Source organism: Zestomonas insulae (assembly GCF_016901015.1).
GTDB lineage: Bacteria > Pseudomonadota > Gammaproteobacteria > Pseudomonadales > Pseudomonadaceae > Aquipseudomonas > Aquipseudomonas insulae.
Genome location: NZ_JAFEUP010000005.1, coordinates 334,079 through 388,895, shown reverse-complemented (window position 1 = coordinate 388,895; position 54,817 = coordinate 334,079). Strand labels below are relative to the sequence as shown.

52 protein-coding genes and 1 tRNA gene (2 of these 53 cut by a window edge) are annotated in these 54,817 nt (G+C 67.3%); 20 read left to right on the top strand and 33 right to left on the bottom strand.

The genetic code is table 11. From position 1 onward, the window contains the following. Nucleotides 1–667 carry the 5' portion of an AEC family transporter gene (locus tag JQX08_RS17690; protein ID WP_205349731.1) on the bottom strand. It extends 239 nt beyond the left edge of the window, so only the first 667 of its 906 coding nucleotides appear in the window; its start codon is at nt 665–667; its stop codon lies off the left edge, out of view. Nucleotides 668–798: 131 nt separating this feature from the next. On the opposite strand from JQX08_RS17690, the gene JQX08_RS17685 reads away from it, so the two are divergent. Beyond that, nucleotides 799–1,200 carry a GFA family protein gene (locus tag JQX08_RS17685; RefSeq protein WP_205349730.1) on the top strand — a complete coding sequence of 134 codons (402 nt, stop codon included), beginning with the start codon at nt 799–801 and terminating at the stop codon, nt 1,198–1,200. Nucleotides 1,201–1,202: 2 nt separating this feature from the next. On the opposite strand, the gene JQX08_RS17680 is transcribed toward JQX08_RS17685, so the two are convergent. The 6 genes from JQX08_RS17680 to scpC form a co-directional block, all read right to left on the bottom strand. Next, on the bottom strand, nt 1,203–3,158 hold the full coding sequence (locus JQX08_RS17680) for a DUF7844 domain-containing protein (protein WP_205349729.1): 1,956 nt from the start codon (nt 3,156–3,158) through the stop codon (nt 1,203–1,205). After that, entirely contained in the window at nt 3,155–3,475 is a 321-nt protein-coding gene (locus tag JQX08_RS17675; RefSeq protein WP_205349728.1) for a DUF2388 domain-containing protein, read from the bottom strand. Before JQX08_RS17675 ends, JQX08_RS17680 begins: the two co-directional genes overlap by 4 nt. Nucleotides 3,476–3,650: 175 nt before the next feature. After that, entirely contained in the window at nt 3,651–3,968 is a 318-nt protein-coding gene (locus JQX08_RS17670) for a DUF2388 domain-containing protein (RefSeq protein WP_205349727.1), read from the bottom strand. 78 nt (nt 3,969–4,046) lie between these two features. Next, nucleotides 4,047–4,259, bottom strand: coding sequence for a DUF1127 domain-containing protein (locus tag JQX08_RS17665; RefSeq protein ID WP_205349726.1), 213 nt, complete (start codon nt 4,257–4,259; stop codon nt 4,047–4,049). Nucleotides 4,260–4,497: 238 nt separating this feature from the next. Further along, entirely contained in the window at nt 4,498–4,713 is a 216-nt protein-coding gene (locus JQX08_RS17660) for a DUF1127 domain-containing protein (RefSeq protein ID WP_205349725.1), read from the bottom strand. 321 nt (nt 4,714–5,034) lie between these two features. Next, nucleotides 5,035–6,528, bottom strand: coding sequence for a succinyl-CoA:acetate CoA-transferase ScpC (gene scpC, locus JQX08_RS17655; RefSeq protein ID WP_205349724.1), 1,494 nt, complete (start codon nt 6,526–6,528; stop codon nt 5,035–5,037). A 386-nt stretch (nt 6,529–6,914) separates the two neighbouring features. Between scpC and JQX08_RS17650 the strand changes: the two genes are divergently transcribed. Both JQX08_RS17650 and JQX08_RS17645 read left to right on the top strand, forming a co-directional pair. Beyond that, complete coding sequence (locus JQX08_RS17650; protein ID WP_346727603.1) at nt 6,915–9,701, top strand: multicopper oxidase domain-containing protein; 2,787 nt, start codon at nt 6,915–6,917, stop codon at nt 9,699–9,701. A gap of 55 nt (nt 9,702–9,756) precedes the next feature. After that, nucleotides 9,757–10,773, top strand: a complete 1,017-nt coding sequence (locus tag JQX08_RS17645; protein ID WP_205349722.1) for an SCO family protein — start codon at nt 9,757–9,759, stop codon at nt 10,771–10,773. A 198-nt stretch (nt 10,774–10,971) separates the two neighbouring features. Here the strand turns inward: JQX08_RS17645 and JQX08_RS17640 are convergent, their stop codons facing one another. The 5 genes from JQX08_RS17640 to JQX08_RS17620 all read right to left on the bottom strand — a co-directional run bounded on the left by JQX08_RS17640 (nt 10,972) and on the right by JQX08_RS17620 (nt 16,960). Then, nucleotides 10,972–12,420 (bottom strand): NAD(P)(+) transhydrogenase (Re/Si-specific) subunit beta, encoded by a 1,449-nt coding sequence (locus JQX08_RS17640; RefSeq protein ID WP_205349721.1) that lies wholly within the window; start codon nt 12,418–12,420, stop codon nt 10,972–10,974. 2 nt (nt 12,421–12,422) lie between these two features. After that, nucleotides 12,423–12,743 carry an NAD(P) transhydrogenase subunit alpha part 2 gene (locus JQX08_RS17635; RefSeq protein WP_119891632.1) on the bottom strand — a complete coding sequence of 107 codons (321 nt, stop codon included), beginning with the start codon at nt 12,741–12,743 and terminating at the stop codon, nt 12,423–12,425. Nucleotides 12,744–12,754: 11 nt separating this feature from the next. Then, nucleotides 12,755–13,876, bottom strand: a complete 1,122-nt coding sequence (locus JQX08_RS17630) for a Re/Si-specific NAD(P)(+) transhydrogenase subunit alpha (protein ID WP_205349720.1) — start codon at nt 13,874–13,876, stop codon at nt 12,755–12,757. A gap of 559 nt (nt 13,877–14,435) precedes the next feature. Next, nucleotides 14,436–15,803 (bottom strand): DUF1329 domain-containing protein, encoded by a 1,368-nt coding sequence (locus tag JQX08_RS17625; protein ID WP_205349719.1) that lies wholly within the window; start codon nt 15,801–15,803, stop codon nt 14,436–14,438. 251 nt (nt 15,804–16,054) lie between these two features. Beyond that, nucleotides 16,055–16,960 (bottom strand): LysR family transcriptional regulator, encoded by a 906-nt coding sequence (locus JQX08_RS17620; RefSeq protein ID WP_205349718.1) that lies wholly within the window; start codon nt 16,958–16,960, stop codon nt 16,055–16,057. Nucleotides 16,961–17,137: 177 nt separating this feature from the next. On the opposite strand from JQX08_RS17620, the gene JQX08_RS17615 reads away from it, so the two are divergent. The 4 genes from JQX08_RS17615 to JQX08_RS17600 all read left to right on the top strand — a co-directional run bounded on the left by JQX08_RS17615 (nt 17,138) and on the right by JQX08_RS17600 (nt 20,655). Continuing rightward, a complete protein-coding gene (locus JQX08_RS17615; RefSeq protein WP_205349717.1) occupies nt 17,138–18,319 on the top strand; it encodes an acyl-CoA dehydrogenase in 1,182 nt (393 codons plus the stop codon). 143 nt (nt 18,320–18,462) lie between these two features. Further along, nucleotides 18,463–19,686, top strand: coding sequence for a CaiB/BaiF CoA transferase family protein (locus tag JQX08_RS17610; RefSeq protein WP_205349716.1), 1,224 nt, complete (start codon nt 18,463–18,465; stop codon nt 19,684–19,686). Between the two features lie 101 nt (nt 19,687–19,787). Continuing rightward, nucleotides 19,788–20,228, top strand: a complete 441-nt coding sequence (locus JQX08_RS17605) for a DUF1330 domain-containing protein (protein WP_205349715.1) — start codon at nt 19,788–19,790, stop codon at nt 20,226–20,228. Between the two features lie 88 nt (nt 20,229–20,316). Then, entirely contained in the window at nt 20,317–20,655 is a 339-nt protein-coding gene (locus JQX08_RS17600) for a thioredoxin family protein (RefSeq protein ID WP_205349714.1), read from the top strand. A gap of 15 nt (nt 20,656–20,670) precedes the next feature. Here the strand turns inward: JQX08_RS17600 and JQX08_RS17595 are convergent, their stop codons facing one another. Genes JQX08_RS17595 through JQX08_RS17580 form a run of 4 tightly spaced genes read right to left on the bottom strand, consistent with a single transcriptional unit; the run spans nt 20,671 to nt 24,080 of the window. Further along, entirely contained in the window at nt 20,671–21,270 is a 600-nt protein-coding gene (locus JQX08_RS17595) for a GNAT family N-acetyltransferase (protein ID WP_205349713.1), read from the bottom strand. Beyond that, entirely contained in the window at nt 21,267–22,334 is a 1,068-nt protein-coding gene (locus JQX08_RS17590; protein WP_205349712.1) for an alpha/beta fold hydrolase, read from the bottom strand. Before JQX08_RS17590 ends, JQX08_RS17595 begins: the two co-directional genes overlap by 4 nt. Nucleotides 22,335–22,336: 2 nt before the next feature. Further along, the gene (locus JQX08_RS17585) at nt 22,337–22,756 is read right to left on the bottom strand and encodes a hypothetical protein (RefSeq protein ID WP_205349711.1); all 420 of its coding nucleotides are present in this window, start codon (nt 22,754–22,756) and stop codon (nt 22,337–22,339) included. A 13-nt stretch (nt 22,757–22,769) separates the two neighbouring features. Beyond that, nucleotides 22,770–24,080 (bottom strand): alpha/beta hydrolase, encoded by a 1,311-nt coding sequence (locus JQX08_RS17580; RefSeq protein ID WP_205349710.1) that lies wholly within the window; start codon nt 24,078–24,080, stop codon nt 22,770–22,772. 396 nt (nt 24,081–24,476) lie between these two features. On the opposite strand from JQX08_RS17580, the gene kynU reads away from it, so the two are divergent. The 6 genes from kynU (at nt 24,477) to JQX08_RS17550 (ending at nt 33,634) form a co-directional block, all read left to right on the top strand. Beyond that, nucleotides 24,477–25,721, top strand: a complete 1,245-nt coding sequence (gene kynU / locus JQX08_RS17575) for a kynureninase (protein ID WP_205349709.1) — start codon at nt 24,477–24,479, stop codon at nt 25,719–25,721. Nucleotides 25,722–25,752: 31 nt separating this feature from the next. Then, nucleotides 25,753–27,168, top strand: a complete 1,416-nt coding sequence (locus JQX08_RS17570; RefSeq protein ID WP_205349708.1) for an amino acid permease — start codon at nt 25,753–25,755, stop codon at nt 27,166–27,168. A 119-nt stretch (nt 27,169–27,287) separates the two neighbouring features. Next, a complete protein-coding gene (locus JQX08_RS17565; RefSeq protein WP_205349707.1) occupies nt 27,288–28,613 on the top strand; it encodes an OprD family porin in 1,326 nt (441 codons plus the stop codon). A 121-nt stretch (nt 28,614–28,734) separates the two neighbouring features. Continuing rightward, a complete protein-coding gene (locus tag JQX08_RS17560) occupies nt 28,735–30,495 on the top strand; it encodes an LVIVD repeat-containing protein (protein ID WP_205349706.1) in 1,761 nt (586 codons plus the stop codon). Between the two features lie 97 nt (nt 30,496–30,592). Continuing rightward, nucleotides 30,593–31,654, top strand: a complete 1,062-nt coding sequence (locus JQX08_RS17555) for a porin (RefSeq protein ID WP_205349705.1) — start codon at nt 30,593–30,595, stop codon at nt 31,652–31,654. A gap of 93 nt (nt 31,655–31,747) precedes the next feature. Then, a complete protein-coding gene (locus JQX08_RS17550; protein ID WP_205349704.1) occupies nt 31,748–33,634 on the top strand; it encodes a methyl-accepting chemotaxis protein in 1,887 nt (628 codons plus the stop codon). Between the two features lie 341 nt (nt 33,635–33,975). On the opposite strand, the gene JQX08_RS17545 is transcribed toward JQX08_RS17550, so the two are convergent. The 10 genes from JQX08_RS17545 to JQX08_RS17500 form a co-directional block, all read right to left on the bottom strand. Continuing rightward, the gene (locus tag JQX08_RS17545; protein WP_205349703.1) at nt 33,976–34,962 is read right to left on the bottom strand and encodes an amidohydrolase family protein; all 987 of its coding nucleotides are present in this window, start codon (nt 34,960–34,962) and stop codon (nt 33,976–33,978) included. After that, nucleotides 34,959–35,531: a 3-hydroxyanthranilate 3,4-dioxygenase gene (locus JQX08_RS17540; RefSeq protein ID WP_205349702.1), complete on the bottom strand. Its 573-nt coding sequence runs from the start codon at nt 35,529–35,531 to the stop codon at nt 34,959–34,961. The genes JQX08_RS17545 and JQX08_RS17540 overlap by 4 nt, the downstream gene beginning before the upstream one ends. A 9-nt stretch (nt 35,532–35,540) precedes the next feature. After that, nucleotides 35,541–35,966, bottom strand: a complete 426-nt coding sequence (locus JQX08_RS17535) for a RidA family protein (protein ID WP_205349701.1) — start codon at nt 35,964–35,966, stop codon at nt 35,541–35,543. Between the two features lie 30 nt (nt 35,967–35,996). Next, nucleotides 35,997–36,767: a 2-keto-4-pentenoate hydratase gene (locus JQX08_RS17530; RefSeq protein ID WP_205349700.1), complete on the bottom strand. Its 771-nt coding sequence runs from the start codon at nt 36,765–36,767 to the stop codon at nt 35,997–35,999. Further along, nucleotides 36,764–37,792, bottom strand: a complete 1,029-nt coding sequence (dmpG, locus tag JQX08_RS17525) for a 4-hydroxy-2-oxovalerate aldolase (RefSeq protein ID WP_205349699.1) — start codon at nt 37,790–37,792, stop codon at nt 36,764–36,766. The genes JQX08_RS17530 and dmpG overlap by 4 nt, the downstream gene beginning before the upstream one ends. 11 nt (nt 37,793–37,803) lie before the next feature. Then, entirely contained in the window at nt 37,804–38,748 is a 945-nt protein-coding gene (locus JQX08_RS17520) for an acetaldehyde dehydrogenase (acetylating) (RefSeq protein ID WP_205349698.1), read from the bottom strand. A gap of 11 nt (nt 38,749–38,759) precedes the next feature. Next, nucleotides 38,760–39,572 (bottom strand): fumarylacetoacetate hydrolase family protein, encoded by an 813-nt coding sequence (locus tag JQX08_RS17515; RefSeq protein ID WP_205349697.1) that lies wholly within the window; start codon nt 39,570–39,572, stop codon nt 38,760–38,762. A gap of 14 nt (nt 39,573–39,586) precedes the next feature. Then, nucleotides 39,587–41,041 (bottom strand): 2-hydroxymuconic semialdehyde dehydrogenase, encoded by a 1,455-nt coding sequence (locus tag JQX08_RS17510; protein ID WP_205349885.1) that lies wholly within the window; start codon nt 41,039–41,041, stop codon nt 39,587–39,589. 115 nt (nt 41,042–41,156) lie between these two features. Beyond that, nucleotides 41,157–42,119, bottom strand: a complete 963-nt coding sequence (locus JQX08_RS17505; protein WP_205349696.1) for a LysR substrate-binding domain-containing protein — start codon at nt 42,117–42,119, stop codon at nt 41,157–41,159. Between the two features lie 172 nt (nt 42,120–42,291). After that, a tRNA-Arg gene (locus tag JQX08_RS17500) sits at nt 42,292–42,368 on the bottom strand. A 374-nt stretch (nt 42,369–42,742) separates the two neighbouring features. On the opposite strand from JQX08_RS17500, the gene gabD reads away from it, so the two are divergent. The 4 genes from gabD (at nt 42,743) to JQX08_RS17480 (ending at nt 48,091) form a co-directional block, all read left to right on the top strand. After that, the gene (gabD, locus tag JQX08_RS17495; protein ID WP_205349695.1) at nt 42,743–44,191 is read left to right on the top strand and encodes an NADP-dependent succinate-semialdehyde dehydrogenase; all 1,449 of its coding nucleotides are present in this window, start codon (nt 42,743–42,745) and stop codon (nt 44,189–44,191) included. 165 nt (nt 44,192–44,356) lie between these two features. Next, the gene (gabT, locus tag JQX08_RS17490; RefSeq protein ID WP_205349694.1) at nt 44,357–45,634 is read left to right on the top strand and encodes a 4-aminobutyrate--2-oxoglutarate transaminase; all 1,278 of its coding nucleotides are present in this window, start codon (nt 44,357–44,359) and stop codon (nt 45,632–45,634) included. A 119-nt stretch (nt 45,635–45,753) separates the two neighbouring features. Further along, complete coding sequence (locus JQX08_RS17485) at nt 45,754–46,971, top strand: HDOD domain-containing protein (protein WP_430472547.1); 1,218 nt, start codon at nt 45,754–45,756, stop codon at nt 46,969–46,971. A gap of 91 nt (nt 46,972–47,062) precedes the next feature. After that, entirely contained in the window at nt 47,063–48,091 is a 1,029-nt protein-coding gene (locus JQX08_RS17480; protein ID WP_205349692.1) for a methyl-accepting chemotaxis protein, read from the top strand. Here JQX08_RS17480 and JQX08_RS17475 read toward each other — a convergent pair. Beyond that, the gene (locus tag JQX08_RS17475; protein ID WP_205349691.1) at nt 48,088–48,777 is read right to left on the bottom strand and encodes a Crp/Fnr family transcriptional regulator; all 690 of its coding nucleotides are present in this window, start codon (nt 48,775–48,777) and stop codon (nt 48,088–48,090) included. The genes JQX08_RS17480 and JQX08_RS17475 overlap by 4 nt on opposite strands. A 90-nt stretch (nt 48,778–48,867) precedes the next feature. Here JQX08_RS17475 and JQX08_RS17470 point away from each other — a divergent pair, with 90 nt between their 5' ends. After that, nucleotides 48,868–49,392: an Mpo1 family 2-hydroxy fatty acid dioxygenase gene (locus tag JQX08_RS17470; protein WP_205349690.1), complete on the top strand. Its 525-nt coding sequence runs from the start codon at nt 48,868–48,870 to the stop codon at nt 49,390–49,392. 6 nt (nt 49,393–49,398) lie between these two features. Here the strand turns inward: JQX08_RS17470 and JQX08_RS17465 are convergent, their stop codons facing one another. The 3 genes from JQX08_RS17465 to JQX08_RS17455 form a co-directional block, all read right to left on the bottom strand. After that, a complete protein-coding gene (locus JQX08_RS17465) occupies nt 49,399–50,115 on the bottom strand; it encodes a hypothetical protein (RefSeq protein WP_205349689.1) in 717 nt (238 codons plus the stop codon). Between the two features lie 161 nt (nt 50,116–50,276). Then, nucleotides 50,277–51,014: a hypothetical protein gene (locus JQX08_RS17460; RefSeq protein WP_205349688.1), complete on the bottom strand. Its 738-nt coding sequence runs from the start codon at nt 51,012–51,014 to the stop codon at nt 50,277–50,279. Nucleotides 51,015–51,136: 122 nt separating this feature from the next. Continuing rightward, nucleotides 51,137–51,946 (bottom strand): MmyB family transcriptional regulator, encoded by an 810-nt coding sequence (locus JQX08_RS17455; protein ID WP_205349687.1) that lies wholly within the window; start codon nt 51,944–51,946, stop codon nt 51,137–51,139. Between the two features lie 126 nt (nt 51,947–52,072). Here JQX08_RS17455 and JQX08_RS17450 point away from each other — a divergent pair, with 126 nt between their 5' ends. Continuing rightward, complete coding sequence (locus JQX08_RS17450) at nt 52,073–52,480, top strand: hypothetical protein (RefSeq protein WP_205349686.1); 408 nt, start codon at nt 52,073–52,075, stop codon at nt 52,478–52,480. Nucleotides 52,481–52,504: 24 nt separating this feature from the next. Here JQX08_RS17450 and JQX08_RS17445 read toward each other — a convergent pair whose 3' ends face one another. Both JQX08_RS17445 and JQX08_RS17440 read right to left on the bottom strand, forming a co-directional pair. Next, nucleotides 52,505–53,257, bottom strand: coding sequence for a sulfite exporter TauE/SafE family protein (locus JQX08_RS17445; RefSeq protein WP_205349685.1), 753 nt, complete (start codon nt 53,255–53,257; stop codon nt 52,505–52,507). Next, entirely contained in the window at nt 53,250–53,609 is a 360-nt protein-coding gene (locus tag JQX08_RS17440; RefSeq protein ID WP_205349684.1) for an antibiotic biosynthesis monooxygenase family protein, read from the bottom strand. The genes JQX08_RS17445 and JQX08_RS17440 overlap by 8 nt, the downstream gene beginning before the upstream one ends. Nucleotides 53,610–53,696: 87 nt before the next feature. Here JQX08_RS17440 and JQX08_RS17435 point away from each other — a divergent pair, with 87 nt between their 5' ends. Then, nucleotides 53,697–54,389, top strand: a complete 693-nt coding sequence (locus tag JQX08_RS17435; protein ID WP_205349683.1) for an ArsR/SmtB family transcription factor — start codon at nt 53,697–53,699, stop codon at nt 54,387–54,389. 55 nt (nt 54,390–54,444) lie between these two features. Here the strand turns inward: JQX08_RS17435 and JQX08_RS17430 are convergent, their stop codons facing one another. Next, nucleotides 54,445–54,817 carry the 3' end of a sulfate/molybdate ABC transporter ATP-binding protein gene (locus JQX08_RS17430; protein ID WP_205349682.1) on the bottom strand. Its footprint extends 617 nt past the window's final position, so the window shows 373 of its 990 coding nt (coding positions 618–990); the start codon falls outside the window, past its right edge — the gene reads right to left on this strand; the stop codon is at nt 54,445–54,447.

The window sequence follows — 54,817 nt, the reverse complement described above, 5'->3', positions numbered from 1 at the left end:
TCCAGCCCAGTGCAGCGAGCTCCCCGGCGAGTTCGCGCGGGCGCAATGCGGCGCCGACGCAGAGCAGGCCGAGCGGCAGGCTGGCGGCGGCGAGCAGGCCGAGCAGGCGGTCGACCCCGCCGCCCAGGCCGAAGCCGGCCAGGTTGACCAGGGCGCCGGCCAGGCAGGCGAGGATCAGCGGGTTCTTCAGCACCGGCAGCAGCAGTGCGCGCAGGCTGGTGCCGCGCTCGGCGGTCAGCGCCCACACCGACATCAGGTTCACCGCTGGCACCATCAGCGCCAGCATCAGCGCGGCGAGGGTCAGCCCGGCGCTGCCGAACAGGCTGCCGATCGCTGCCAGGCCGAGGTAGGTGTTGAAGCGCAGCAGGCCCTGGGTGAACGCGCCGAAGCGCGCCGCCGGCCAGCCGCGCAGGCGGCGCAGGAGCAGCAGGCCGGCCCAGCCGACGCCGAGACCGAGCAGCACCGCCAAGGCCAGACGCGGTAGCGCCGGGTTGTCCAGCGGTGCGCTGGCCAGGCTGCTGAACAGCAGGGCGGGGAACAGCAGGAAGTAGTTCAGCCGCTCGGCCGCCGGCCAGAACGCCTCGCCGGGAAAATTCAGGCGGCGCAGCAGGTAGCCGCCGACGATCAGCGCGAACAACGGCCAGAGGGCGGTCAGCAGGGGACTCATGCAGGGGCTCGGACGACGACGGACCGGTCCATCTTCGACGCCGCACGGCGCGGCGGCAAGACGCCGATGGTCTAGTGTTGCGACTGGAGCCGGGAAGTCGCTTCCCGCAACAGCGCTTCACCGGAGGGCGCATGTCCGACCTGCACCTGGGCGGTTGCCACTGCGGCAGCCTGCGTTATCAGTTCAGCGCGCCGCTGCGCGACATCGCCCATTGCCACTGTTCGGTGTGCCGGCGGGTCAGCGGCGGGCTGATCACCACCTGGCTCAGCGTGCCGCTGGAAACCTTCATCTGGAGTGCCGGCGAGCCGGCGCAGTACCGCTCCTCGGCCAGCTGCACGCGCTACTTCTGCCCGACCTGCGGCGCCCAGCTGGCGCTGTTCACCAACCTTAGCCCGCACAGCCTGGACGTCACCGTGGCGACCCTCGACCAGCCGGAGCGCGCCCTGCCGGATCGGCACATCTGGGTCAGCAGCCGGCTGCCCTGGCTGCACCTCGATCCGCAGTTGCCGGAAGAGGATGAGGAGCGCCTGTAGCGCTACGGCAGCTGGAAGCCGCCGCTGGCCTTGTGCACCTCGCGCAGGTGCGCGCCGAGCTGCTTGAGGTTGACCTCGGTGGCTTCGATCTCCGCCAGGCGCGTCGGGTCGAGCAGCCGGCGCACCTCCTGGTCGAGCTGCTCGCTGAGGTTGAGCAGGCGCTGCTGGCGTGCGCTGCTGCTCTGTTCCAGCTGCTGCGCCTCGCCGGGCTGCGGCAGGCCGTAGCCGGCCTCGAGCAATTCCGCCGGGCGACTCAGGTAACCGCTGTTGGCGAGGATCTGCTGCAGCGCCTCGCCGGCCTTGGCGAAGCGGCTGCCGGCGAGCTGTTCGGCGGCGCCCAGGTAGTTGCGCTTGAGTTCGTCCTGGGCGAGCAGCAGCTGGCGGCGCAGCGCGGCCTGTTCGAGCAGCAGCAGGGCGGCGCTGGCGCGCAGGTCGGCCGCGGCGAACCACGGCCGGCGGGCGGTGGCCGGTTGCTCCAGCCAGTCCTCGACCTTGGTTTGCGGGATCGCCAGGCGTTCCTGCAGCACGGCGAACATTGCCTGGTAGCGCTCGCGGAACGAATCGAAGCGGTAGCCCAGGCGCAGCGCTTCCTTGTCGTCGTCGAGCACGCTGCGGTCGGCCAGGCCGCGGCCGACCAGCACGTCGAGCAGGCCGTTGGGCATGATGCTGTCGAGGTCGCCCAGCTCGCGGCGGCCGGTGCCGCTGCGCAGCAGCTTGAGGGTTTCCACCGCGCAGTTGTTGGAGATGAACCAGTAGTGGCCGTCGTAGCTCCAGTGCAGTTCGGCGGCGTGCTCGACCAGATCGTGGATCTCCTCGCGCGACAGGCGCAGCGGCACCGAGGCCAGGCTGCGCAGCTCGACCTTGGTGTACTCGTCGATCACTTGGCCGAGCGGCAGGACGAACAGTCGCGACGGGTAGGCGCCGGTCAGCCCGGCCCAGCTGGACAGCTGCACGTCGTTGACGAAGGCGCGGTAGGACAGCACCAGGTGCTGGTCGAGGTCGAGGCGGCAGTCCGGCCCGCGCGGCCGGCCCGGTGCGCAGATCACCAGGCGCAGCATGCTGTGGCCCCAGCGGCTGACCCAGTTGTCGTTGGCTTCGGCGAGCAGGTAGTCGACCGCGTAGACCCGCTCCGGGTCGAGGCGGCCGAGCGGCTGGCGGGCGAAGTCGCGGCCGGCGTTGAGGAACGGGTAGTCGCCGGCGCAGCTGGGCGGGTTGCCCGGCGCCCAGTCGAAGTGCGCGCGGAAATAGCGGTACAGGGTCGGCCGCCGGCAGGCGTAGCTGGGGTCGAGGAGGAAGTACTCGAGGTTCACCGCAACGAACTCACGCGGGTTGCTTAGCTCGTACGCATCCGGGCTGCGCGCCACCTGGGCATTGTGCAGCTCGCGCGCGCCGCGCCGGCCGACCCGTTGCGGCCAGCCGGCGAGGTCGAGCAGGCGTGGGTCGTCGCTGAGGGTGAAGCGCCGCGCGGTCTGCCCGCGGCATTCCTCGGGCAGGCCGACCGCGCCGTGGCTGGCGTCGCGCTGTGCGCAGCGCAGCAGCAGCGCACGTTGTTGCGCCGGCCACAGGCGCGCGCGGTCGTACAGGTGGGTCAGTTCGTGGAGCACGGTGGCGAGCAGCTCGCGGCGTTGCGTACCGTGCGGGCGCTGGCTCGGCGTGCGCGCCGCGGAGCCGTCGCTGAGCGCCGGCAGCAGGCGCGCGTTGAGCAGCAACTGGCCGGGACGGATCGCGCGGCCGTACACCGCGGCTGGCAGGTCGTCGCTCCAGCGCACCGACACCGTGCGGTCGAGGCGCGCGACGAAGCTCGGCGGCAGGGCCGCCTGGGCTTCGTCGAGCAGGGTCTGGCTGGCCTGGCGCTGCCCCGGGTCGAGGGCCTCGGTGGCGAGTTCGAGGCGCAGCGCGGCCTGGCTGGTGCCGCCCCACAGCAACACGCTAGCGGCGAGCAGCCAGGCGAATTTCACAGGGCGAGGATGGCTTCGGCCAGCGCCAGGTCGGAGGCCTGCCGGGCTTCGGGGAGGTGCTCGCGCAGGGTGCCGAGCGCCGCTTCGAGTTGCGCGCCACGGATCGCCCCGGCGCTGGCGACGAAGCTCGCCGCATCGTCATGCGCGGCGCGCACGACTTTCATGTCGCGAATCGAAGTGGTGGTGTCGGAGGTGAAATCGAGGCTGCGACCGAGGGCGCGGACGATGATGTTGCTGGTGGCTTCCAGGGTGCGGGCGTGCGCGTCGGCACACAGCAGGGTCAGGGCTGCGACGGCAGCGATGAGCGGGCTACGCATGTAACTCTCCAAGGGCGACAGGGCTCGTGGGGGATTGGACGAGGCCGGACAGACGCCGGTTCCTTGTCCGCGCAGCGCACAGACGCGGCTCGGAGCGGGCAGAGCAGGAAGCGGCCGTTTTCGGGCGGCCGCAAGGCTAGCCGAATGCGCTGGTCAGGGCCAGCGCAGCGGTGCCTCAGAGGGTCAGGATCGCGCGCGCCAGTTGCATGTCGCTGGCGGCGAGCTGCGGCAGCTTGCCGCGAATGTGCTGCAGCGCGGCTTCCAGACGCGCGCCACGCACGCTGCCGTCGCTGGCCACGAAGCTGGCGGCGTCGTCGCGGGCGGCGAGCACCACCTTGTCGTCGCTGAACGACGAGGTGACGTCGGAGGTGGCGTCACTGGTGCCCTTGAGGGCGCCGACCGTGGCGTCGGTGGTATAGACGAAGCTGGTGGCCGAAACGCTGGTGGCAACGGCCAGCAGGGCAGCAGCGCTAAGCAGGCGGAGGCGGGACATGGGACAACTCCTGTCAAATAAGCCGGGTACGGCCCTGCTGGCCGTACCGCTTGCTGGAGTGTAGGTGCTGCCGCCGACTCAGCGCCAGAAAGGCTTGTTCAGCTCGGCGGCGCGCTCGCAGGCGCTGATCCCGGCGTCGGCGAGCAGGCGCTCGTCGAGTTGCGCGAGCTGGCGGCGGGTGCGCGCGCGCTGGGCCCACAGGTGCAGCAGGCCGGCCAGCCGCAGCAGCCAGCTGCCGAGGGTGAGTGCGGGCCGCGGGGCGGCGCGGCGGTCGAGTAGTGTGCGTTCCATGACACGGTCCTTCCCACGCAAGCGGGGTGTGGCTGATGGGAAGTCATGGTCGCGTGAAGTGCCCAGGGCTGTGCAGTCACAGCGACGCGCAATTGTGCTGCAGCAGTTGATGCGCGAATGAAACTGTATCGGTCGTCGAGCGCCCCGGCTGTTCTGCCCGGCGGCGGCCCCAGGTTGTCCCGGGCACAAAAAACCCCGTCCGGGGACGGGGTTCTGTACACCGTGGAACGCGGTGCGGTTAGCGCCAGAAGGGCTTGCTCAGCTCGTTGTAGCGCTGCGCTTCGCTGATGCCGGCATCGGCCAGCAGGCGTGGGTCGAGGCGGGCCAGTTCGCGCCGGGTATTCAGGCGGCGCTGCCATTGCAGCACGTTGGCGAACAGACGAACCGGAAGATGGGAGTGCGAAGCCGAGGATTGCTCGACGAAGTGCAGGTCGGAACTCAGGGTACGTTCCATGGCGACAGTCCTTCCGCTTGTGGCGGGATAGAGTGGGATTTGACGAAGGTCATGATCCGCTTCGGCGCCGCGGCCAACCAGTCACAGTTACCGAAAATTGTGCTGGTTGTTTGCGAACATCCCACAACTGTTTGGTTAAAAACTGCGCAAACTGTATGACTGTACCGGTCTGGGTGGGGGATGAACGGTAGTAATCGCCCTCGGCAGGGGCGATTGCCAGCCCCATTGCCAGTACAGTTTTATGATATTTCGCAATTGCCGCTGAACTGTTTGTCAGCTTTCGCCCGGCATGCGCTTCGCGCGCCAGCCGGGCGACGCGGCTCAGCCGGCCAGCATGCGTCCGGTCTCTTCCAGGTTGATGTGCCAGGCCATCGCCTCGCGTAGCAGGTGCGGGGTATGCCCGCCCTTGGCGCAGGCGCGGGCGAAGTAGTCGTTGAGCGGGCCGCGGAAGTCCGGGTGCACGCAGTTGTCGATGATCGCCCGCGCGCGTTCGCGTGGCGCCAGGCCGCGCAGGTCGGCGAGGCCCTGTTCGGTGACCAGGATGTCGACGTCGTGCTCGGTATGGTCGACGTGGCTGACCATCGGCACCACGCTGGAGATCGCCCCGGCCTTGGCGATCGATTTGGTGACGAAGATCGCCAGGTGCGCGTTGCGGGCGAAGTCGCCGGAGCCGCCGATGCCGTTCATCATCTTGGTGCCACCGACGTGGGTGGAGTTGACGTTGCCGTACAGGTCGAACTCCAGCGCGGTGTTGATGCCGATGATGCCCAGACGGCGCACCACCTCGGGGTGGTTGGAGATCTCCTGCGGGCGCAGCACCAGCTTGTGCTTGTACTGCGCGAGGTTGCCGAACACGTCGGCATTGCGGCGCCCGGACAGGGTGATCGAGCTGCCTGAGGCGAAGCGCAGCTTGCCGGCGTCGATCAGGTCGAAGGTCGAGTCCTGCAGCACTTCCGAGTACATGGTCAGGTTGTCGAACGGCGAGGCGATCAGCCCGCACATCACCGCGTTGGCGATGCTGCCAATGCCGGCCTGCAGCGGGCCGAGGCTGTTGTCCATGCGCCCGGCGGCGACTTCGGCCTTGAAGAAGTCGATCAGGTGATCGGCGATCGCCTGGGTCTCGGCGTCCGGCGGCAGCACAGTGGACGCCGAGTCGGCCTGGTCGTTGATGACGATGGCGACGATCTTTTCCGCTGGAATCGGGATCGCCGTGCTGCCGATGCGGTCGTCCACCTGGGTCAGCGGGATCGGTGTGCGGGTCGGCCGGTAGGTGGGGATGTAGATGTCGTGCAGGCCTTCGAGATTGGGGTTGTGCGCCAGGTTGATCTCGACGATCACCCGCTCGGCGAAGATCGCGAAGCTCGCCGAGTTGCCCACCGAGGTGGTCGGTACGATATGGCCCTGCTCGGTGATCGCCACCGCTTCGATCACCGCGATGTCCGGCTTCTTCAGCTGGTGGTTGCGCAGCTGCTCGACGGTCTCCGAAAGGTGCTGGTCGATGAACATTACCGTGCCGTCGTTGATCGCCTTGCGCAGCGTGCTGTCGACCTGGAACGGCATGCGCCGGGCCAGCACACCGGCCTCGGTGAGCTGCTTGTCGAGGTCGTTGCCGAGGCTGGCGCCGGTCATCAGGCTGATCTGCAGCGGGCTGTGCTTGGCGCGTTCGGCCAGCGCCTGCGGCACCGCCTTGGCTTCGCCGGCGCGGGTGAAGCCGCTCATGCCGACGGTCATGCCGTCCTCGATCAGGGCGGCGGCGTCGGCCGCACTCATCAGCTTGCTCAGCAGGGACGGCAGACGCACGCGATCTTGATACACAGCAACACCCTCGAACGGCGAAAAATGACAGGGGGCGCAGTCTAGGTCCTGGCCTGGCGCCTGCCAGCTATACCAAGGTCGAAGGTCCGCCACCTCCACGCGCAGCCGCCCTGGGCCGCGTTGTCCCCAGCTGTGGGGCAATTTCCTCACCCGCTTGCGGGTCTGCCACTCACGGTGGGTGACGCCGTTCGTGCAGTTTCGTCGCTAACTCCTTGGCCACTGGCCACTATTTTCCGCCAGCGCTCTAGCCCGCAGTTCTGGCCTGGGCTTTGCCAGAAGTGTTGCAAAACGTGTCGAGATACGGCGCGTTGCACACCCCGACTGGCCGGACCGCGCATGACCCGCGCCCGGCCACAACCCGCCCTGCGGGGCGAAGGATGGATGGCATGAAGCAGCGAGCCGGCGTCAGCCCGTTGCCGCGCGTGGCGGCGCTCACCTACGCACTGCTGATCGGCCTGGGCCTGCCTGCGCTGGGCCTGGCCAGTTCGATGGACGACGAGAACCCGCCGCCGCCCACCGACCCCTCGGCCTACCGCGATCCGCCGGAGGACGAGGCGGCGGCCAACGCCGAGCTGGCCCTCGAGGCCGAGGCCAACGAAGGCTCGCTGGAGCTGCCCAACTACACCCAGGGCAGCAAGACCACCACCACGCGCGCGGAAAACGTCCTGCCGCCGGCCCAGCAGACCTCCTACAACTACCCCACCAATGGTAAGCCCAGCCCGTTGTTCGGCGCCCAGCCGTTCACCCAGCAACTGTTGCTGTTCGAGGAATTCGGCCCGACCCGTCTCGACCCGACCACTCCGGCCGGCGAGCTGAGTTTTCCGCTGCCCAGCAAGGGCGAGGCGCCGGAGCAGGACCCCACCAGCATCGCCCGCAGCAGCCCGGCCGGCAGCGCGCTGGACGCCTTCCTGCGCCAGCCGGGGCTGAGCCCGTTCCCCGCGCAGTACGCCGACGTGCTCGACCGCAATCCCTGGCAGCGGCCGATCGAGGACTTCCTCAACCGCGCGCCGGTCGGCTCGCCGGCGGAGGGCCGGCCGCCTGGCAAGGGCTGGTCGCACCAGCGCTGGAACGAGTTCTACCCGCAGGCCGCCTACACCACCCTGCAGGGCGGCGCGCGGGTTAACGGCGGGGCACGCGACAGCCTGCAGCTGCACGGCTACCGGCTCGGCGAGTTCGGCCCCGGCGGGCTCTATCACAACAGCGCCGGCGTGGCGGCCACCGATGGCACGACGAAGGGCATCGCGATTCGCTTCCATCCGAAGATGCCGGTGCAGAACCACAAGAGCCTGTGGACCTTCGATGGCACCCTGCCGCCCAAGCTGCTGATGGTGCGCTACGGCCAGCCGCTGCTGATGCGTCACTACAACGCGCTGCCGATCGATCCGGCGGCCAACCGCGGCTTCGGCCTGCACACCATCAGCACCCACGAGCACAACGGCCACACCCCGGCGGAGAGCGACGGCTACGCCAATGCGTTCTTCTTCCCCGGGCAGTTCTACGACTACCGCTGGCCGCTGCAGTTGGCCGGCTACGACAGCATCAATACCGACGCTTCCGACCCGCATGCGGCGTTCCCCTGCGCCGAGGGCGAGACGCTGTGGGTCAACGATGCCCAGCCGGGGATGAAGACCTGCCAGAACGGCAAGATCCAGATTCGCGGCGACTGGCGCGAGACCATGAGCAGCCACTGGTTCCACGACCACATGCTCGATTTCACCGCGCAGAACGTCTACAAGGGCAACGCCGCGATGATGAACTACTACAGCGCCGTGGACCGCGGCAACGAGGCGTTCGACGACGGCATCAACCTGCGCCTGCCGAGCGGCTCGGCGCTGCCCTGGGGCAACCGCGACTACGACGTCAACCTGGTGATCGCCGACAAGGCCTGGGATCAGGACGGCCAGCTGTGGTTCAACCCGTTCAACACCGACGGCTTCATCGGTGACCAACTGATGGTCAACTGGCAGTGGAAGCCGAGCCTCGACGTGCGCGCGCGCAGCTATCGCTTGCGCATCCTCAACGGCTCGGTGTCGCGCTACCTGAAGCTGGCGCTGGTCCGCGAGGTCAAGGGCAAGGGCGGCGAGTTTGCCGGGCCGAAGGACGCCGGGGTGTCCTATGCGCGGGTGCCGTTCCACCTGATCGGCAACGACGGCAACCTGATGGAGCACAGCGTGCCGTTCGACGGCAGCATGGACCTCGACGGCGATGGCAACCGTAAGGACCACTTCGCCATCCTGCCGACCCAGGGCGTCGCCGAGCGCTACGACCTGATCGTCAACTTCGCCAAGAGCGGCATCCAGCCCGGCGACAAGCTGTTCCTGGTCAACCTCAAGGAGCACCAGACCGGCAAGGGCTCGAAGCGGGACATCGAGCTGGCCGACGTGCTCTCCGAGAAGTACAAGGCGGTGATCAAGGACGCCGACCGGCCGGGCCGGGCGCAGTGGGACAAGGGCGATCCGGCGGTCGGCCTGATCCTGCAGTTCAACGTCAAGGCCTACAGCGGCCAGGACCTGAGCATGGACCCGGTGGCCTACGAGCCGGCCAAGCCGGGCAAGGCCGAGGGCAAGCGGATGATCCCGCTGACCCTGCACCGCGACAACCCGACCGACCAGGCCAAGCTCGCCCAGGCCCGCCATCGCAGCTTCGTGTTCGGCCGCTCCGACGGCACCGACGCCGCGCCGTGGACGGTCAAGGCCGACGGCGGCTTCGGCTACAGCATGGACCCACGGCGGATCAGTGCTTCGCCGCAGTTGGCCAGTGGCGCCACCGACGCCGGCTTCAGCGGCGACGGCACCCTCGAGGTGTGGAAGATCCAGAACGGCGGCAACGGCTGGGGCCATCCGGTGCACGTGCACTTCGAGGAGGGCGTGGTGCTCAGCCGCGGCGGCAAGGCGCCGCCGGAGTGGGAGAAGTGGGCGCGCAAGGACGTCTACCGGGTCGGCGACGAGGACGACTCGCTGGACAACGTGGAGATCGCCGTGCGCTTTCGCGAGTTCGCCGGCACCTACATGGAGCACTGCCACAACACCCAGCACGAGGACAATTCGATGCTGCTGCGCTGGGACCTGGAGCATCCCGGGCAGTTCCAGCTGATGCCCACGCCACTGCCGACCTGGGACGGCGTCAGCTACGTCAACTCGGTGGCGCTGCCGACCTTCCGCAGCGGCCAATGAACCCGCCGCGGGCGGCGGTGCCGCCGTCCGCGTCGGCTGTACAGGAGATCCGCCCATGGCTGGCAAACTGATCGTCGGCGCGCTGCTCGGCGTCGCCCTGCTCGGCGCCATCAGCCTCGCCGTGCTGCACGGCCGCGCCGCTGGACCGGTTGCCCCGCCGACAGAGGCCAAAGGCTCGCCGTGGGGCCGCGAGTACTTTCCCAACCCCGAGCTGATCAGCCAGGACGGCCGACGGCTGCGCTTTTACGACGACCTGATCGCCGGCAAGGTGGTGGCGATCAACTTCATCTTCACCGGCTGCGGCGACAGCTGTCCGCTGGAGACCGCGCGCTTGCGTCAGGTGCAGAAACTGCTCGGCGCGCGGGTCGGCCAGGACATCCATTTCTACTCGATCAGCATCGACCCGCTGCACGACACCCCGGCGGTGCTCAAGCAGTTCGCCGACAAGTTCCAGGTCGGCCCCGGCTGGCTGTTCCTCACCGGCGACTTCGCCGAGATCAGCGCGCTGCGCGAGAAGCTCGGCCTGCTCGCCGCCGGCGACGACCCGGCGCAACTGGGCAACCACAACCTCAGCATGATCATCGGCAACCAGGCCAGCGGGCGCTGGATGAAGGCCTCGCCGTTCGAGAACCCGTACATCCTCGCCGACCGCCTGGGCAATTCGCTGCACAACTGGCAGGCCGCGGACAGCCACCCCAACGACTACGCCCAGGCCCCGGCGCTGCGCACGCCAAGCGCCGGCGAGCAGCTGTACCGCACGCGCTGCTCGGCCTGTCACACGCTCGGCGAGCAGCATGCCAGCGAGCTGCGCGCCATCGGCCCGGACCTGCTCGGCGTCACCCGCCTGCGCGAGCGTGACTGGTTGCGCCGCTGGCTGAAGGCGCCGGATGCGCTGCTCAAGCAGCACGACCCGCTGGCCGTGCAGCTCTACGAGCGCTACAACCGCGTGGCGATGCCCAACCTGCGCCTCGGCGACGTCGAGGTCGAGGCGCTGCTCGGTTATTTGGAGGACGAGACCGAGCGCCTGCAGCCGCGCCGTGCGGGCAGCGCGCAGGCCGCGGTGGTGCGCTAGCGCGGTAGGTTGCCGGAACCGCGTAGAGGCAGGCCCGTGTAGGAGCGAATTCATTCGCGATGCAGGCCCGCACCGTGCCTCGCCGATCGCGAATGAATTCGCTCCTACAAAGGCGGCCCGCCGTTTTGGGCCGTGCCGGGCGCAGAAACGAAAAACCCCGGCACTGGACCGGGGTTTTCGTTAACAGGCAGGGGCGTCTTAGTCGACGGCCTTGACCATGTCCTCGATGACTTTCTTGGCGTCGCCAAACACCATCATGGTCTTGTCGAGGTAGAACAGTTCGTTGTCCAGGCCGGCGTAACCGCTGGCCATCGAACGCTTGTTGACGATCACGGTCTTGGCTTTGTAGGCCTCGAGGATCGGCATGCCGGCGATCGGCGACTTCGGATCGTTCTTCGCGGCCGGGTTGACCACGTCGTTGGCACCGAGCACCAGCACCACGTCGGCCTGGCCGAACTCGGAGTTGATGTCTTCCATCTCGAACACTTGCTCGTACGGAACTTCGGCCTCGGCGAGCAGCACGTTCATGTGACCCGGCATACGACCGGCAACCGGGTGGATCGCGTACTTCACGGTCACGCCACGGTGGGTCAGCTTCTCGGCCAGTTCCATCAGCGCGTGCTGGGCACGGGCCACCGCCAGGCCGTAGCCCGGAACGATGATCACGGTGTCGGCGTTGGTCAGCAGGAACGCGGCGTCGTCGGACGAACCGGACTTCACCGGACGGGCTTCCTTGGCGCCAGCCGGGCCGGCGTCTTCAGCCGCACCACCGAAACCACCGAGGATGACGTTGAAGAACGAACGGTTCATCGCCTTGCACATGATGTACGAGAGGATCGCACCGGAGGAACCGACCAGCGAACCGGCGACGATCAGCATCGAGTTGTTCAGCGAGAAGCCGATACCGGCCGCCGCCCAGCCCGAGTAGCTGTTGAGCATCGACACCACCACCGGCATGTCGGCGCCGCCGATCGGGATGATGATCAGCACGCCGATCACGAACGCCAGGGCGACCAGCACCGCGAAGGCGGTCAGGTTGCCGGTGAACATGAACAGCAGACCGAGGGCGATGATTGCCACGCCAACTAGCAGGTTGAGCATGTGCTGGCCCTTGAACTGCACCGGTGCGCCCTGGAACAGGCGGAACTTGTACTTGCCCGACAGCTTGCCGAAGGCGATCACCGAACCGGAGAAGGTGATGGCACCGATGGCCGCGCCGAGGAACAGCTCCAGGCGGTTACCGGCCGGGATGGCGTCGCCCAGTTGCGCGACGATGCCCAGCGATTGCGGCTCGACGACGGCAGCGATGGCGATGAACACCGCGGCCAGACCGATCATGCTGTGCATGAAGGCCACCAGCTCCGGCATCTTGGTCATCTCGACGCGCTTGGCCATGATCGAACCGGCGGTGCCGCCGACCAGCAGGCCAACCAGCACGTAGCCCAGGCCGGTGGCTGCGCCACCTTCACCGAGCTGTGCGGCGAGCTTGAACACTAGGCCGATGGTGGTGACCACGGCGATGCCCATACCGATCATGCCGAAGGCGTTGCCTTTGCGCGAGGTGGTCGGGTGGGACAGGCCTTTGAGCGCCTGGATGAAGCAGATCGAAGCGATCAGGTAGAGAACAGTGATCAGGTTCATGCTCATGGTCAGTGTTTCTCCGCCTGCGCTTTAGGCGCCTTCTTCTTGAACATTTCCAGCATGCGGCGGGTTACCAGGAAGCCACCGAATACGTTGACCGCGGCCAGAGCCACGGCCAGGGTGCCCATGGTCTTGCCCAGCGGGGTGACGGTCAGCGCGGCGGCCAGCATGGCGCCGACGATGACGATCGCCGAAATGGCGTTGGTCACGGCCATCAGCGGGGTGTGCAGGGCCGGGGTAACGTTCCACACCACGTGGTAGCCAACGTAGATGGCCAGCACGAAGATGATCAGGTTGTAGATGCCGTGGGAGATCAGCATGTCTTCCATTGTCTGGCTCCTTATCCGTTCTTGCGTACGACTTGGCCGTCGCGGCACATCAGGCACGCGGCGACGATGTCGTCTTCGAGATTGAGGTGGAACTTGCCTTCGCCGTCGATGACCAGCTTGAGGAAGTCCTGCAGGTTGCGCGCGTACAGGGCCGAAGCGTCTGCCGGCACCATGGCCGCCAGGTTGCTGTAGCCGACGATGGTCACGCCGTGCTTGATCACCACCTGTTCGGCTTCGGTCAGCGGGCAGTTGCCACCCTGAGCAGCGGCCAGGTCGATGACCACGGAGCCGGGTTTCATCTCCTTGACGGTTTCTTCCTTGAGCAGCACCGGAGCGGCACGGCCAGGAATCAGCGCGGTGGTGATGACGATGTCAGCCTGCTTGGCGCGCTCGTGCACGGCCTGGGCCTGACGGGCCATCCAGCTGGCCGGCATCGGACGGGCGTAGCCGCCAACGCCAACGGCGCATTCACGCTCTTCGTCGGTCTCGTACGGCACGTCGACGAACTTGGCGCCCAGCGATTCGATCTGCTCTTTCACCGCCGGACGCACGTCCGAGGCCTCGATCACCGCACCCAGGCGCTTGGCCGTGGCGATGGCCTGCAGGCCGGCAACACCGGCACCGAGGATGAGGATGCGCGCGGCCTTCACGGTACCGGCAGCGGTCATCAGCATCGGCATGAAGCGCGGATAGTGGTGCGCAGCCAGCAGCACGGCCTTGTAGCCGGCGATGTTGGCTTGCGAGGACAACACGTCGAGGCTCTGTGCCCGCGAGGTGCGCGGTGCCGCTTCGAGGGCAAAGGCGGTGATGCCGCGCTCGGCCATCTTGGCGATGGTCTCGTTGTTGAACGGATTGAGCATGCCGACCAGTACGGCGCCGGACTTGAACTGGGCCAGTTCGGCATCGTTGGGGGCGACCACCTTGAGCACCAGATCGGCGCCAAAAGCGTCTGCGGCAGTACCGATCTTGGCACCGACAGCCTCATAGGCACTGTCCGGGACGCTGGCGTTGACGCCGGCGCCTGCCTGGACGGTGACCTGATGGCCAGCGCCGATCAGTTTCTTAATGGTTTCCGGGGTCGCGGCAACCCGCGTCTCGCCGGTGGAGGTCTCGAAGGGAACACCAATGTGCACGTTTGCATCTCCTGCGTGATCGTTTTTTTCATGACCAGCGCACTACGTTGGCGTGCTGGGGGCGGATCATCACAAACCCGCAAAGCGGGTATGAAACCGGCGGGGCGCGGCATTTTGCAGGTGAACGGGAGTGCCTTCAAGAATTTATGGAGTTTTGAAATCGCATAACTACAAGTTATCGATCCATAGCGATCTTTCATGCGTCCTTCAGACCCCATGCTGCCTGGCTCCGGCCGCTGTCCGCCTGGCCTGCGGCGGATTTCTCCACTCACGCGGTGAATGCCCGTTCATCGAAAAGGCCGGGGTCGCGGCGGCGTTGCGTAAGGTGTTCAAAATTCTGCTCGGGCGTTGCCGAACGGGCATTTCAGCCATTAGCGGCGACGCTTTTGATGTAGTGCCATAAAAACTGACTACGGGGGCAGGAAATGGTGGATGGCCGCGCGCGGCGGGGCTTGGCGCTGATCGCCATACCCGGAGGGCGGTAGCGTGGCGTCAGTTGGAAGGTTTGACGGAGGGGTTGCCGCCCCGCGACGCGGGTCGCGGGGCGGCAGCAGGGGCACTAGCGCACGCCGGACTGGCGCAGCGCGGCGGGGGTAAAGTCGGCAAAGCTGGCGGTGCCGCCATACTCGATGCCGCGTTTTTCCTCGTTGCGCATGCCGTTGGCGACATAGCGGCCGGCGGTCAGGTCATACAGGGTTTCCACGGCATAGATCGACGCCTGCTGGCCATAGTGCTGGATGGCGTGACCCTCGCCGACCCGCCACAGCTGGCCGCGGCCGTCGTAGTGGTCGGCTTCGGCGGCCTGCCAGCTGTCCTCGTCGAAGAACAGGTCGCGCTTGGCATAGATGTGCCGTTCGCCGGCCTTCAGCGTGGCCACCACGTGCCAGACGCGGTGCAGCTCATACCGCGCGAGGTCCTGGTTGATGTGCCCGGCCTTGAGGATGTCGCTGTATTTCAGCTTGTTGGATTCCAGCCGGTAGCTGTTATAGGGGATGTACAGCTCCTGCTTGCCGACCAGTTTCCAGTCGTAGCGGTCCGGCGCGCCGTTGTACATATCGAAGTTGTCCGAGGTACGCAGCCCGTCGGATGCGGTGCCCGGGCCGTCGTAGGCGACCTGCGGGGCGCGCCGCACGCGGCGCTGACCAGCGTTGTAGACCCAGGCCATGCGCGGTTCCTTGACCTGGTCGAGGGTCTCGTGGACCAGCGTGACGTTACCGGCCAAGCGTGCCGGTGCGGTGACTTCCTGGCGGAACAGCAGCAGCAGGTTGGAGCCCTGATCCTTGGAGAGGTCCGGCATGCTGTCGGGGTAGGCGACCTGGTCCTCGAACTTCACCGCGGTGAAGCTGCCGTTGGTCTGCGGCGAGGCCTGGGCGAGCAGGCGCTTGGCGTTGCCGCCGCGGTAGCGGGTGATGTGGTTCCACACCACCTCGACGCCATTCTTCGGAATCGGGAAGGCGTAGTAGTGGGTGTCGGCGAAATTGCTCAGGCCGTTGCCGCCATCGATCGACTGCGTCTGCACGGCGCTGCGCTTGGCGATCGCGTAGATCGCGTCGGGCGCGTTGGCGGTGCGCCGAGTCTTGAACACCGGCATCTTGTAGGTGCTGGCGTAGCGCTTGAACATCGCCAGCTGACCGGGGGTGAGCTTGTCCTTGTACTGCTCGGCGTTCTGCGCGGTGATGGTGAACTCCGGCTGATCGCTGGCGAACGGGTCGCTGAGGAAGCCGTTGCTGATCGGCGCCGCGTTGGTCGGCAGGCCGCCGTCGTAGGCGGGGATCTTGCCGTCGGCGCTGCCTTCCTTCTCGGCGCCCAGTGGCGTGAGTTTGGTGCCGAGCTGGTCGGCTTCTTGTTGGGAAACTGCCGCCATCACACTGCTGGCCAGCAGCGACAGCGCCAGAAAACTGCACGGCAGGAAGCGAGAGCTATTCATGGTGCTAGACCTTTGCTGTTGTCGTGTTCAGAAGTACACGCCGCAGCGGCAGGCGACGACTACCGGACGATCGCCCCATGAGCCGGCAGGCTCGGGCTGGCGGTGTTGATGGTGCTGGTACTCCAGTGGGGCCGAGCTACTGGCTTTCGGCCTGCATCCAGTGTGGACCGGAACCTGGCATTGCGTTTGTCGGCCAGACATCTGGTCGAGAACTGGCCCACAACTTTACCCATCTGGGTAGGTGAATGCCGCTAGAGCCCGGCGTCAGTCCGGTAAGTGCGGGCGGCTTCCAGCAGCCAGTCGCGGAACGCGCGCAGCGCGGCGGACTCGACCTTGCGCTCGGGAATCATCAGGTAATAGGCGCCTTCGCCGACGCAGCTGTGCGGCAGCGCCACCACCAGGCGGCCGTCGGCCAGCTCACGCTCGATCAGGAACGGCGGGATCAGCGCCACGCCCATCGCGTGGCTGGCCGCCTGGGCGAGCATCGAGAACAGCTCGTAGCGCGGCCCGCCGAGGTCCTGCGCGGGGCTCAGGCCGAGCGAGTTGAACCACTGCCGCCAGGCATACGGGCGGGTGGTCTGCTGCAGCAGCGGCAGCTCGGCGATGGCCGCCGCATCGAGCTGGCTGCGCCCGGCGAGCAGGCTCGGGTGACACACCGGCTGCGAGTTCTCCTGCATCAGGAAATGCGACTCGGTGCCCGACCAGTCGGCGTCGCCGAAGTAGATCGCCGCGTCGAACTCGGTGTCGGCGAACAGGAACGGCCGGGTGCGGCTGCTCAGGTTGACCGTCACCTCAGGGTGCCGCTGCTGGAACTCCTTGAGGCGCGGCAGCAGCCATTGCGTGCCGAAGGTCGGCACCACCGCCAGCTCGATGCTCATCGCGCCCTGCTGGCCCATCATCGCCCGCGTGTCGCGTTCCACCGCGTCGAGCTGGGCGGCGACCTTGCGGCTGTAGCTGAGCCCGGCCTCGGTGAGCTTGACGCCGCGCCGCGAGCGGCGGAACAGCGCCACGCCGAGGAAGCTCTCCAGCCCGGCGATCTGCCGGCACACCGCGCTCTGGGTCAGCGCCAGCTCGTCGGCGGCCTTGGTGAAGCTCTGGTGGCGAGCCGCCGATTCGAAAGCCACGAGGGCCGCGGTGCTGGGGATCTTGCGACGCATCTATGCAGTGCTCTCACTCTGAACCAATGAAAGTGACCGCTTAACCTCTCACGAAGTGAGTAAATCGCACAATAGCGTGCGAAATCCTCGTTTGCTCGCAGCGCCTGACGGGCCTAGCATCAATCCATCTGTTGGCCGCCCGGTGCGCGGCCCGCCCCACCCACGAGGATTCCGCACATGGCCGGCAAAGCAAGCTTCAACTGGGAAGACCCCCTGCTGCTCGATCAGCAACTGACCGAAGAAGAGCGCATGGTGCGCGACACCGCTCGCCAGTACGCCCAGGACAAGCTGGCGCCGCGCGTGCTGGAAGCCTTCCGCCACGAGCGCACCGATGCGTCGATCTTCCGCGAGATGGGCGAGCTCGGTCTGCTCGGCGCGACCATTCCCACCGAGTACGGCGGCAGCGGCCTGAACTACGTGTGCTACGGGCTGATCGCCCGTGAAGTCGAGCGCGTCGACTCCGGCTACCGCTCGATGATGAGCGTGCAGTCCTCGCTGGTGATGGTGCCGATCTACGAGTTCGGCAACGAAGCGACCAAGCGCAAGTACCTGCCCAAGCTGGCCAACGGCGAATACATCGGCTGCTTCGGCCTGACCGAGCCGAACCACGGTTCCGACCCGGGCTCGATGATCTGCCGGGCGAAGAAAGTCGACGGCGGCTATCGCCTGTCCGGCAGCAAGATGTGGATCACCAACAGCCCGATCGCCGACGTGTTCGTGGTCTGGGCCAAGGACGACGCCGGCGAGATCCGCGGCTTCGTGCTCGAGAAGGGCTGGGAAGGCCTGAGCGCGCCGACAATCCACGGCAAGGTCGGCCTGCGCGCCTCGATCACCGGCGAGATCGTCATGGACAACGTGTTCTGCCCGGAAGAGAACGCCTTCCCCGACGTGCGCGGCCTGCGTGGCCCGTTCACCTGCCTGAACTCCGCCCGCTACGGCATCAGCTGGGGCGCGCTGGGCGCCGCCGAGTTCTGCTGGCACACCGCCCGCCAGTACACCCTGGACCGCAAGCAGTTCGGCCGCCCGCTGGCCGCGACTCAGCTGGTGCAGAAGAAGCTCGCCGACATGCAGACCGAGATCACCCTGGCCCTGCAAGGTTGCCTGCGCCTCGGCCGAATGAAGGACGAGGGCACCGCGGCGGTGGAAATCACCTCGATCATGAAGCGCAACAGCTGCGGCAAGTCGCTGGATATCGCCCGTGTGGCGCGCGACATGATGGGTGGCAACGGCATCAGCGACGAATTCGGCGTGGCCCGCCACCTGGTCAACCTCGAGGTGGTCAACACCTACGAAGGCACCCATGACGTGCACGCGCTGATCCTCGGCCGCGCGCAGACCGGCATCCAGGCGTTCTTCTAAGCACACCACACGCCTGCTTTCTCCCCTCTCCCCCCCGAGAGAGGGGCCGGGGGTAAGGGTTCTCGCTACACCGCTGCACCGTCCCTCACCCTAACCCTCTCCCAAAGGGAGAGGGAATCAGTCCCACGTTCCCGGAGTCGTCCATGTCCGCTGCCCTGTCCAACATCCGCGTGCTCGACCTCTCGCGCATCCTCGCCGGGCCCTGGGCCGGGCAGATCCTCGCCGACCTCGGCGCCGAGGTGATCAAGGTCGAGCGCCCGGGCGTGGGCGACGACACCCGCGGCTGGGGGCCACCCTACCTGCAGGACGCCAACGGGCATAACACCGACGAGGCGGCCTACTACCACGCCGCCAACCGCAACAAACAGTCGGTGACCATCGACTTTACCCAGCCCGAAGGCCAGCGCCTGGTCCGCGAGCTGGCGGCGAAGTCCGACGTGGTCATCGAGAACTTCAAGGTCGGCGGCCTGGCTGCCTACGGCCTCGATTACGCCGCGCTGAAGGCGCTCAATCCGAAGCTGATCTACTGCTCGATCACCGGCTTTGGCCAGGACGGGCCGTACGCCAAGCGCGCCGGCTACGACTTCATGATCCAGGGCCTCGGCGGGCTGATGAGCCTGAGCGGGCACCCGGACGGCGAGCCCGGTGCCGGGCCGATGAAAGTCGGCGTGGCACTCACCGACATCCTCACCGGCCTCTATTCGGCGGTGGCGATCCTCGCCGCGCTGGCGCACCGCGACCGCACCGGCGAAGGCCAGTCGATCGACATGGCGCTGCTCGACGTGCAGGTCGCCTGCCTGGCCAACCAGGCGATGAACTACCTGACAACCGGCACGCCGCCCAAGCGCCTGGGCAACGCGCACCCGAACATCGTGCCGTATCAGGATTTCCCCACCGCGGACGGCAACATGATCCTGGCGATCGGCAACGACAGCCAGTTCCGCAAGTTCTGCGAGGTCGCCGGCCTTCCGGCTTTGGCCGGCGATTCGCGTTTTTCCACCAATTCGGCTCGGGTCGCGCATCGCGCCGAGCTGATCCCGCTGCTGCGTCAGACCACGGTGTTCAAGAGCACCGCCGAGTGGATCGCGCTGCTCGAGCAGGCTGGCGTGCCGTGCGGGCCGATCAACAATCTGGCGGAGATGTTCGCCGACCCGCAGGTGATCGCCCGCGGCCTGCGCCTCGACCTGCCGCACCCGGTCGCCGGCAGCGTGCCGCAGGTCGCCAGTCCGCTGCGCCTGTCGGCCAGCCCGGTGGAGTACCGGCATGCCGCGCCGCAACTCGGCGCGCACACCGACGCGGTGCTGCAGGGCCTGCTCGGCCTGGATGCCGCGCGCCTCGCCGAGTTGCGCGCCGCCAAGGTGGTGTAGCTCGCGGCACGCCGGCTGGCCGGCGTGCGCTCCCCTGCGGTGCGGTTGGACCGCGGTCGATTCCCCGGCTAGCGTTGCCTCATCTTCCCAGGAGGCCGCCCATGCCCAGCATCGACCCGACCCGCGAACAGCTGAAGACCTTCGTCGAGCGCATGCCTGACGACACGCCGATCCTCATGCTCAACCTGCTGCGTTTCCGCGAGCAGGCTGCCTACCCGGCCGACAGCACGCACTCGCCGTGCAGCGGTCGGGTCGCCTACGCACGCTACAGCCTCACCGCGCTGGCCAAGGTGCAGGCGCTCGGTGGCGAGGTGCAGGCGCTGGCCGCCGCGCACGCCACGCTGATCGCCCCGCCGGGCGAGGACTGGGACGAGTTGCTGCTGGTGCGCTACCCATCGAAGGCGGCGTTTCTCGGCATGCTCGCCGACCCGGAGTACCGCGCTGCCACCGTGCACCGCACCGCCGCGCTGGCCGATGCGCGCCTGATCGGCACCACTCCGCGGCATGAGCCGGCCGGCGAGTATCCCCAGCCGTTCGCCTGAGCGGCGCGTCACTGGCCGCTGGCGCGGCCAGCCTGTATAAGCCGGGAACCTGCCGTGGCTCAGTCCCGGCGCCAGCGGAACCGCACCGATGAGCCTGACCTCCACCTACGCCGCGCAGGAGCCCAGCCGCGCCGCCGTCGACGCGCTACCCGGCGCCACCCTGATCGAGTTCGGCGCGCCCTGGTGCGGCCATTGCCAGGCCGCCCAGGCGCCACTCGCCGCGGCGCTGGCCCTGCAGCCAGAGTTGCGTCATCTGAAGATCGAGGACGGCCGCGGCCGCCGCCTGGGCCGCTCGTTTCGCGTCACCCTGTGGCCGACGCTGATCCTGCTGCGCGACGGCACGGAACTGGCGCGCCTGGTACGGCCGCGCGATGCGGCGAGCATCGCAGCGCTGTGGCAACAGCTGGCTGCCGAGCAGCCGAGCTAGGCAGCCACCTGCGGCCTATTCGTTGAGCGCCGTGGACATGCCGCGCGCCTGGCGCTGCAGCGCCAGTTCGGCGACGTGCAGGCTCAGCACGGCGAGGTCGTGGGACTTGCCGTCGGGGTCCTTGACGTGGTCGCGGAGCACCGCTTCGGCGTGGAAGCCGAGCTCCTCGAAGACCACGATCGCCGCGCTCTGGTCGACGGTCATCTGCACCACCAGCTTCTCCAGCTTGAGCTTGAGCGCCAGCTTGAAGCTCTCCTCGATCAGCCCGCGGCCCAGCCCGCGACCGCGCCAGGCCGGGGCGATCAGCACGCGCAGCTCGCCGACGTGCCGCGACCAGGACAGCACGTCGGTGACGATCGCCGTGCAGCCGACCAGTTGCTCGCCCTGGTAGGCGACCAGGCTGGTGATCACGCCGTCCTCGACCGCCTGCAACCAGGCGGCGATGACCTTGGGGTGCTGCACGTCGCGCTGCACGAACAGCAGGTCATGGGTCGGCAGGGTGGCCAGGAAGGCGCGTACCGCCGCGCCGTCGGCGCTGCACATGTGGCGCAGCTCGATGCTCGCCGCGCCGCAGTGCAGCGTGCGTGGATAGCCGCGCGAAACGGACTTGCTCATAGCGATCTTCTCCCTAGCCATTGATCCAGCGCCGGCCACATCCGGCGCACGGCAGCCGGCCCCGCCACCAGGCTGACATGGCCGCCAGGCAGGACGATTTCCTGTTTATCTTGTGAGGCGACTTTTTCCAGCAGCGGCTTGGCGCTGGCCGGCGGCACCAGCGTGTCGTACTCGGCGATCACGTGCAGCAGCGGCACGCGGATCTGCTCCAGCACCACCGCGCGGCCACCGATGCGCAAGGTGCCTTCCATCAGGCCGTTCTTCCACATCAGCTCCTTGACGATCTGCCGGTAGCATTCGCCTGCCAGCGGCACGGCGCTGGCGCCCCACTCGATCATCATCCGGTAGCCCTTCACGTAGTCGTCGTTCCACATGTTGTCCCACAGGCGCAGCTGGCCGGCGAGACGCCCCGCCGGGCGCAGCATGTCGAAGCCCTTGACGATCATCTCCGCCGGGATGATGCCCAGCCGGTCGACCAGGCGATCGACGTCGAAATGCTTGGGATGGGCGACCACGCGGTGCCAGGGCACGTGCTGCCAGTCGATCGGCGTGGTGAAGCACACCAGGTTCTTCAGCGGGCCGTCCGGATGCAGCGCGGCATACAGGGTCGACAGCACGCCGGCCATGCAGTAACCGATCAGCGTCACTTCGGCCTCGCCGCAGTCCTCCTGCACGCGGCGCAGGCAGTCGGGAATGAAGTCGAGCACGTAGTTGTCGAGCTTGAGGTGCTTCTCGTCGGCGCTCGGTGCGTTCCAGTCCACCACGTAGACGTCGTAGCCGCGGTGCAGGAGGAACTCGACCAGGCTCTGGCCCTTGGTCAGGTCGAACAGGTCGGCCTTGTTGATCGGCGCCATCACCAGCAGCACCGGCACCCGGTAGATCTCGTCCGCACTCGGGTGGTAGTGGTAGAGGCTCAGCGTGCCGCGCCGGTGCAGCAGCGTCTTCGGCGTGCGGCCGACCACCGGGCCCGGCGAGCTGAGGTAGTCGAGGCCCTTGAGACGGCGTCGCAGCGCACGCTTGACCTCGCCGCGCAGACGCTCGCTCAGCGGCTTGCCGTCGACCATGCTCAGTGCTCCTGGCGCGCCCGCCGGGCGCTGGGTTGGCTACTGCGCTTGACCCGCGCCTGCGCCTCGGCCAGCGCCTGTTCGGGGACGATGTCCAACGGGCGGCGGGTACGCGGTGGCCGCGCTGCCACCGCCTCGCCCGCGGGCAGCAGCTGATCGAGCTTGTCCTCGACGCGCTGCACGGCACTGGCCAGCGCCTGCACTTCGCTGCGCCGCGGCAGGTCCATGCGCTCGAACACGCAGGTCAGCGACTTCTCGACCAGGTACTGCAGGCCCAGCGAGACCTTGGAGTACTGGTTGAGCGCGCGGGCGAACTCATCGGAGTCCATCTTCTCGGCGGCGAAGGCGTTGACGCGGTTCTCCAGCTTGGTGAGAGCGGCACGACACAATTGCAGGGGATCAGGGATCAGCGAAGGTGCCATGGTCAACTCCAGGTCAAGGGCCAACGGGGTAGGTCTGCTGCGCCGCGCCGAGGGCGAGACGCCTGCCGAGGGGGCGGCGGAACAGTTGTGAGTAAGTCCGGCACGGCCACAGCAGCCAGCGCGTGGCGGCGGCGACGGTGGGCGACAGCTGGCGCAACAGGGTGTCGTGCCAGCCTTCGCTGGCGGTCCACACGGTGAGCAGCGAAGTGGCCACCTCACCCGCCGCGGCCAGTGGCGCGGACCCCGTCGATGGCTGGTCGGCGATCTCCAGGGTCAGGTCGCGGGCGCTCTCGCGGAATGCCGCCGCCAGCCCTGCGCCGATGCGCTGCAGGGCGTCGCGGCTGGCGCCGATCACCGCATCGAAATTGAGGAAGCCGTGGAACTGCCCGGCGTAGTGCAGCAACTCCACCGGCACCCCGGCGGCGCGCAGCTTGGCGGCGTAGTCGAGGCCGTCGTCGCGGATCGGGTCGAAGCCGGCACTCACCAGCAGCGCCGGCGGCAGGCCGTGCAGCTCGCTGCAGCGGCGCGGCGACAGCCAGGGGTCTTCGGGATTCAGGCGGTCCATCGCGTCGGCGATGGTCTGCTTGATGTGTTCCAGGAGGTGGTGGGTGAGCAGGAAGCCCTCGGCGTTCTCCGTCAGCGAGGGAAACTCCTCCACCAGGTCGGTGGCCGGGTAGGCCAGCACCTGCAGACACAACGGCGTGCCACCGCGACGCCGGTTTTCCTGGGCCACCGCGGCGGCGATGTTGCCACCGGCGGAGTCGCCGCCGACGGCCAGGCGCGTGGTGTCGATGCCCAGCGTCGCGCCGTGCTGGGCGACCCACTGCAGCGCGGCGAGGAAATCCTCGCGGCCGGCGTTGAGGTCGTGTTCCGGGGTCAGCCGATAGCGCACGGCGATGCTGATGCAGTCGCCGGCCAGGGCGATGTTGCGGCAGATGCCGTCAGCCGTGTCCAGGCCGCCGACCATGAAGCCGCCACCGTGGCACCAGAGAAACGCCGGCAACGGTTGTTTGCTCTTGCGCGGGGTGAACACGCGCAGTTCGATCGGCCCGGCGGGGCCGTCGATCACCTGTTCGATGACCCGCGCGACCGGCAGGCGGCGGCCCAGCGACAGCGCGGTGAGACGCCACACCTGGCGAATTTCTGTCACCGAGTAGTGCTCCACCGGGCGCAGGCGATTGGCCTGATTGAACAGGCGCAGGAACGCGCGCGCCTCGCGATCGGGCGCGGCGCTGCGCAGCACATGCGGCATGCCGGCGCCGGAGCGGTGGCTGACCAAGGCTGGAGACGGTTGAGGGTCGAGACGCTTTTTTATTCTTTTCATTCGACTGTCCTCCGACGGACGTGGGTACTGCGGGCAATCCCGCTGCCAAAGTACCCTCCGCGAGGCAATCAAAAAGCCACCCAGGATGTGGGGTGGCGTCCGCGCGCCGCAGCGCATTGGGGGCGAAGCCGAGCTGCGTGCCTCCGCTACCCGGATGGGGCGATCCGCAGGACGCGGCAGGTCGACCTGCCCCCGTTATGGCGGGCTCAAGTATTACCGAGTGTAATAGTCGTAACCCTTCTTTCTATTTATAGGTAATTCCCAGCCGGGGGTAGTATCGCCGCCATGCACTGGAGTGCGCCGAGCGGTACTGGCTGTGAGTTGCTGCCTTGCCATAGCTTTGCCGGCCCGCGAGCGCCGCTCCGTTCCAAGAAAAGAAGTACAAGAGGTTCCCGCATGCCCCTGTCCGCACCGCTCACCCGCGAGCATTTCGAACGCCTTGATCGTGATGATCCCCTGGGTGCTTCGCGTGCCCGGTTCGACCTTCCGACTGGCGAGATCTACCTCGATGGCAACTCGCTGGGGGCCATGCCGGCGCATGTGCCGGCGCGTATTGAGCATGTGCTGAAGCAGGAGTGGGCGCAGGGGTTGATCCGCTCGTGGAACGATGCCGACTGGTATCCGGCGCCGCAGCGCACCGGTGGCAAGATTGCGCGATTGATCGGCGCGCAGGCCAATGAAGTGATCGTCGCCGACTCCACCTCCATCAACCTGTTCAAGGTGCTGGTGGCGGCGACCCGCATGCAGCCGGGACGCAAGGTGATCCTCGGCGAGCGGGGCAATTTCCCGACTGACGTGTATGTGGCTTCCGGGGTGGCCGAGCTGACCGGATGCGAGCTGCGCTGCGTCGAGCCGGACGAGGTGCTGGCGGCGCTGAACGACGAGGTCGCGATCCTTTCCCTGACCCATGTGAACTACAAGTCCGGGCGCCGCTACGACATGGCCGCGATCACCGCGCGGGCGCACGAAGTAGGGGCCCTGGTGGTCTGGGACCTGTGTCACTCCGCCGGGGCGATGCCCATCGACCTGAACGGCGCGCAGGCCGACTTCGCCGTCGGCTGTGGCTACAAGTACTTGAACGGCGGTCCCGGCGCGCCGGCTTTCGTCTATGTCGCCGAGCGCCATATTCCCCACGTCCGTCAGCCGCTGACCGGCTGGCACGGGCATGCCCGGCCGTTCGATTTCACCCACGACTACGAAGCGCATCCGACCATCGACCGCCTGCTGGTGGGCACCGCGCCACAGCTGGGCATCCTGGCGCTGGAGGCGGCGCTGGAAATGTTCGACGGCGTCGACATGCAGGTGCTGCGCAACAAGAGCGTGGCGCTGTGCGACCTGTTCATCCAGCTCTGCGACGAACAACTGGCCGGCCTGGGCGTGGAGCTGCGCTCGCCACGCGACGCCGCGCAGCGCGGCAGCCAGGTGTCGCTGGCACATGCCAATGCCTACCCGGTGATGCAGGCGGTGATCGCCCGCGGAGTGATCGGCGACTTCCGTGCGCCGGACATCCTGCGCTTCGGCTTCGCCCCGCTCTACAACAGCTACGTAAACATCTGGGACAGCGTCCAGGCGCTGCGTGAGGTTCTCGAAAGCGGCGAATGGGATTCCCCGGAATTCATCGCCAGGAAGTCGGTGACCTGAGCCCTTCTTGACCAGACCTGAGCCCCCGAACATGACAAAAACAACAAGCTCTTTCGATAATTTGGTCCAGCGCGAGCAGGGCCTGAAGCAAACCCTGAGCAGTGGCCAGCTGTCGATGATCGCCATCGGCGGCGCCATCGGCACCGGGCTGTTCCTCGGCAGCGGTTTCGCCATTGGCTTCGCCGGCCCCAGCGTGCTGCTGAGCTACGCCATCGGTGCGGTGATCGCCCTGTTGCTGATGGGTTGCCTGGCGGAAATGACCGTACGCCACCCGACCTCGGGCTCCTTCGGCTCCTTCGCCGAGTTCTACGTGGCGCCCTGGTTCGGCTTCCTGATCCGCTATGCCTACTGGGCGTCCATCGTCTTCGCGGTGGGCACGGAGATCACCGCGGCGGCCATGTACATGAAGTACTGGTTCCCGGACGTGCCGGGCGGCTACTGGATGATCAGTTTCTCGGCGGCGCTGGTGCTGGCCAACGTGCTCAGCGTCAAGGTGTTCGGCGCCATCGAGTACGTGTTCTCGTTGCTCAAGCTGTGCGCCATCGTCGCCTTCATTCTGCTGGGGGCCTGGGTGGTGTATGGCGCGCCGGCGGATTCGCCGATCGGCTTCGCCAACTACAGCAACGATCGCGGCTTCTTCCCCAATGGTTACTGGGGCACCTGGGTGGCGGTCATCGTGGCGTTCTTCAGCTACCTCAGCATCGAGATGATTGCGGTGGCGGCGGGCGAGGCCAAGGACCCGAAGCGTGCGGTCACCCGCGCCTTCCGCATCACCGTGGTACGCCTGGTGGTGTTCTATCTGCTGACCCTCGCGCTGGTCCTGGCGATCCTGCCCTGGGGGCAGAACAACGGCGGCCAGAGCCCCTTCGTCACGGTGATGCATGCGACCGGCGTGCCCTATGCCGGGGCGGTGTTCAACGCGGTGATCCTGATCGCGGCGCTGTCGGCGATGAATAGCCAGCTGTACATCACCTCGCGGCTGATGTTCAGTCTGGCGCGTGCCGGCCAGGCACCGGCGTTGTTCGGTCGGGTGAGCGCCCGCGGCGTACCGCTGCCGGCCTTGCTGCTGTCGTCGCTGGGGATCGGCCTGGGCACCCTGCTGTACCTCGCCTACCCGAAGGACGCCTTCACCTTGATGATGTCGATCGCCATGTTCGGCGCGATGTTCACCTGGGCTGGGATCTTCCTCACCCACCTGTTCTTCCGTCGTCGTCAGGACAGTGCGTCGCTGGAGTTCCGCCTGTGGGGCTACCCCTGGACCAGCCTGGCCGGCCTGCTGCTGATGCTGGCGGTGATGCTGACCACGCTGTTCACCGAGGAGTTCGCCCTGACCCTGGTCTGCGGGGTGCCCTTCCTGCTGCTGATGGGGCTGATCTACGCGCTGCGCTATCGCAAGTCCCGCGCGGTCGACGGTGAGGCGCCCAGCCCGCTGCCGATCCAGCACTAAGCCCAACTGTCTGGCCCGGAGAACGGGCCGCCCACCCAGGAATCACTCCCCAGGCGCTTCGGCGTCTGGCGGGGAGCGGCTTGCCGCTCATCCCGAGCATTCAGTCGTACGAGGATGTTATGCGCGCTTTCCGCTCCACCCTGTTCCTGATCCCCGCTCTGTTGGCGATGCCAGCACATGCGGCGGCTGCCGCCGAGGGTTGGGGCAGTGTGGTCGAGGACAGCCAGCTCAAGCTGCTGCTGCGCAACTCGTACTTCAACCGCAGCAAGGAGGATGGTCGCGCCGACCAGCGCGACTGGACCCAGGGCATCAACCTCGACTTCGCCTCCGGCTTCACCCCCGGAACCCTCGGGGTCGGTCTGGATGCCTTCGTCTACCAGGGCCTCAAGCTGGATGCCTCGGCGAGCAAGACCGGCACCCGCAACCTGCCGGTGCACGATGACGGCGAGCCGGCCGACGAGTACGCCAAGGCTGGCGCGGCGCTGAAGCTGCGGCTGTCGCAGAGCGAACTCAAGGTTGGCGAGCAGCGCCCGGATACCCCGGTGTTCGGCGTCAGCCACTTCCGCATCGTGCCGCAGACCGCCACCGGCCTCTCGCTGCGCAGCCGCGAGCGCGACGACCTGGAGCTGCAGGCCGGCCATTTCACATCGGCCACCAGCCCGGTGACCACCAACGCCGATGGCGACCTGTGGGCGGTCATGGCCGGGGTCAGCACGCCGCGCGCCGACTATGCCGGTGGCACCTGGCAGTGGGCGCCGGGGCATTCCCTGGCGCTGTACGGGTCGAAATTCGAGGACCTCTGGTACCAGGGTTACGCGAACCTGAGTTCGCGCCTCGTACTGCAAGCCGAGCGCGAAGCGGGGTTGAACCTGACCCTGTACCGCACCACCGAGACCGGCGCGGCGCGGGCGGGCGAGATCGACAACCTGACCCTGGGTGCCTCGAGCTACCTGAAGCTGGGCGATCACCGTTTCCTGCTCGGCCTGCAGAAGGTCCGCGGCGACACGCCTTTCGACTACCTGGGGGTGGGCGACAACGACCGCAAGGGCCGCAACGGCAACGACCAGGGGGCCTCGATCTGGTTGCCCAACTCCGCCCAGTTCTCCGACTTCAACGGTCCCCACGAGCGCTCCTGGCAGGTCCGCTACGACTACTCGTTCGCCGCCTGGGGCCTGCCGGGCAGCTCGCTGATGGTCCGCTACATCCAGGGCGACCAGATCGACGGCCGCGGGATTCCCACCGACAGCCCTTACGCCGGGCGCTACGGGGACGATGGCGCGCATCAGGAAACCAACGTGGAGCTGCGCTACGTGCTGGCTTCCGGCCCGGCCAAGGGCCTGAGCTTTCGCCTGCGCCAAGCCTGGCATCGCGCCGATAGCGAACAGGGCTCCGGCGACCTCGATGACTTTCGACTCATCACCGATTACCCGCTGGGCATTTTCTAGCGCCTCAGGGGAGGCCGCTTGTCGCGCGGGGAGTAAGTACCAAGGAGTTTGGCGGAATGGATTCCGGCTGTTGTGAAACGCAAAGATTGCCCAATGGGGCGTTAATTGGACGGAGTAAATAATGAAAACAACGTTGCTCTCAGTTAAACCCGCGAGCCCCTTGGTTCGCAGCCGCCTGGCGCTTTCCCTGGCGCTCGGCCTGGTCGCCAGTGCGAGCCTGCATGCCGAAGAGCATGCCCCGATGAACATCACCGATCCCCTCGTCAAGCGCCTGACCGAGCTGGGCCCGGAGCGCATTCCGGCGGAGCCAGCACCGGGCAGCTATGGCATGGACAAGGCCACTGGCAAATTCATCTGGCCGGTGGCTACGCCGTTCTCCCATGAAGGCAAGCCGTTCCCGGGCGAGCTGGATTACTGGGACACCAAGAGCTACATCAAGAACATGAAGGTGGAGGCCTACTACCCGATCGCGGTCGAGCCCTTCCACACCTGGCAGAACATCGTCGACTTCGCCGGCAAGCGCTACCTCTACCAGTACGTGCGCCGCGACCTGAAGATCTTTGACATCAGCAACCCCAAGGACGTGAAGGTCCTGCTGTCCAAGGGCGCACCCTGGGGGCCGGAAGGTCCGGGCGAGGAGGTCAACCCGTACCCGGCGGAGGATTTCTTCGGCGCCGCGTCGATCCAGTGGAACAAGAAGCTCGGCAAAAACATCATGGTGCAGTCCTTCGAGACCCGTCGTTTCGGCGTCCTGAGCGACAAGTACCGTGAGCCTGACAAGGTCGAAGCGATCCGCAAGTCCAAGCACCTCAAGGGCTTCAAGGTCTACGAGATGAATGGCCCGCTGCCGCAGGACTGGAAGCTGATCGCCACCCGCACCACCGACATCGAGCATCCGGATGCGCCGATCGGCGAGCAGCAAGGCTCCGGGGTGCGCGACATTCCCGCCTACTTCGGCGGCGACGTGATGTACGTGGCGGCCGCACCGAGCGACAAGTACGCGCTCACCGAGTACCCCAACGACCTGTACAACTCCGGCTACCAGTCGTGGGACATGTCCGACCCGAGCAACCCCAAGCTGCTCGACGTGCTGACCGTGCCTGGCCAGATCATGGGCGACCCTGAGCACGAAGCGGTGTTCAAGGCCAACCCGCGCTCCGGCAACCGGGCGTCGTGGATGGGCTCGCGCGCGTCGCTGTTCATTCCCAAACCGGTGGAGCAGGGCGGCAAGTACGGTTATGCGGCCATGGGTGGCATGGGCCTGTATGTGGTCGACATCACCGACGCGGCGAACCTCAAGGTGGTCGGCCATCTCGAGTTCCCGGTCAGCGTGGCCGGCACCGAAGGCGACGCCATCGACGTGAGCCAGGTGGAGAAGACCGGGCTGATCTACTTCAGCGGCTACCCGCTGACCGAGGACTGCTACGAGGCGGTGAAGGACATCTACGCCGTGGATGTGAGCGACCCGACCAAGCCGGTCATCAAGCACACCCTGCCGCTGCCGACGCCGCCGGCCGACGCCGCCTTCACCGACTACTGCCAGCGCAAGGGCAGCTTCGGGCCGAAGCGCAGTGGCTACTACACCCAGCCTGGGGTATCGCGTGACGGTATCCTGCCGTACGCCTACTACAACGCCGGCGTGCAGGTGTTCGATGTGCGCAATCCGGACAAGCCGACCATCGGTGCCTACTTCGTGCCGCCGTTCGATACCAAGAACGTCGTCAGCTGGGCGATGGGCAACCTCACCCACGGCACCTACACCGAGTACGACCGCAACCTGATCTGGGTCTTCACCAACCACGGCTTCTATGCGCTGTCGACCCCGCTGCTGGGCGAGCCCAGCTTCGAGGTGCCGAACAAGCCCTGGCCGTCCCGGGACTGAGCCAGACCCGCAAGAACAGTAACACCCAATAAGAAATCAGGCCGCGGCAGCAGGGGAGTGCTGCCGCGAGCCTCTACTCGTTCTATCGGAGCATCTTATGCGCAAATTTCTACTCGCTCTGCCGCTGCTGAGCGGCTACGCCTGTGCGGACGTCGAGGACCTTAAGGCCGTGTCGGGCATCGACGTGATCGAGCTTTCCGGGGTCATCGACGTCAACTACGAGGTGGCCAAGTCCGGTGGTCACACCGAGGAGCGTGCCAACGGCGGCGGCCTGAGCGCCAACCGCCTGCAACTGCATATGCAGGAAGCGGTCACCGACGACCTGTCGCTGAACTGGGTCTATCAGGCGCAGTACAACCCGCATTCGGATGACGATATCGGCAAGCGCGAGACCTATTTCGAGGTCACGTCCAAACGCTGGGGGACGCTCAGCGCCGGCCGCCGGGATACCCCGTCCGCCAACTCTTATGGCTACGCCGACCCGTTGTACAACAACGACTACAGCCTGATCAGCAACGTCATGGTGTTTTATGCGCCGTGGCGTGAAGATGGCCTGTTGATGTACATCAGCCCGCGCATCGATGGTTACGAGTTCCGTGGTGGCGTCGCCGATGGCGAGGACGATGGCAGCCGCGATGGGCAGGTCATCAGTCTCGCCGTGGATCGCTGGACCGACAGCCCCTGGTATTTCTCGGCGGCCGTGGACCGCAAGTACCAGCGCAATCTGTGGGACAAGCACACCATGGAGCAGTCCACCGACGCCTACATGACCGCGGTGTACAGCATGGGCCGCACCGATCTGTCGGCGGTCTACCACCGCTACGTCGGCTACTACGCCTACGCCCCCTGGGTGGATTTCGAGTCCAACGGCAGCGATCTGCAGCTGGGCCTGCGCCACAATTTCGGCAACAAGCACAACGCCACCGTCAGCTTCATCTACAAGGACGACCGCAAGGACGAAGCGCTGAGCGACGCCGCAGCGATCAGCCTCGGCTACATCTACAACTACGACAAGAGCATCGACCTCTACGGCGTCTACGCCTACATCCATCACACGCGTGACAGCGAGATCCGCTACCCGGTCAGCTGGAGTCTGGACAACCCGCTGCCGAACGAGAACCCGCAAGGCATGCAGCTCGGCGTGCGCATCAAGTTCTAAAGCCCCCGCATCCCCGGCAGCCGCCGGGGATGCGCCATTTTTGCCGGGCGGGGCGGCCGGTCGCGCGTCCAGCCTGCCAACCGGAAGCCTCCCATGCCTCGATCCTTCGGCTTTGGCAGCAAGCTGCTGCTGGCCACCTCGCTGCTGGTGGTCGCCAGTTTCTCCGTGTTCACCGCGTACAACGATGCGCGCCTCCAGGCCGCACTCGGCAGCGCGCTGGAGAGCCGCCTGCAGAATGCCGGGCGGCAGGCCGCCAGCACCGTGCAGCACTGGTTGGGCGGGCGCCTGGCGTTGATCGAACAGGTCGCCCAAGGCGTCGTGCAGCAGGGCGTCGAGCGCGATGCCAGCCAGAACCTGGCGTTGCAGGTGATGCGCGACAGCTTCGCCTATGCCTACCTGGGCCGCGCCGATGGTAGCTTCCAGATGTCGACCGACGATCCACCGCCCGCCGGCTACGATCCGCGGCTGCGCCCTTGGTACCTCGCCGCCCGGGACAGCCAGGGCCCCGTGGTGACCGAGCCTTACCGGGATGCCACCGACAGCCAGCTGATGCTGACCATCGCCATCCCGCTGCGACAGCAGGAGCAGCTACTCGGTGTCGTGGGCGGTGACCTGAGCCTGGACACCCTGGTGAAGATCATCCATTCCCTGGACTTCGACGGCATCGGCTACGCCTACCTGGTCAGCGCCGATGGCAAGGTGCTGGTGCACCCGCAGCAAGACAAGGTCATGAAGACCCTGCGTGACCTCTACCCAGAGGACACCCCCGCACTGAGTGCTGGCTATCACGAAGTCGAGTCCGCCGAAGGCACGCGCATTCTGACCTTCTCCCCGGTACGTCTGCCGGCGGTGGACTGGCACGTGGGCATTTCGCTGGACAAGGCCAAGGCCTACGCGATGCTCAGCGAGTTCCGCACCTCGGCGGTGATTGCCACGCTGATCGCGGTGGTCAGCATCATCTTCCTGCTGAGCATGTTGATCCGTGTGCTGATGCAGCCGCTGCACGCCATGGGTCGTGCCATGCAGGACATCGCCCAGGGCGAAGGCGACCTGACCAAGCGTCTGGTGATTCAGAACAACGACGAATTCGGTGAGCTGGCCAGCGCCTTCAACCGCTTCGTCGAGCGGATCCACAGCTCGATCCGCGAAGTGTCGTCGGCCACCCGCCAACTCAACGAAGTGGCGCAGCTGGTGGTCAACGCCTCCAACTCGTCGATGGTCAACTCCGACGAGCAGGCCAACCGCACCAACAGCGTCGCCGCGGCGATCAACGAGCTCGGCGCCGCCGCCCAGGAGATCGCCCGCAACGCCGCCGATGCCTCGCACCAGGCCTCCGATGCGCGCTCGCACAGCGAAGGCGGCCGTCAGGTGGTGGAACGCACCATCCAGGCGATGAACGAGCTGTCGAGCAAGATCAGCGCCTCGTGTTCCAACATCGAAGCGCTCAACGGCAAGACGGTGAACATCGGCCAGATCCTCGAAGTGATCAAAGGGATTTCCGAACAGACCAACCTGCTCGCCCTCAACGCGGCGATCGAGGCGGCACGTGCCGGTGAAGCCGGACGCGGCTTCGCGGTGGTCGCCGACGAGGTGCGCAACCTGGCGCACCGCACCCAGGAGTCGGCGCAGGAAATCCAGAAGATGATCGAGGAGCTGCAGGTCGGCGCCCGCGAAGCGGTCACCACCATGACCGAGAGCCAGCGCTACAGCGAGGAAAGCGTGGAAATCGCCAACCTGGCCGGTCAACGCCTGAGCAGCGTGACCCACCGGATCGGCGAAATCGACGGCATGAACCAGTCGGTGGCCACCGCCACCGAAGAGCAGACCTCGGTGGTCGAATCGCTGAACATGGACGTCACCGAGATCAACGTGCTCAACCAGGAAGGCGTGGAAAACCTGCAGGCCACCCTGCGCGCCTGCGGCGAGTTGGAGCAGCAATCCGGCCGCCTCAAGCAACTGGTCGACAGCTTCCGTATCTGAGGTTGTCGTCGGCTCAGCTGGTGCGGGGCCGTCAGGGAGAGGCGAAACGCTCCGCAATCAACGCCAGCCTGCCGCGTCCGATTGCCGTGTGCGCGAGGTCCCTATGCAGCACCAGCCATGCTGTGTAGGGATTGCGGCGTTAGCCGGGCCATCGCTGCACCAGCACGGAATAACGTTCGGGTAGATTGAGCTGCGCAGCGACGCTCCTCAGCGTGCCCTGTCCGAGCAGCCCGGCGCTCAGCTCGGCGCTGCTCCGAGCTGCCACGACGGGCACAAAAAAGCCCTGCATCCGTGGTGTGGATGCAGGGCAAAGAGAGGGCCAAAGGCCCCCGCCAAAGGGCTCAGAGGCCGAAGAAGGCCTGGGCGTTGCCAGCGAGGATGCGGGTCTTTTCGATTTCCGCCAGTTCCGGGTGTTCGAGCACGCCCGAACCGATGCGCTGTTCGCCCAGCGGGAAGGGCGAGTCGGAGCCGAGCATCACTCGCTCACTACCCATCACGTCGACGAGCAGTTGCAGCGATTTCGGGTCGAACACCGCCGAGTCGACATGGAAGCGTTTGACGTAGCTCGAGGGCAGGTTCGGGCAGTCCTCACGGACGATATCGCGATGCCGCCAGGCGTTGTCCACTCGGCCGAGGAGGAAGGCGAAGCCACCGCCGCCGTGGGCGAAGCAGATGCGCAGCGACGCGGGGATGCGTTCGAAGGCGCCGGAGAGAATCAGCGAGAGAATCCCCAGCTGGGTTTCCGCCGGCATGGCCACCAGCCAGGGCAGCATCCACTTCTGCATCCGCTCGCGGCCCATCATGTCCCAGGGGTGGACCAGCAGCGGGATGCCTTCGCTGGCGCAGTGGTGCAGGAAGGTCACCAGACCGTCGTGGTCCAGGTCATGGTTGCCCACATGGTTGCCGATCTGTACCCCGATATGCCCGCAGGCCTTGGCACGGCTGGCTTCACGGCAGGCGGCGTCGATGTCCTGCAACGGCACCTGGGCGAGGACCTTGAGGCGATCCGGAGCCTGGGCGGCCATTTCCACTGCGCGGTCGTTCATCAGCTGGGCCCAGGGCAGGGCGCGCTCGATGGGCTGGTCGTAGCCGAACATTACCGGGGTGGCACACATGACCTGGATATCCAGGCCCTGCTCGTCCAGGTGCTCGACGCGGCGTACCGGGTCCCAGAGCACGTCGTGCACCGGGCGGAACGGTTTGTCGCCGAGCATGATCTGCCCCTGGCGGCCGTCGGTGTGCAGCCAAGGGGCGCGCTCGGGACTCAGGCGGGCGGCCTCGGCCTGGCTGATCGTGGGAAAGAAATGGGAGTGGATGTCGATCTTCATGCCGGGTGGAACTCGCTCAAGGTCTGGTGCCAGGTCTGCCAGTCACGGCCGGGGTGGATTTCGTCGCATTGGCTGCAGCGCCGCTCTTCCTCGCTGGTGGCGTAGAAGCGCTCGTACACCGGCGGCAGGTCGGTGACGATGCTTTCCAGCTGCATCTCGTAGCGCTTGATGACGGTGCCGCAGCGCGCGCACGACCATTGCAGGGCGTCGTGCAGGCCGGCCGGGCGCTGGCGCTCGATGACCAGGCACAGGCTGCCGGGCTCCGGCCGTTGCGGCGAATGGATGACGTGCGGCGCCATCAGGTAGATGTCGCCTTCCTTGAGGTCCACGCGCTCGTAACGGCCGCGGTCCCAGATGTTCAGGTAGGCGTTGCCCTTGAACTGGTAGAAGAACTCTTCCACCGGGTCGTCGTGGAAGTCGGTGCGCTGGTTGGGGCCGCCGACGACGGTCACCATGAAGTCGCTGCCCTGCCAGATCTGCTGGTTGCCCACCGGCGGCTTGAGCAGGTGAGCGTGCTCTTCGATCCATCGATTGAAGTTGAGCGGCGGGCTGAAGTGATGCTTGTTCATTTTGTGTTCTCAGCGTTGGCGGGGCGCGTAGGCGACGGCCTTGATCTCGATGCGCAGGTGCGGGTGCGGCAGCTGGTGCACGGCGACCGTGGTGCGGGTCGGGCCGGTTTCATCGAAGTACTCGGCATAGACTTGGTTGTAGCCGCCGAAGTCGTTCATATCGACCAGGAAGGTGCTGATTTCCACCAGGTCGGCGAGGCTGGCGCTTTCGCTGGCGAGGATGTCGCGGATGTTCTCGATCACCGCGCGGGTCTGCGCGCGGATGTCCAGGTTGGTGGTGCCCATGGCATCCACTTCGACGCCGACGAAGCTGTTGTCCGGACGGCGCGAGCTGGTGCCGGAGACGAACAGGAAGTCGCCGGCGCGCTTGATGTGGGGGAAGCGGCCGCGCGGCTTGGCCTTGCTGGCGACGACGGTGGAGCGGTTGTCACTCATGATTCGATTCCTTTGGGGCTCGGGTTCGGGTCAGGGGCGCACGCTGAAGCTGCTTTCGCCCAGCCCCTGGATTTCGACGCTGACGTGGACGCCCGGGCGCAGCGCCTCGGCGGCGGTGGCGGCACCGACCATCACCAGGCTGCCAGCCGGCAGCACCCGTTCGGCGTCATGCAGCAGGCGCGAGGCCTGCACCAGGCTGCGCAGCGGCTGGCCGAGGATCGCGGCGGTGGAGCCGACCTGTACCGCGCGGCCGTCCAGGCGCATCACCACGCCGGCGTTGGCCAGCCCGGAGAAGTCCCGGGACCAGGGGCCGACGGTCAGACCGGAGGAGGAGCAGTTGTCTGCCACCACGTCCTCCAGGCTGAATTTGAACGCCTGGTAGCGCGAGTCGATGATCTCCAGGGCCGGGGCGACCGCCTCGACGAAGTCCGCGGCTTCCAGCAGGGTCAGCGGGCGGTCGATGTCGCGGCGGGTGAGGAAGCAGACTTCCGGCTCGACGCGTGGGTGGATGTAGCGCGCCAGGTCCACCAGGCCGCCGTCCTCTTCCAGCATGGCATCGGTGAGCCAGCCCCAGATCAGGCTGTCGACGCCCATCTGGATCATCTTGGCGCGGCTGGTGAAGCCCAGTTTGATGCCGATGCTACGTTCGCCATCGTCGTAGCGACGCTGCATGGCGGCGCGCTGGATGCGGTAGGCATCGTCCAGGGAGAAGGGCGTCTCGACGCTGAACTGGGCGAGCGCTTCGGCGCGGCGCGCAGCCTGGTCGAGCGCCGTGGCGATGCGGGCGATATCGGCGTTCATGGGCGGTTCTCCGGGTGGTGGGCCAACAGGTCGAGGGCCACGTCGACGATCATGTCTTCCTGGCCGCCGACCATGCGCCGCTTGCCGAGTTCGACGAGGATATCGAGGGTCTTCAGGCCGTACTTCTGCGCGGCGATTTCGGCGTGGCGCAGGAAGCTCGAGTAGACCCCGGCGTAGCCGAGGCCGAGGGTCTCGCGGTCGACCCGCACCGGGCGGTCCTGCAGCGGCCGCACGATGTCGTCGGCGGCGTCCATCAGGGTGTAGAGGTCGGTGCCGTGGTTCCAGCCGAGGCGCTCGGCTGCGGCGATGAACACCTCCAGCGGTGCGTTGCCGGCGCCCGCGCCCATGCCGGCGAGGCTGGCGTCGATGCGGTCGCAGCCCTCCTCCACGGCGGTGATCGAGTTGGCCACGCCGAGCGACAGGTTGTGGTGGGCGTGCATGCCGGTCTGGGTTTCGGGCTTCAGGGTCGCTTTGAAGGCGCGCATGCGGTCGCGGATGTCCTGCATGTTCATCGCCCCACCGGAGTCGGCCATGTAGATGCAGGTCGCGCCGTAGCTCTCCATCAGCTGGCCTTGGCGAGCCAGTTCCTCGGCCGGAATCATGTGGCTCATCATCAGGAAGCCGACGGTGTCCATGCCCAGGTGGCGGGCGTACTCGATGTGCTGCCTGGACACGTCCACCTCGGTGCAGTGAGTGGCGATACGCACCACTCGCGCCCCGGCCTCATAGGCATTCTTCAGGTCATGCACGGTGCCGATGCCGGGCAGCAGCAGCGTGGCAATCTTGGCGTGCTGGAGCTCGCCGGCCACCGCCTCGATGTACTCCAGGTCGGTGTGGCGACCGAAGCCATAGTTGAATGAGGAGCCCTGCAGGCCGTCGCCGTGGGCGACCTCGATGGAGTCGACCTTGGCCGCGTCCAGCGCGCGGGCGATGGCGCGCACGTCCTCCAGACGGTACTGGTGGCGGATCGCGTGGCTGCCGTCGCGCAGGGTGACGTCGGATATGTAGATTTTCTTGCCGTTCATGCTCGCGCTCCTCAGCCGTTGCTCATCGCGTTGTTCAGGATCGACTGAGCCATGCGCTCGGCGGTGGCCAGCGCGGCGGAGGTCATGATGTCGAGGTTGCCGGCGTAGGCTGGCAGGTAATGGGCGGCGCCTTCGACTTCGAGGAACACCGAGGTCTTCAGCCCGGAGAACTGGCCGTGACCGGGAATGTGCAGGTCCTGCACCTCGTCGAACTGCACTTTCTGCTTGAGCCGGTAGCCGGGCACATAGGCCTGCACCGCGGCGGCCATCTCGACAATGCTCGCCTCAACCTTGGCCTGATCCGCCGCTTCGCTGAGCACGAACACCGTGTCGCGCATCATCAGCGGCGGCTCTGCCGGGTTCATGATGATGATCGCCTTGCCCTTGGCCGCGCCGCCAATCACTTCGATGGCCTTCGAGGTGGTCTCGGTGAACTCGTCGATATTGGCGCGGGTACCGGGACCGGCGGACTTGCTGGCAATCGAGGCGATGATCTCGGCGTAATGGACCTTGGCCACCCGCGATACCGCCGCGACCATGGGAATGGTCGCCTGGCCACCGCAGGTGACCATGTTGACGTTCTGCGCCTGCAGGTGCTGCTCGAGGTTGACCACCGGCACGCAATACGGGCCGATGGCGGCCGGGGTCAGGTCGATCAGACGAAGACTGGGCTTGTGGCCCCGCAACAAGGCGTCGTTCTTCACGTGAGCGGCGGCGGAGGTTGCATCGAAGACGAAGTCGATCTCGGAGAAGATCGGCAGGCGGGTCAGGCCCTCGGCGCCTTCATGGGTGGTGGCCACGCCCAGTCGTGCTGCGCGCGCCAGACCGTCGGACTCCGGGTCGATACCGACCATGGCAGCCATTTCCAGGTGTTGGCCATTACGGAGAATCTTGATCATCAGGTCGGTGCCGATGTTGCCGGAACCGATGATGGCGACTTTGAGTTTCTTGCTCATGAGGGCTCCTCTCAATCCCGGTGGGCAAACACGGCGCTGACGCTGCCTAGGTCCTGGATGTGGGCGGTGAACACGTCGCCCGGCTGGGCCACGACCATCGGGCCGAGCGCTCCAGTGAGCAGGATGTCGCCGGCGCGCAACGGCTCGCCGAGGCGCGCCATGGTGTCGGCGAGCCAGATGGCGGCGTTCAGCGGGTTGCTCAGGCAGGCCGCGCCGGCGCCGACGGACACCGGTTCGCCGCGCAGGGTCATGCTCATGCCGCAGCGCACCAGATCCAGCTGATCCAGCTTCACCGGGCGGGTGCCGAGGACGAACAGACCGGACGAGGCGTTGTCGGCGATGGTGTCGACCAGCTGGATGTCCCAGTTGGCGATACGGCTACCGACCACTTCGATCGCCGGCAGGGCGAAGGCGGTGGCGCGGATCAGGTCGGCCACGGTGTGGTGCTCGTGGGGCAGGTCGTGCTCCAGCACCAGGGCGATCTCCGCCTCGACCTTGGGTTGCGCACAGTCCGCCCAGGCGATCGGCTGGCCGTCGCCGCGGGCCATGTCGGCCAGCAGCAGGCCGAAGTCCGGCTGGTCGACGCCCAGCTGGGCCTGCACGGCGGGGTTGGTCAGGCCGATCTTGCGGCCCACCGGGCGCCGCCCGGCAGCCACGGCGAGCTCGGTGTTGTGGCGTTGCACGGCGTAGGCGAGGGCCATCGGCTCGGCATTTGGTTCGTCGCCCAGGGAGGCGGCGATCAGCTCGCGTACCGGCGGGCAGGGTTGGCAGCTTTGCTGCGCCTGGCGCAGGCGAGCGGCAGCTTCGAGGAGGGCGGCATGCATGGGAGTACTCCTGCTCAGGCGTTGACGCAGACGGTGGTGGCTTCCGAGTAGAAGTCCAGGGAGTGCCGACCACCCTCGCGGCCCAGGCCGGAGAGGCGCGCGCCGCCGAAGGGCGTGCGCAGGTCGCGGAGGAACCAGGTGTTGACCCAGACCATGCCGACGCGCAGCTGGCGGGACACCTTGTGGGCGCGCTTGAGGTTGGTGGTCCAGATGGCGGTGGCGAGGCCGTAAGCGGAATCGTTGACGCGGCGGATCACTTCGTCGTCGCGGTCGAACGGGGCGACATGGCAGACCGGCCCGAAGACTTCTTCGCGCACGCAGCGGGCGTCGTCGGACAGGCCGGTCCAGATGGTCGGCTGCACATAGGCGCCGTTGTCGCGGATGTCGCCGAACTGCGGAATGCCGCCGCCGCTGACCACCGTGGCACCCTCGCGTCGGGCCAGCTCGAAGTACTCGAGAACCTTGTCGCGGTGCTTGTGGGAGATCAGCGAGCCCATGTTCACGCCGTCTTCGTCCGGGTAGCCGATCTTCAGCTTCTCGGCGCCTTCCTTGAGGGCGGCGACGAAGCGCTCGTAGATCGGCCGCTCGACATAGACCCGCTCCGAGCAGAGGCACACCTGGCCGGAGTTGGTGAAGCTGGAGCGCAGCACGCCGGCCACCGCGGCGTCGAAGTCGCAGTCGGCGAAAACCACGGCGGCGTTCTTGCCGCCCAGTTCGAAGGACACCTCGCGCACACCTTCGGCCGCCGCCTTCATGATGGTGGCGCCGGTGCGCGATTCGCCGGTGAAGGTGATGGCGTCCACATCGGGATGACGGGTGAGGAATTCGCCGGCCGAGTTTGGCCCGAAGCCGTGGATCAGATTGAACACACCGGCGGGCACGCCGGCTTCCTGCATCACCTCGGCGAGCAGGGTGGCGGAAGACGGTGAATCTTCCGACGGCTTGACCACCACCGAGTTGCCACAGGCCAGCGCGGGCGCCACCTTCCAGGTGAGCAGCAGCATCGGCAGGTTCCACGGCGAGATGATGGCGACCACGCCGTGCGGCTTGCGCACGGTATAGCTGAAGACATCACTGCCATCGGCGGTGCGCATCTCGTAGTACTCGCCACCGGCCTGACGGATCAGTTCGGCGAAGGTGCGGAAGTTGTGCACGCCACGGGCGATATCCAGCGTGCGGGCCTGGTGGACCGGGCGGCCGGTATCCGCCACTTCGGCGGCGACGAAGTCCTCGAAGCGGCGCTCGATACCTTCGGCGATGCGCAGCAGCACGTCGGCGCGCTGGCTGGCGCTGTAGCCGGCCCAGGGACCCTCCTGGGCCGCTTTGGCCGCGGCGACTGCGCGATCCACCAGCGCCGCGTCGGCCTCGCAGACCTGACCCAGGGTGCGGCCGTCGATGGGGGACACATTGTCAAACGTCGTGGGGGTGGCTACGAATTCGCCATTCACGAAGTGGCGCAGCAGGGACAGGGGGGCGGACACGGAAACCTCCGATTCTTGGATTTTCGGAGGAGTCTATGGAGTCTTCGTATAAGCGAGTAATGAAAGGATCGCTACCGTCTATTAGCGTATGGAATAGCTGAAATCAGCTCGCCAGTTCGCCGTGCTGCTCCCGGCCGGCCTGCTCCAGGCATTCGCGGAACAGCCGCGCTGCGGGCCCCAGTTCGCGGGTGCCGGCGCGGAAGTAGCCGATGTCGCCGAACTGCAGGTGGCTGCCCAGGTCCAGCGTGCCCAGCAGGCCGGCTCCGGTGAACTGACGGGCCGCCTCGAGGGGCATGACGGCGACTGTCTGTTGGTCCTGCATCAGGCTGATGTTGGTGAGGATCGACAGCGATTCGACCACGTTGGACGGCACCGCCAGTCCGGCCTCGTCGAACAGGCGGTCGACGGTGCGGCGCAGTAGCGAGTCGCGGGTCGGCAGCACCCACGGGTAGTCGAGCAGGTCGGCCAGGCTGACCGGGGTCTGGCCGATGAGAGGATGATGCGCGCCGGCGACAATCGACAGCTCCTCGCCGTAGAGCACTTCCGCCTCCAGCTGTGACGACTCATGGTGCCAGCGCCAGTCGTCCGGTACCCGGCCCACGACCAGGTCGACCTCGCCCACCGCCAGTGCCGGGAACAGCTGGTCCATCTGCCCGACCCGCAGTGACACCAGGACTTTCGGGGCCCGCTGCTTGAGCATTTGCAGGGCCCGCGGCAGCAGGGAGCTGGAGGCCGAGATCAGCGTGCCCACCAGCACATGGCCCGAGGTGCCTTCCTGGAAGGCATTGACTTCGTCCGTCAGCGAGCGCAGTTCAGCCAGCAGCGACTTGCTGCGTCGCGCCAAGACATTGCCCAGCGGTGTGGCGCTGACCCCTCGGTTGCCACGAATCAGCAGCGGCGCGTCGAAGTAGGACTCCAGCTCATGGATGATCTTGGTCACCGCCGGCTGGGTCAGGCCGAGTGCCTGGGCCGCGCGTAGCAGTGAGCCGCTCTGCAGGACCTGGTCGAATACCACCAACTGGTAAAACTTGAGTTTGCGCGCAACGGACAGATGGGTGAACTGCATGCGTGACCTTCGGATGCTCAGCCGGAATGAGGAGCATCCTACCTATAAGGCGGTCCGATTTCAGGGCTGGCCCGAACTTGCCCAATTGCGCCCTCGTCAGGCTGGGTTGGGCACTTCTGCACGCAAGAAAAAACAAAGGCCCCAGGATTGCTCCTGGGGCCTTTGTTGTAGATGGCGCATCCGGCGGGATTCGAACCCACGACCCCTGCCTTCGGAGGGCAGTACTCTATCCAGCTGAGCTACGGATGCAATGCGGGCGCAATCATACGCATCTCGCCTGCGGGCGTCCATGCTGGGCTGGTGTTGCCGCGTGGTGCACCGCGGTGCACGTCTAACGGGGTCGTAGTGTTTGGATAACTCCCCCAAAGGAGGGGGGTTCGTTAATTTTTTCGAACAGGCTATTGCCCTTTTGCCCTCGCCTCCCTAGGATTCGTTTGAGATTTCAAACGCCCGGGCTGTAAATCGGCGAGAAACTTCGGAGCCGCGCGCGACGCTCCGGGTGCTTCCCTCAGCCATGCAGCGCGGGTGACTTTTGCCACCGACAATCAACGACGCCGGATGTGCCGCGCGCCGTGGTTTTTCACTATCTGCTCGTTGCCCGAGCCGGGTTTCAGGAGACTGTCATGCAATTGAAAGACGCCACGCTGTTCCGCCAGCAAGCCTACATCGACGGTACCTGGCAGGACGCCGACAGCGGCCAGACCATCAAGGTCAACAACCCGGCCACTGGCGAAATCCTCGGCACCGTGCCGAAGATGGGCGCCGCCGAAACCCGCCGCGCCATCGAGGCCGCCGACAAGGCGCTGCCGGCCTGGCGCGCGCTGACCGCCAAGGAGCGCGCCACCAAGCTGCGCAAGTGGTTCGAGCTGATGATGGCCAACCAGGACGACCTCGGTCGCCTGATGACCCTCGAGCAGGGCAAGCCGCTGGCCGAAGCCAAGGGCGAGATCGCCTACGCCGCCTCGTTCATCGAGTGGTTCGCCGAGGAAGGCAAGCGCGTGTATGGCGACACCATTCCGGGTCACCAGGCGGACAAGCGCATCATCGTCATCAAGCAGCCGATCGGCGTGACCGCGGCGATCACCCCGTGGAACTTCCCGGCGGCGATGATCACCCGCAAGGCCGGCCCGGCGCTGGCCGCCGGCTGCACCATGGTGCTCAAGCCGGCCTCGCAGACCCCCTATTCCGCCCTGGCGCTGGCCGAACTGGCCGAGCGCGCCGGCATCCCGAAAGGCGTGTTCAGCGTGGTCACCGGCAGTGCCGGCGACATCGGCACCGAGCTGACCAGCAACCCGATCGTGCGCAAGCTGACCTTCACCGGCTCGACCGAAATTGGTCGTCAACTGATGCAGGAATGCGCAAAGGACATCAAGAAGGTCTCGCTGGAGCTGGGCGGTAACGCACCGTTCATCGTCTTCGACGACGCCGACCTGGATGCCGCGGTCGACGGCGCGCTGATCTCCAAGTACCGCAACAACGGCCAGACCTGCGTGTGCGCCAACCGCCTGTACGTGCAGGACGGCGTCTACGACGCCTTCGTCGAGAAGCTCAAGGTGGCAGTGGCCAAGCTGAAGATCGGCAACGGTCTGGAAGACGGCACCACCACCGGTCCGCTGATCGACGACAAGGCGGTGAAGAAGGTCGAGGAGCACATCGCCGACGCGGTGGGCAAGGGCGCCAAGGTGGTGTTCGGCGGCAAGCCGCACGCACTCGGCGGCAGCTTCTTCGAACCGACTATTCTGATCGACGTGCCGGGCACTGCCGCGGTGGCCAAGGAAGAGACCTTCGGTCCGCTGGCGCCGCTGTTCCGCTTCAAAGACGAAGCGGAAGTGGTGGCCATGGCCAACGACACCGAGTTCGGCCTGGCCAGCTACTTCTATGCCCGCGACCTGTCCCGCGTGTTCCGCGTGGCCGAGGCGCTGGAGTACGGCATGGTCGGCATCAACACCGGGCTGATCTCCACCGAAGTGGCGCCGTTCGGCGGCGTCAAGGCTTCCGGCCTGGGCCGCGAAGGCTCCAAGTACGGCATCGAGGACTACCTCGAGATCAAGTACCTGTGCCTGAGCATCTGATTCATTGACGGGGCAAGGCGCGAAAGAGCGCGCGGCGCCCCAGTTGTACCCGCTGAACCTTAGCGAGCCCCGGCCCGCCGCCGCAGTCGATCATCGAATACTGCCGCGTGCGGCGCCGGGTCATCCTTGAAACTGCGCCGCCCACCCGGCGGCCGTGAGGAAACCATGAGCAAGAACGAATCCCTGCTGCAACGCCGCGCCGCTGCTGTCGCCCGTGGCGTGAGCCAGATCCACCCGATCGTCGCCGAGCGCGCCGAGAACGCCACCGTGTGGGACGTCGACGGCCGCGAGTACATCGACTTCGCCGGCGGCATCGCGGTGCTCAACACTGGCCACCTGCACCCGAAAGTGATCGCCGCGGTGCAAGAGCAGCTGGGCAAGCTAACCCACACCTGCTTCCAGGTGCTGGCCTACGAGCCGTACATCGAGCTGTGCGAAGAAATCGCCAAGCGCGTGCCGGGCGACTTCGCCAAGAAGACCCTGCTGGTCACCTCCGGCTCCGAAGCGGTGGAGAACGCGGTGAAGATCGCCCGCGCCGCCACCGGCCGCGCCGGGGTGATCGCCTTCACCGGCGCCTACCACGGCCGCACCATGATGACCCTCGGCCTGACCGGCAAAGTGGTGCCGTACTCGGCCGGCATGGGCCTGATGCCCGGCGGCATCTTCCGCGCCCTGGCGCCGTGCGAGCTGCATGGGGTCAGCGAGGACGAGTCGATCGCCAGCATCGAGCGGATCTTCAAGAACGACGCGCAGCCGAGCGACATCGCCGCGATCATCATCGAGCCGGTGCAGGGCGAGGGTGGCTTCTACGTCAACTCCAAGGCCTTCCTGCAGCGCCTGCGCGCGCTGTGCGACGCGCACGGCATCCTGCTGATCGCCGATGAAGTGCAGACCGGCGCCGGGCGCACCGGCACCTTCTTCGCCACCGAGCAGCTGGGCATCGTGCCGGACCTGACCACCTTCGCCAAATCGGTCGGCGGCGGCTTCCCGATCTCCGGCGTCACCGGCAAGGCCGAGATCATGGACGTGATCGCCCCCGGCGGCCTCGGCGGCACCTACGCCGGCAGCCCGATCGCCTGCGCCGCGGCGCTGGCGGTGCTCAAGGTGTTCGACGAAGAGAAGCTGCTCGAGCGTTCGCAAGCGGTCGGCGAGAAGCTCAAGGCCGGCCTCAGCGCCATCGCCGCCAAGCACAAGGTCATCGGTGACGTGCGCGGCCTGGGTTCGATGGTCGCCATCGAGCTGTTCGAAGGCGGCGACGAGAGCAAGCCGGCCGCCGAGCTGGTCGGCAAGATCGTCGCCCGGGCGCGCGACAAGGGCCTGATCCTGCTGTCCTGCGGCACCTACTACAACGTCATCCGTTTCCTCATGCCGGTCACCATCCCTGACGCGCAGCTGGAAAAGGGCATCGCCATCGTCGCCGAATGCTTCGACGAACTGGCCTGACGCGTTCTTGCTGGACCCAGAGACCCGCTTCGGCGGGTCTTTTTTTGCCTCCGACTAAAGTCCGAATAGCCCGGAATAGAGCGCTCCGTTAAGCTGGCGGGATTTTTTGGAGGATGTCGATGCGCAAGGAACGCACGGGCGGGCCGCGGGTTTTGATCGCCGAAGCCGACCCCTGGAGCCGCGAACTGCTCGCCGAACTGGTGCGCAACGTGCGCGCCGACGCCGAGCTGCTGCCCTGCGCCGACGGGCAGAGCGCGCTGCGCGCCTGCCGTGGCCAGTTGCCCGACCTGGTGCTGGCCGACCGCGCGCTGCCTGGCGTCGACGGCCTCGACCTGCTGCGCGAACTGCGCCGCCAGCGCAGCCAGCCGCCGCTGCCCTTCATCCTGCTCAGCGAACGCACCGATGCGGCCAGCGTGCGCGAAGCGCTGCCGCTGGCCCCGACGGCTTACCTGGCCAAGCCGCTCAACCTCGAAGACCTGCAACGCCGCCTCGGCGAGCTGCTGCTGGCGCCGGGCCAGGCGCCGGTGGACGCGCAGCCGGCGGCGCCGATTGCCGGCAGCCTGGACGACTACCTGCAGGCGCAGCGCGAGCAGTCGGTCGGCGCGCCGCTGCTCGGCGAGGTGCACGACGCCCTCGGCCATCGACTCAACGCCGCCGCGCTGGACCTCGCGCGTCTGCACGAGGACTTCAGCCGCGACCCGCAGATCACCGCGCGGCTGATCGCCGCGGCCAACAGTGCCGCCCAGCACCTCGGCCGGCCCTGCCAGACGCTCAATCAGGCGCTGGCGCGGCTCGGCGTGGCGCAAAGCCTGAACCTGGTGCTCGGCCTCGCCCTGCAACGCAGCGCGGCGCTGCAGGACCCGCGCCTGGCTGCGCCGGCCGAGCAGTTCTGGCGGCTGTCGCAGCGCACCGCCGAGCTGGCCGCCTGGCTGGCCCGCCAGCGTCAGGTCGACGAGGAGCGCTGCTACAGCGCCGGGCTGTTGCACTGCCTGGGCGACCTGGCGCTGCTGCGCTGCCTGCAGGACTGGTGCCTGGCCGGCGGCGAGCTGGACGAGGCGCAGATCGACGCCGCGCTGCGCGGCCACGCGGCGAGTTTCGGCGGGGCGCTGAAGGCGCGCTGGCGCCTGCCGCTGGAGCTGCGCGAGCTGATCGGCGCGACCTGGCAGCTCGGCCGCGGCGTGTTCTCCCGCGAGGCGCTGGTGCTGCATGCTGCCGCGCAGCTGGTGCGTCTGCCCGACGATCAGGGCGTCGAGGCCTTGCAAAGCAACAAGGCGGTGCAGATGCTACGCCTCGATCCCGCCACCCTGCGCGCCGGCCTGGCTCACGTCGGCGGCTGAAGCCGGCGGTTCAAGTCGCCGCGCGCGCGGCCGATCTACTGCAGGTGGCGATTCGCCTGCCGCCCACCCGAACCGAGTCACGAGGAACGCGATGCGCCCTGCCTATACCCGTCATCCTTACGCCGCCGTGCTGCACGCGCTCGGCCTGGCGATTCTGATGGCGACCTACAGTCACTGGCAGCTGCCGCTGAGCTGGAGCATTCCGGCCTACCTGCTGCTGGCGCTGTGGCCGTGGCTGGGCCCCTGGCAGACCCCCGAAGACCTGGCGACGCCCCCGGCCGCTGTACCGGAAACGCTGCACGACCAGCCCTGTGCGGCCTGCCAGCAGCACGGCCTGGCAGCCGCGCAACTCGCCGAGCAGGCGCAGCAACTGAGCAGCGGCCTGCAGGCGCAAACGCGCGCCCTCGGCGAGGCGGGTGCGCGGGCTGCGCTGCTCGCCGACCAGCAACACGCCGGTGAGCAGCGCCTGAGCGGCACGCTGAGCGCCGCCCAGGGCGCCCGCACGCAAAGCGCGGCCGGCCAGGCGCACTTGCAGCAGGCCCTGACGCGCATGCAGGCGCTCGGTGAGCAGACCCGCGCCAGCCGCGAGTTGCTCGATGGGCTGAGCACGCGCAGCGCGCAGATCGAGCAGGTCACTCAGGTGATCCAGTCGATCGCCAGCCAGACCAACCTGCTGGCGCTCAACGCGGCCATTGAGGCGGCGCGCGCCGGCGAGCAGGGGCGTGGTTTCGCGGTGGTCGCCGACGAGGTGCGCAACCTCGCGGCGCGCACCACCGCGGCGACCGCCGAGGTCGGCCAGATCGTTGGCGATATCCGCCAGCAGAGTGCGGCGGTGGTCGCGCACATCCAGACCCAGGCCGATGAGCTGGAGCAGGCCGCCGGCCAGCTCGGCGGCACCGCCGAACAACTGCAAGGCATCGCCACGCTGAGCGCCGCAGTCGAGGGCGAGCTGGTCACGCTTGGCCAGGACCGCCAGCAGCGGGCCGAGCAACTGCTCGCGCTGGGCGGCCAGCTCGACGCGCTGCATGCTGCTATCGGCGCCAGCGATACCCAGGGCCGCGCGCTCGGCGCGGCGGCTAGCCAGTTGCGCGACGCCACCCACTACCTGCCGCGCTACTAGCGCTGGCCGACCCGGCGCAGCTGCGCGAGGTCGAGGATCTCGATCTCGCCGTAGGTCAGGCGCAGGATGCCCTGCGCTTCCAGGTCCTTGAGGATCTGGTTGGTGGTCTGCCGGGAGATCGCCAGCATCAGCGCCAGCTGCTCCTGGGCCAGGTGGATCACCCGTCGTTCGCCGCTCACCTCGCCATAGCCCTCGGCGATCATCACCAGGCGCCGGGCCAGGCGTGGCGCCGCCGGCAGCAGGCTCATCTCCTCCAGGGCAATGAATGCCAGGCGCAGCTTCTGGCTGAGCAGCAGGGCGAACTCGCGCCAGTGCTGCGGCTGCCGCTCGAGCAGGGCGAGCAGCGCCGCCTGCGGCACGTTGAGCAGCGTGCAGGAACCGTCGGCGTAGGCGTCGTGGGTGCGCGGCTGGTTGTCGAACAGGGATATCTCGCCGAACCAGTAGGGTGGCTCGATCAGCGTCAGCAGCGCTTCCTTGCCGTCGGCGCTGCTGGCGCCGATGCGCATGCTGCCGGCGACCACCGCGTATAGCCCGCAGGCCTTGTCGCCGCGGCGGAACAGGCGCTGGCCGTGGTCGAGGTGGCGCACGTTGGCGGCACCCAGCAGTTCGTCCTGCAGTGCCGCTGGCAGGTGGCTGAACCAGTGGCCGCTGAGCAGCAGCGCGCGGTAGGCGTGGGCGTCGGACATGCTTTCCCTTGGGGTTTGTCGGCTAGCTGACAGAACGAGTGCTGGCAGCGCGGTCATTATCGCGGCTACTGCCCTGCGAGGATAACCATAATGAAAACCCTCACCGACCACCTTGGCCAATACGCGGAATACCACCGTGATCGGCGCAACATTGCCAGCCACTTCATCGGCATCCCGATGATCGTGCTGGCCGTCGCCGTGCTGCTGTCACGCCCCGGCGTGGAGCTGGCCGGCCTGTGGCTGGCCCCGGCGTCCCTGCTGGCGCTCGCCTCGGCGTGGTTCTACCTGCGCCTGGACCTGCGCTTCGGCCTGGTGATGAGCGCACTGCTGCTGCTCAGCCTGTGGTGCGGCGCGTGGCTGGCGGCGCAAACCACGCTGCTCTGGCTGGCCGCCGGGGTCGGCCTGTTCGTGGTCGGCTGGGTGATCCAGTTCGTCGGTCACTACTACGAGGGGCGCAAGCCGGCGTTCGTCGACGACCTCATGGGCCTGGTGGTCGGCCCGCTGTTCGTGGTTGCCGAACTGGCCTTCCTGCTCGGCTGGCGCGACGAGGTGCGCGAGGCGGTCGAGCGGCGCGCCGGGCCGACCTGCATCCGCGCACACAAGGTCGCGCACTGACGGCGCTCAGTCGGCGGCCAGCAACTGGCTGCTGAACTGGCGCACTTGGCGGTCGACGATCAGCGGCGCGAACGGTCGATGCGACAGCGTCACCGTCCCGCCGCTGGCCGAGTTCATGTCGGCCAGGGCGTTGCGCAGGAAGGGCCAGCGCGCCTGCACCGCGGTCGCATGCTTGCCAGCGAGGCGTTGCAACTGGCCGTCGATGCTCGGCAGCAGCTGGCGTTCATCCTGGCCGACGTAGGTCAGCTGTTGCTGCTCACGGGAGATTTCGAACAGTCCGACATAGGCGCGGTACAGGTACTGCACCGCGAGGTATTCGGCTTCCACTTCGATCGGCGCCGCCTGGTTGTTGTCCAGTTGGTGCGCGCTGCTGAGGAACACGCGCAGCGCCTCGCTGAGCTCGGTGGCGTAGTTCCACGGCAGGTCGTCCTCGTGGTGGCCGAAGCGGCTGCCGGCGCGTAACAGCTCGGTCAGCGCCTGCTGCTGTTGGCGCAGTGCGTCGCTGCTCTGTGGGTTGGCCTGCAGCGCGGCAGCCAGTGCAGCGAGGTCCTGTTCCAGGCGCCCGGCATGCACGTCCTGAAAACCCTCGAAGCGGTACATCAACAGGCTGCTGGTCGCCCGGCAGGCGTGCAGCTGGGCGAGCTGCAGCGGCGTCGCGGCGAGGCTCTCGGCGGTCCAGCCGAGCAGGGGAAGGCAAAGCAGAACGAGCAGGCGGCGAATCACGGGAGGCTCCTTGGGTGCGGGGGAAAGGCACACCGGGAGCTTTGCATCGCCTCTTGCGGGCCAGGCAGTACCCGTTGGGGTGGTTGGCCGGCGGAAAGCAGACGGGCCGCATCGTGCGGCCCGTCTGGGAGAGCTGGTGCCCGTTGCCGGGCGGCCGGGGATCAGTTGATGGCCATCAACTGGGTGGTCAGCGAGCGCGCGTGACGGTCGACCATGGTCGGCGCGAACGGCCGGCCGGAGATACTTTCCATCGCGGTGGTGCCGCTGTTGAGGTCATTCAGGGCGACGCGCAGGTACTGCCAGCGGGTCTTGATCTTCTCCATGTCCGGCACGCTCAGCTGGCTGAGCTCGCCGTCGATGCTCGGCACCAGCTTGCGCTCGTCCTGGCCGAGGTACAGCTCGGTGTCTTCCTTGGCCACTTCGAAGGTGCCGATGTAGGCGCGGAACAGGTACTGCACCGCCAGGTATTCGACCTGTACCGGGACCAGCTCGGTGGCGTTGCCCGGCTCCTGCTTGTTGACCGCGGCGAGGAAGTCGCGCAACGCCTTGCTCAGGTCGCGCGGATAGGACCAGGGCATGTCCTCTTCCTTGTGACCGAAGGCGGCACCGCGACGCAGCTCGGCGACCAGCACATCGTGGGTCTTGCGCATGTCATCGGTGATTTGCGGGGTGTTCTTGAACACGCCGTCGAGGGCCGCGAGGTCGTTGTTCATGCGCTCGGCATGGTCGCTCTGGAAGCCCTCACCGCGGAACAGCAGGAGGCTGCTGGTGGCGCGGCAGGCGTAGACCTGCATCTGTTCGAGGGGGCTGGCCGGTTGGGCCATGGCCAGTGAGGCGAGTGTCGCGAGAAGCGCCAGGCTCCAGGTGCAGAGGCGGCGCAGCACTGCTGAATTACGCATACCGAGGTGCTCCTTAATTATTGTTGTGAGCAGTCCGGGGAGGCCTTCGAGGGCCGTTGAGCGTCAGGTTACTGAGCGCCCTCGTCAAGAATATTACCTGAAAGAGTGAATTTTTCTGTGCGTTAGGCAGTTTTCTCCGTGTGGTCGTCGGCTTCGGCGAGCAACTGGCGGAGTACCGCGGCACTGGCCGGGTCGGCTGGGAAGAAAGTTTCCAAGGCCAGCTCGGCGAGTGTTACGTCCAGTGGCGTACCGAACACCGTGGTGGTGCTGATCAGGTTGAGTGGGCCGTGGTGGGTGTCGAGTTGCAGCGGCACCAGCACGCCGGGTTGGCTGGCCGCCGGTGCGGCGGGGGCCGGGTAGCCGTTGAGCTCGGCGAGCAGCTCGGCCAGCTGCGGATCGCCGCTCACTTCCAGGTCGCGCTGCAGCCGCGCCAGCAGGTGCGCGCGCCATTCACCGAGGTTGCGGATCAGCGGCGCCAGGCCTTGTGGATGCAGGCTCAGGCGCAGCACGTTGACCGGCGGCGTGAGCAGTTCGGCTGGCAGCGTGGCGAGCAGCGGGGCGACGCAGCGGTTGGCGGCGAGCAGTTGCCAGTGGCGGTCGATGGCCAGCGCCGGGTTGGGTTCGTGGGCGGCGAGCAGCTGCTCGACCGCCGCGCGTGCCGCGCCGAGTGCCGGGTCGGCCAGCGGCCGTTGGCTGTACAGCGGGGCGAAGCCGCCGGCGACCAGCAGCAGGTTGCGTTCGCGCAAGGGAATCTGCAGCGATTCGGCGAGGTGCAGGAGCATCTCGCGGCTCGGCCGGGCGCGTCCGGTTTCCACGAAGCTCAGGTGGCGCGTGGAGATCTCCGCCTCGCAGGCGAGATCGAGCTGGCTGAGGCGACGGCGCTGGCGCCACTGGCGGAGCAGCGCGCCGACCGGTTGGGCGGTGGCGTTCATGGCCATCGACGATAGTCGCTGCGGGTCATTCCAGCCATTACCTCACGGGTAATCGACGCACGGCGCGCGGCGGCGAACTCTAGGCCCGGACGCCAGCTCCGGCGCCGAACCCTGGAGGACTTCACCATGACCGCCGTACAACCTTCCCTGCTGCTGCGCCGTGCCCTCTACGCCGATGGCCTGATCAGTGGCGCCACCGGCCTGCTGCTGATGCTCGCCGCCGATGTGCTCAGCAGCTGGCTGGAGCTGCCGCGCGCGCTGCTGTTCGGCGCCGGCGCCAGCCTGCTGCCGTTCGCCCTGGCGCTCGCCTGGCTGGCCAGCCGCGCGCGTATCCAGCGTGGCGCGGTGTGGGCGGTGATTGCCGTCAACGCGCTGTGGGTGCTCGACAGTCTGTTGCTGCTGGTCAGCGGCTGGGTGGCGCCGAACCTGCTCGGCTACGCCTTCGTCATTGCCCAGGCGCTGGCGGTGCTGTTGTTCATCGAGCTGGAACTGCTCGGCCTCAAGCAGTCGCAGGCCCAGGCGCTGCCGGCCTGAGTACTGACCGTGGCGGCTGCGCGGCTAGAACAGACCGCGCAGCGCCAGGTCGGCGCCGAGCAGCAGCAGGCCGATGAAGAACCAGCGGCGGAAACGCTCGGCACTCACCCGCCGGCGCAGCCACTGGCCGCCGGCCATGCCGAGCAGCGCCGGCAGCAGTGCCAGCGCCGACACCGCGAGCACCGCCGGCTGCAGCAGCTCGCCCTGGTGGCCGAGGCTCAGCGCCAGGGCCAGGGTGGAGACGCTGAACGACAGGCCGAGGCCGCGCACCAGTTCGTCCTTCTCCAGACCGATGGCCTGCAGGTAGGGCACCGCCGGGATGACGAACACTCCGGTCACCGCGGTGATCGCCCCGGTCACGGCGCCAACCAGCGGCGCCAGCCAGGCCTCCTGCTGTGGCGCCACGCGCAGCGGCACCGCCGCCAGGCCGAGCGCGGCGTAGACCAGCAGCGCCACGCCCAGCCACTGGCTGGCGTGCGGCAGCTGCAGGTCGCGCAGCAGCCAGCCGACCAGCAGCGTGCCGACCACGATGCCGGCCAGCAGTGGCCACAGGCGGCGCAGCATCGGCAGCGGGCTGCGGCCGTCGGCGAGTTGCCAGAGATTGGTGACCATCGACGGCACGACGAGGATCGCCGCCGCCTGCATCGGTGGCATCACCAGGCCGAGCAGGCCCACCGAGATGGTCGGCAGGCCGAGGCCGATGGCGCCCTTGACCGTGCCGGCGAGCAGGAACACCGCAAGGATCAGCGGCAGGTAGGCGAGGAACGGCTCAAGCATGCTGGTTCTCGGATCGTGGCTGGAGGCAGTCGGCGGGTGCCTGGCTGCGCTCGTGCAGGCCGTAGTCGCGCAGCACCTGGGCGACCCGCAGCCGGTAGTCGTGGAACAGCTGCGCACGGCCAGCGGCCTGCGCGTGGCGGTGCGCCTGCTGCTGGCGCCAGGCGAGGATCGACGCCTCGTCCTGCCAGAACGACAGCGACAGCACCTTGCCCGGAGTCTGCAGGCTTTGGAAGCGTTCGACGGAAATGAACCCCTGTTGGCCATCGAGCAGCGAACGCAGCTCGGCGGCGAGGTCCAGGTAGTCCTGCTGGTGGCCGGGGCGGGCCTCGGCTTCGAAGATCACGGCGAGCATGGCGGTTCTCCTGGTGACTGGCGGGCGGTGGATTTCCGGGCCAGTATCGGTACTCCACCGCCGACATGTTTCATCGTGAGGTGAACTATGGAATACACACCGGGGATCAGCTCGACTGCCGCCTTGCTTGCCGATGGCGGCCGCGCGGCGATGATCTGGGCATTGATGGATGGCAGTGCGCGGCCGGCCGGGGAGCTGGCGCTGCTCGCCGGGCTGTCGCCGTCGTCGGCCAGTGCGCATCTGGCCAAGCTGCTCGAAGGCGGCCTGCTGGTGCTGGAAAGCCATGGCCGCAGTCGCTACTACAAGCTTGCCGGGCCGGAGGTCGGCCAGGCGGTCGAGGCACTGGCCAGTGCCGCGCTGGCTGCCCAGCCGCGCAAGACGCGCGCGCTGCCGGCCTCGCACGGCACGCCGCTGGCACTGCGTGAGGCGCGCACCTGCTACGACCACCTGGCCGGCGAGCTGGCGGTCGGCCTGTTCGAGCGGATGAGCGCGGCCGGCTGGCTGCAGCAGCGCGACGGCGTGCTGGAGTTGACCGCGGCCGGCAGTGCCGCGCTGCAGGGCCTGGGGATCGACCTCAAGGCGCTGCGCAAACGGCGTCGTCAGTTGCTCTGCGCCTGCCCGGACTGGAGCGAGCGCAAGCCGCATCTGGGCGGCGCGTTGGGGGCGGCGCTGCTGGACAGCTGCAAGCAAGCTGGCTGGCTGCGCCCGTCGTCGCGTTCGCGGGCGCTGCACGTGTCGCCACACGGTCGCCAGGCAATCCTCGCCATCGCCCGCCCGTGAGCCGCGCATAAAAAAGCGCCCCGCAGGGCGCTCTAGTGTTGCGTGGCCGCTGGCCTCAGCGCTGGGTCGCCGGCTGCGCCGACTTGGGCTTGAAGTACAGCGTGGCGCCGCGCGCCAGGTCGGTCAGGCTGTCGTGGTCCTTGACCACTTCCGCCTCGATCAGCTCGTCCTGGCCGGCGACCTTGAGGGTCACGCGGGTGATCGCGCCGAGCGGGCGGATGTCGCGCACTTCCGCTGGGCAGTGCTCGGCGATCGCGTTGCGCGACAGCGACACCTCGTGCGGACGGAACAGCACGTGGTGATCCTCGCCGATGAACAGGCGGTTGGCGTCGCCGAGGAAGTGGTAGACGAAGTCGCTCTTCGGGTTCTCGTAGACCTCGCCCGGCGCGCCGATCTGCTCGATCACGCCCTTGTTCATCACCACGATG

Excerpts from the sequence above, each read along its gene's own strand:
- JQX08_RS17685 (WP_205349730.1), top strand. The coding sequence starts at position 799 with ATGTCCGACCTGCACCTGGGCGGTTGCCACTGCGGCAGCCTGCGTTAT.
- JQX08_RS17675 (WP_205349728.1), bottom strand. The coding sequence starts at position 3,475 with ATGCGTAGCCCGCTCATCGCTGCCGTCGCAGCCCTGACCCTGCTGTGT.
- JQX08_RS17670 (WP_205349727.1), bottom strand. The coding sequence starts at position 3,968 with ATGTCCCGCCTCCGCCTGCTTAGCGCTGCTGCCCTGCTGGCCGTTGCC.
- JQX08_RS17665 (WP_205349726.1), bottom strand. The coding sequence starts at position 4,259 with ATGGAACGCACACTACTCGACCGCCGCGCCGCCCCGCGGCCCGCACTC.
- JQX08_RS17660 (WP_205349725.1), bottom strand. The coding sequence starts at position 4,713 with ATGGAACGTACCCTGAGTTCCGACCTGCACTTCGTCGAGCAATCCTCG.
- JQX08_RS17650 (WP_346727603.1), top strand. The coding sequence starts at position 6,915 with ATGAAGCAGCGAGCCGGCGTCAGCCCGTTGCCGCGCGTGGCGGCGCTC.
- JQX08_RS17645 (WP_205349722.1), top strand. The coding sequence starts at position 9,757 with ATGGCTGGCAAACTGATCGTCGGCGCGCTGCTCGGCGTCGCCCTGCTC.
- JQX08_RS17640 (WP_205349721.1), bottom strand. The coding sequence starts at position 12,420 with ATGAGCATGAACCTGATCACTGTTCTCTACCTGATCGCTTCGATCTGC.
- JQX08_RS17635 (WP_119891632.1), bottom strand. The coding sequence starts at position 12,743 with ATGGAAGACATGCTGATCTCCCACGGCATCTACAACCTGATCATCTTC.
- JQX08_RS17625 (WP_205349719.1), bottom strand. The coding sequence starts at position 15,803 with ATGAATAGCTCTCGCTTCCTGCCGTGCAGTTTTCTGGCGCTGTCGCTG.
- JQX08_RS17620 (WP_205349718.1), bottom strand. The coding sequence starts at position 16,960 with ATGCGTCGCAAGATCCCCAGCACCGCGGCCCTCGTGGCTTTCGAATCG.
- JQX08_RS17615 (WP_205349717.1), top strand. The coding sequence starts at position 17,138 with ATGGCCGGCAAAGCAAGCTTCAACTGGGAAGACCCCCTGCTGCTCGAT.
- JQX08_RS17610 (WP_205349716.1), top strand. The coding sequence starts at position 18,463 with ATGTCCGCTGCCCTGTCCAACATCCGCGTGCTCGACCTCTCGCGCATC.
- JQX08_RS17605 (WP_205349715.1), top strand. The coding sequence starts at position 19,788 with ATGCCCAGCATCGACCCGACCCGCGAACAGCTGAAGACCTTCGTCGAG.
- JQX08_RS17600 (WP_205349714.1), top strand. The coding sequence starts at position 20,317 with ATGAGCCTGACCTCCACCTACGCCGCGCAGGAGCCCAGCCGCGCCGCC.
- JQX08_RS17595 (WP_205349713.1), bottom strand. The coding sequence starts at position 21,270 with ATGAGCAAGTCCGTTTCGCGCGGCTATCCACGCACGCTGCACTGCGGC.
- JQX08_RS17590 (WP_205349712.1), bottom strand. The coding sequence starts at position 22,334 with ATGGTCGACGGCAAGCCGCTGAGCGAGCGTCTGCGCGGCGAGGTCAAG.
- JQX08_RS17585 (WP_205349711.1), bottom strand. The coding sequence starts at position 22,756 with ATGGCACCTTCGCTGATCCCTGATCCCCTGCAATTGTGTCGTGCCGCT.
- JQX08_RS17580 (WP_205349710.1), bottom strand. The coding sequence starts at position 24,080 with ATGAAAAGAATAAAAAAGCGTCTCGACCCTCAACCGTCTCCAGCCTTG.
- kynU (WP_205349709.1), top strand. The coding sequence starts at position 24,477 with ATGCCCCTGTCCGCACCGCTCACCCGCGAGCATTTCGAACGCCTTGAT.
- JQX08_RS17570 (WP_205349708.1), top strand. The coding sequence starts at position 25,753 with ATGACAAAAACAACAAGCTCTTTCGATAATTTGGTCCAGCGCGAGCAG.
- JQX08_RS17565 (WP_205349707.1), top strand. The coding sequence starts at position 27,288 with ATGCGCGCTTTCCGCTCCACCCTGTTCCTGATCCCCGCTCTGTTGGCG.
- JQX08_RS17560 (WP_205349706.1), top strand. The coding sequence starts at position 28,735 with ATGAAAACAACGTTGCTCTCAGTTAAACCCGCGAGCCCCTTGGTTCGC.
- JQX08_RS17555 (WP_205349705.1), top strand. The coding sequence starts at position 30,593 with ATGCGCAAATTTCTACTCGCTCTGCCGCTGCTGAGCGGCTACGCCTGT.
- JQX08_RS17550 (WP_205349704.1), top strand. The coding sequence starts at position 31,748 with ATGCCTCGATCCTTCGGCTTTGGCAGCAAGCTGCTGCTGGCCACCTCG.
- JQX08_RS17545 (WP_205349703.1), bottom strand. The coding sequence starts at position 34,962 with ATGAAGATCGACATCCACTCCCATTTCTTTCCCACGATCAGCCAGGCC.
- JQX08_RS17540 (WP_205349702.1), bottom strand. The coding sequence starts at position 35,531 with ATGAACAAGCATCACTTCAGCCCGCCGCTCAACTTCAATCGATGGATC.
- JQX08_RS17535 (WP_205349701.1), bottom strand. The coding sequence starts at position 35,966 with ATGAGTGACAACCGCTCCACCGTCGTCGCCAGCAAGGCCAAGCCGCGC.
- JQX08_RS17530 (WP_205349700.1), bottom strand. The coding sequence starts at position 36,767 with ATGAACGCCGATATCGCCCGCATCGCCACGGCGCTCGACCAGGCTGCG.
- dmpG (WP_205349699.1), bottom strand. The coding sequence starts at position 37,792 with ATGAACGGCAAGAAAATCTACATATCCGACGTCACCCTGCGCGACGGC.
- JQX08_RS17520 (WP_205349698.1), bottom strand. The coding sequence starts at position 38,748 with ATGAGCAAGAAACTCAAAGTCGCCATCATCGGTTCCGGCAACATCGGC.
- JQX08_RS17515 (WP_205349697.1), bottom strand. The coding sequence starts at position 39,572 with ATGCATGCCGCCCTCCTCGAAGCTGCCGCTCGCCTGCGCCAGGCGCAG.
- JQX08_RS17505 (WP_205349696.1), bottom strand. The coding sequence starts at position 42,119 with ATGCAGTTCACCCATCTGTCCGTTGCGCGCAAACTCAAGTTTTACCAG.
- gabD (WP_205349695.1), top strand. The coding sequence starts at position 42,743 with ATGCAATTGAAAGACGCCACGCTGTTCCGCCAGCAAGCCTACATCGAC.
- gabT (WP_205349694.1), top strand. The coding sequence starts at position 44,357 with ATGAGCAAGAACGAATCCCTGCTGCAACGCCGCGCCGCTGCTGTCGCC.
- JQX08_RS17485 (WP_430472547.1), top strand. The coding sequence starts at position 45,754 with ATGCGCAAGGAACGCACGGGCGGGCCGCGGGTTTTGATCGCCGAAGCC.
- JQX08_RS17480 (WP_205349692.1), top strand. The coding sequence starts at position 47,063 with ATGCGCCCTGCCTATACCCGTCATCCTTACGCCGCCGTGCTGCACGCG.
- JQX08_RS17475 (WP_205349691.1), bottom strand. The coding sequence starts at position 48,777 with ATGTCCGACGCCCACGCCTACCGCGCGCTGCTGCTCAGCGGCCACTGG.
- JQX08_RS17470 (WP_205349690.1), top strand. The coding sequence starts at position 48,868 with ATGAAAACCCTCACCGACCACCTTGGCCAATACGCGGAATACCACCGT.
- JQX08_RS17460 (WP_205349688.1), bottom strand. The coding sequence starts at position 51,014 with ATGCGTAATTCAGCAGTGCTGCGCCGCCTCTGCACCTGGAGCCTGGCG.
- JQX08_RS17455 (WP_205349687.1), bottom strand. The coding sequence starts at position 51,946 with ATGAACGCCACCGCCCAACCGGTCGGCGCGCTGCTCCGCCAGTGGCGC.
- JQX08_RS17450 (WP_205349686.1), top strand. The coding sequence starts at position 52,073 with ATGACCGCCGTACAACCTTCCCTGCTGCTGCGCCGTGCCCTCTACGCC.
- JQX08_RS17445 (WP_205349685.1), bottom strand. The coding sequence starts at position 53,257 with ATGCTTGAGCCGTTCCTCGCCTACCTGCCGCTGATCCTTGCGGTGTTC.
- JQX08_RS17440 (WP_205349684.1), bottom strand. The coding sequence starts at position 53,609 with ATGCTCGCCGTGATCTTCGAAGCCGAGGCCCGCCCCGGCCACCAGCAG.
- JQX08_RS17435 (WP_205349683.1), top strand. The coding sequence starts at position 53,697 with ATGGAATACACACCGGGGATCAGCTCGACTGCCGCCTTGCTTGCCGAT.